This is a genomic window from Gemmatimonadota bacterium, from assembly GCA_026705765.1.
In the GTDB taxonomy this organism is placed as follows: domain Bacteria; phylum Latescibacterota; class UBA2968; order UBA2968; family UBA2968; genus VXRD01.
Genome location: JAPPAB010000086.1, coordinates 57,672 through 115,342, shown reverse-complemented (window position 1 = coordinate 115,342; position 57,671 = coordinate 57,672). Strand labels below are relative to the sequence as shown.

The 57,671-nt window shown below is 50.5% G+C and carries 48 protein-coding genes (2 of these 48 cut by a window edge); 29 read left to right on the top strand and 19 right to left on the bottom strand.

Features of this window, described 5'->3' with window-relative positions:
* Window positions 1-36: the 5' portion of a PmoA family protein gene (locus tag OXH16_11415; protein MCY3681998.1), read on the bottom strand. Its footprint begins 1,131 nt before the window's first position; 36 of the gene's 1,167 nt are visible here — the first part of the coding sequence; its start codon is at window positions 34-36; the stop codon falls past the left edge of the window.
* Window positions 37-196: 160 nt separating this feature from the next.
* Between OXH16_11415 and OXH16_11410 the strand changes: the two genes are divergently transcribed.
* The 3 genes from OXH16_11410 to OXH16_11400 are packed head-to-tail and all read left to right on the top strand — an operon-like array spanning window position 197 to window position 3,723.
* The gene (locus OXH16_11410; protein MCY3681997.1) at window positions 197-1,123 is read left to right on the top strand and encodes an NAD(P)-dependent oxidoreductase; all 927 of its coding nucleotides are present in this window, start codon (window positions 197-199) and stop codon (window positions 1,121-1,123) included.
* A 16-nt stretch (window positions 1,124-1,139) separates the two neighbouring features.
* Window positions 1,140-2,078: a zinc-binding dehydrogenase gene (locus OXH16_11405; protein ID MCY3681996.1), complete on the top strand. Its 939-nt coding sequence runs from the start codon at window positions 1,140-1,142 to the stop codon at window positions 2,076-2,078.
* 16 nt (window positions 2,079-2,094) lie between these two features.
* Window positions 2,095-3,723 carry a glycosyl hydrolase family 32 gene (locus OXH16_11400; protein MCY3681995.1) on the top strand — a complete coding sequence of 543 codons (1,629 nt, stop codon included), beginning with the start codon at window positions 2,095-2,097 and terminating at the stop codon, window positions 3,721-3,723.
* Here the strand turns inward: OXH16_11400 and OXH16_11395 are convergent, their stop codons facing one another.
* The 4 genes from OXH16_11395 to OXH16_11380 are packed head-to-tail and all read right to left on the bottom strand — an operon-like array spanning window position 3,724 to window position 7,667.
* Entirely contained in the window at window positions 3,724-4,449 is a 726-nt protein-coding gene (locus tag OXH16_11395) for an NAD(P)-dependent oxidoreductase (GenBank protein ID MCY3681994.1), read from the bottom strand.
* A gap of 4 nt (window positions 4,450-4,453) precedes the next feature.
* Window positions 4,454-5,260, bottom strand: a complete 807-nt coding sequence (locus OXH16_11390; GenBank protein ID MCY3681993.1) for a phytanoyl-CoA dioxygenase family protein — start codon at window positions 5,258-5,260, stop codon at window positions 4,454-4,456.
* Between the two features lie 36 nt (window positions 5,261-5,296).
* On the bottom strand, window positions 5,297-5,497 hold the full coding sequence (locus tag OXH16_11385; protein MCY3681992.1) for a hypothetical protein: 201 nt from the start codon (window positions 5,495-5,497) through the stop codon (window positions 5,297-5,299).
* Window positions 5,490-7,667: a transglycosylase SLT domain-containing protein gene (locus tag OXH16_11380; GenBank protein ID MCY3681991.1), complete on the bottom strand. Its 2,178-nt coding sequence runs from the start codon at window positions 7,665-7,667 to the stop codon at window positions 5,490-5,492. Before OXH16_11380 ends, OXH16_11385 begins: the two co-directional genes overlap by 8 nt.
* Window positions 7,668-7,762: 95 nt before the next feature.
* Here OXH16_11380 and OXH16_11375 point away from each other — a divergent pair, with 95 nt between their 5' ends.
* From OXH16_11375 to glpK, 4 genes are read left to right on the top strand one after another with little or no spacing between them, the layout of a single operon-like run.
* A complete protein-coding gene (locus OXH16_11375) occupies window positions 7,763-9,136 on the top strand; it encodes a sugar phosphate nucleotidyltransferase (GenBank protein MCY3681990.1) in 1,374 nt (457 codons plus the stop codon).
* Between the two features lie 10 nt (window positions 9,137-9,146).
* Complete coding sequence (locus tag OXH16_11370) at window positions 9,147-12,146, top strand: UvrD-helicase domain-containing protein (GenBank protein ID MCY3681989.1); 3,000 nt, start codon at window positions 9,147-9,149, stop codon at window positions 12,144-12,146.
* Window positions 12,143-12,934 carry a UDP-2,3-diacylglucosamine diphosphatase gene (locus tag OXH16_11365; protein MCY3681988.1) on the top strand — a complete coding sequence of 264 codons (792 nt, stop codon included), beginning with the start codon at window positions 12,143-12,145 and terminating at the stop codon, window positions 12,932-12,934. Before OXH16_11370 ends, OXH16_11365 begins: the two co-directional genes overlap by 4 nt.
* Window positions 12,931-14,409: a glycerol kinase GlpK gene (glpK, locus tag OXH16_11360; protein ID MCY3681987.1), complete on the top strand. Its 1,479-nt coding sequence runs from the start codon at window positions 12,931-12,933 to the stop codon at window positions 14,407-14,409. The genes OXH16_11365 and glpK overlap by 4 nt, the downstream gene beginning before the upstream one ends.
* A 7-nt stretch (window positions 14,410-14,416) precedes the next feature.
* Here the strand turns inward: glpK and OXH16_11355 are convergent, their stop codons facing one another.
* The 11 genes from OXH16_11355 to OXH16_11305 form a co-directional block, all read right to left on the bottom strand.
* The gene (locus tag OXH16_11355) at window positions 14,417-15,577 is read right to left on the bottom strand and encodes a hypothetical protein (protein ID MCY3681986.1); all 1,161 of its coding nucleotides are present in this window, start codon (window positions 15,575-15,577) and stop codon (window positions 14,417-14,419) included.
* 10 nt (window positions 15,578-15,587) lie between these two features.
* The gene (locus OXH16_11350) at window positions 15,588-15,806 is read right to left on the bottom strand and encodes a hypothetical protein (GenBank protein MCY3681985.1); all 219 of its coding nucleotides are present in this window, start codon (window positions 15,804-15,806) and stop codon (window positions 15,588-15,590) included.
* A gap of 14 nt (window positions 15,807-15,820) precedes the next feature.
* Window positions 15,821-16,786: a phosphoribosylaminoimidazolesuccinocarboxamide synthase gene (locus OXH16_11345; GenBank protein MCY3681984.1), complete on the bottom strand. Its 966-nt coding sequence runs from the start codon at window positions 16,784-16,786 to the stop codon at window positions 15,821-15,823.
* 166 nt (window positions 16,787-16,952) lie between these two features.
* Complete coding sequence (locus tag OXH16_11340; GenBank protein ID MCY3681983.1) at window positions 16,953-17,333, bottom strand: DUF4145 domain-containing protein; 381 nt, start codon at window positions 17,331-17,333, stop codon at window positions 16,953-16,955.
* Between the two features lie 62 nt (window positions 17,334-17,395).
* Window positions 17,396-17,533 (bottom strand): hypothetical protein, encoded by a 138-nt coding sequence (locus OXH16_11335; GenBank protein ID MCY3681982.1) that lies wholly within the window; start codon window positions 17,531-17,533, stop codon window positions 17,396-17,398.
* A 39-nt stretch (window positions 17,534-17,572) separates the two neighbouring features.
* Window positions 17,573-18,106 carry a hypothetical protein gene (locus OXH16_11330; protein MCY3681981.1) on the bottom strand — a complete coding sequence of 178 codons (534 nt, stop codon included), beginning with the start codon at window positions 18,104-18,106 and terminating at the stop codon, window positions 17,573-17,575.
* Window positions 18,099-18,815, bottom strand: coding sequence for a hypothetical protein (locus tag OXH16_11325; protein ID MCY3681980.1), 717 nt, complete (start codon window positions 18,813-18,815; stop codon window positions 18,099-18,101). Before OXH16_11325 ends, OXH16_11330 begins: the two co-directional genes overlap by 8 nt.
* A gap of 209 nt (window positions 18,816-19,024) precedes the next feature.
* Window positions 19,025-19,378 carry a type II toxin-antitoxin system PemK/MazF family toxin gene (locus tag OXH16_11320; GenBank protein ID MCY3681979.1) on the bottom strand — a complete coding sequence of 118 codons (354 nt, stop codon included), beginning with the start codon at window positions 19,376-19,378 and terminating at the stop codon, window positions 19,025-19,027.
* Window positions 19,375-19,698: a hypothetical protein gene (locus OXH16_11315; GenBank protein ID MCY3681978.1), complete on the bottom strand. Its 324-nt coding sequence runs from the start codon at window positions 19,696-19,698 to the stop codon at window positions 19,375-19,377. The genes OXH16_11320 and OXH16_11315 overlap by 4 nt, the downstream gene beginning before the upstream one ends.
* Before the next feature lie 33 nt (window positions 19,699-19,731).
* Window positions 19,732-21,720, bottom strand: coding sequence for a hypothetical protein (locus tag OXH16_11310; GenBank protein MCY3681977.1), 1,989 nt, complete (start codon window positions 21,718-21,720; stop codon window positions 19,732-19,734).
* 27 nt (window positions 21,721-21,747) lie between these two features.
* Window positions 21,748-22,482 carry a phytanoyl-CoA dioxygenase family protein gene (locus tag OXH16_11305; protein MCY3681976.1) on the bottom strand — a complete coding sequence of 245 codons (735 nt, stop codon included), beginning with the start codon at window positions 22,480-22,482 and terminating at the stop codon, window positions 21,748-21,750.
* Between the two features lie 207 nt (window positions 22,483-22,689).
* On the opposite strand from OXH16_11305, the gene OXH16_11300 reads away from it, so the two are divergent.
* The 19 genes from OXH16_11300 (at window position 22,690) to OXH16_11210 (ending at window position 49,150) form a co-directional block, all read left to right on the top strand.
* Window positions 22,690-24,846 carry a PQQ-binding-like beta-propeller repeat protein gene (locus OXH16_11300; GenBank protein MCY3681975.1) on the top strand — a complete coding sequence of 719 codons (2,157 nt, stop codon included), beginning with the start codon at window positions 22,690-22,692 and terminating at the stop codon, window positions 24,844-24,846.
* A gap of 32 nt (window positions 24,847-24,878) precedes the next feature.
* Window positions 24,879-26,306 (top strand): PQQ-binding-like beta-propeller repeat protein, encoded by a 1,428-nt coding sequence (locus OXH16_11295; protein ID MCY3681974.1) that lies wholly within the window; start codon window positions 24,879-24,881, stop codon window positions 26,304-26,306.
* A gap of 13 nt (window positions 26,307-26,319) precedes the next feature.
* Window positions 26,320-27,408, top strand: a complete 1,089-nt coding sequence (locus tag OXH16_11290) for a hypothetical protein (protein MCY3681973.1) — start codon at window positions 26,320-26,322, stop codon at window positions 27,406-27,408.
* A gap of 99 nt (window positions 27,409-27,507) precedes the next feature.
* Window positions 27,508-29,445 (top strand): DUF3857 and transglutaminase domain-containing protein, encoded by a 1,938-nt coding sequence (locus tag OXH16_11285; protein MCY3681972.1) that lies wholly within the window; start codon window positions 27,508-27,510, stop codon window positions 29,443-29,445.
* 23 nt (window positions 29,446-29,468) lie between these two features.
* Window positions 29,469-31,349, top strand: a complete 1,881-nt coding sequence (locus tag OXH16_11280) for a DUF3857 domain-containing protein (protein MCY3681971.1) — start codon at window positions 29,469-29,471, stop codon at window positions 31,347-31,349.
* A gap of 215 nt (window positions 31,350-31,564) precedes the next feature.
* Window positions 31,565-32,989 (top strand): aldehyde dehydrogenase family protein, encoded by a 1,425-nt coding sequence (locus OXH16_11275; GenBank protein ID MCY3681970.1) that lies wholly within the window; start codon window positions 31,565-31,567, stop codon window positions 32,987-32,989.
* A 3-nt stretch (window positions 32,990-32,992) separates the two neighbouring features.
* Window positions 32,993-34,108 (top strand): iron-containing alcohol dehydrogenase, encoded by a 1,116-nt coding sequence (locus tag OXH16_11270; protein MCY3681969.1) that lies wholly within the window; start codon window positions 32,993-32,995, stop codon window positions 34,106-34,108.
* A 17-nt stretch (window positions 34,109-34,125) separates the two neighbouring features.
* Window positions 34,126-35,295 (top strand): PQQ-binding-like beta-propeller repeat protein, encoded by a 1,170-nt coding sequence (locus tag OXH16_11265; GenBank protein ID MCY3681968.1) that lies wholly within the window; start codon window positions 34,126-34,128, stop codon window positions 35,293-35,295.
* Window positions 35,292-36,638 carry a coproporphyrinogen-III oxidase family protein gene (locus OXH16_11260; protein ID MCY3681967.1) on the top strand — a complete coding sequence of 449 codons (1,347 nt, stop codon included), beginning with the start codon at window positions 35,292-35,294 and terminating at the stop codon, window positions 36,636-36,638. Before OXH16_11265 ends, OXH16_11260 begins: the two co-directional genes overlap by 4 nt.
* Before the next feature lie 30 nt (window positions 36,639-36,668).
* Window positions 36,669-37,910: a PQQ-binding-like beta-propeller repeat protein gene (locus tag OXH16_11255; GenBank protein ID MCY3681966.1), complete on the top strand. Its 1,242-nt coding sequence runs from the start codon at window positions 36,669-36,671 to the stop codon at window positions 37,908-37,910.
* A gap of 49 nt (window positions 37,911-37,959) precedes the next feature.
* Window positions 37,960-40,086 (top strand): TonB-dependent siderophore receptor, encoded by a 2,127-nt coding sequence (locus tag OXH16_11250; GenBank protein ID MCY3681965.1) that lies wholly within the window; start codon window positions 37,960-37,962, stop codon window positions 40,084-40,086.
* A gap of 3 nt (window positions 40,087-40,089) precedes the next feature.
* Entirely contained in the window at window positions 40,090-41,358 is a 1,269-nt protein-coding gene (locus OXH16_11245) for a phenylacetate--CoA ligase family protein (GenBank protein ID MCY3681964.1), read from the top strand.
* Window positions 41,359-41,379: 21 nt separating this feature from the next.
* The gene (locus OXH16_11240; protein ID MCY3681963.1) at window positions 41,380-41,679 is read left to right on the top strand and encodes a hypothetical protein; all 300 of its coding nucleotides are present in this window, start codon (window positions 41,380-41,382) and stop codon (window positions 41,677-41,679) included.
* 10 nt (window positions 41,680-41,689) lie between these two features.
* Window positions 41,690-42,946, top strand: a complete 1,257-nt coding sequence (locus OXH16_11235) for an NAD(P)/FAD-dependent oxidoreductase (GenBank protein MCY3681962.1) — start codon at window positions 41,690-41,692, stop codon at window positions 42,944-42,946.
* Between the two features lie 15 nt (window positions 42,947-42,961).
* Window positions 42,962-44,254: a glycosyltransferase family 4 protein gene (locus OXH16_11230; GenBank protein MCY3681961.1), complete on the top strand. Its 1,293-nt coding sequence runs from the start codon at window positions 42,962-42,964 to the stop codon at window positions 44,252-44,254.
* 21 nt (window positions 44,255-44,275) lie between these two features.
* The gene (locus OXH16_11225; GenBank protein ID MCY3681960.1) at window positions 44,276-44,767 is read left to right on the top strand and encodes a hypothetical protein; all 492 of its coding nucleotides are present in this window, start codon (window positions 44,276-44,278) and stop codon (window positions 44,765-44,767) included.
* A gap of 9 nt (window positions 44,768-44,776) precedes the next feature.
* Window positions 44,777-45,193 carry a thioesterase family protein gene (locus OXH16_11220; GenBank protein ID MCY3681959.1) on the top strand — a complete coding sequence of 139 codons (417 nt, stop codon included), beginning with the start codon at window positions 44,777-44,779 and terminating at the stop codon, window positions 45,191-45,193.
* Window positions 45,194-45,212: 19 nt separating this feature from the next.
* Entirely contained in the window at window positions 45,213-45,866 is a 654-nt protein-coding gene (locus tag OXH16_11215) for an ABC transporter ATP-binding protein (GenBank protein ID MCY3681958.1), read from the top strand.
* A complete protein-coding gene (locus tag OXH16_11210; GenBank protein ID MCY3681957.1) occupies window positions 45,851-49,150 on the top strand; it encodes an ABC transporter permease in 3,300 nt (1,099 codons plus the stop codon). Before OXH16_11215 ends, OXH16_11210 begins: the two co-directional genes overlap by 16 nt.
* 69 nt (window positions 49,151-49,219) lie before the next feature.
* Here OXH16_11210 and OXH16_11205 read toward each other — a convergent pair whose 3' ends face one another.
* Window positions 49,220-50,764, bottom strand: a complete 1,545-nt coding sequence (locus tag OXH16_11205) for a PQQ-like beta-propeller repeat protein (GenBank protein MCY3681956.1) — start codon at window positions 50,762-50,764, stop codon at window positions 49,220-49,222.
* A gap of 147 nt (window positions 50,765-50,911) precedes the next feature.
* Here OXH16_11205 and OXH16_11200 point away from each other — a divergent pair, with 147 nt between their 5' ends.
* The 3 genes from OXH16_11200 to OXH16_11190 are packed head-to-tail and all read left to right on the top strand — an operon-like array spanning window position 50,912 to window position 55,076.
* Window positions 50,912-52,222: a PQQ-binding-like beta-propeller repeat protein gene (locus OXH16_11200; GenBank protein ID MCY3681955.1), complete on the top strand. Its 1,311-nt coding sequence runs from the start codon at window positions 50,912-50,914 to the stop codon at window positions 52,220-52,222.
* A 12-nt stretch (window positions 52,223-52,234) separates the two neighbouring features.
* A complete protein-coding gene (locus OXH16_11195; protein ID MCY3681954.1) occupies window positions 52,235-53,185 on the top strand; it encodes a TAXI family TRAP transporter solute-binding subunit in 951 nt (316 codons plus the stop codon).
* Window positions 53,186-53,189: 4 nt separating this feature from the next.
* Window positions 53,190-55,076, top strand: coding sequence for a TRAP transporter fused permease subunit (locus tag OXH16_11190; GenBank protein ID MCY3681953.1), 1,887 nt, complete (start codon window positions 53,190-53,192; stop codon window positions 55,074-55,076).
* Here the strand turns inward: OXH16_11190 and OXH16_11185 are convergent.
* Entirely contained in the window at window positions 55,067-57,334 is a 2,268-nt protein-coding gene (locus OXH16_11185; GenBank protein ID MCY3681952.1) for a DUF4962 domain-containing protein, read from the bottom strand. The genes OXH16_11190 and OXH16_11185 overlap by 10 nt on opposite strands.
* A gap of 19 nt (window positions 57,335-57,353) precedes the next feature.
* On the bottom strand, window positions 57,354-57,671 hold the 3' portion of the coding sequence (locus OXH16_11180) for a mandelate racemase/muconate lactonizing enzyme family protein (GenBank protein ID MCY3681951.1). It continues 843 nt past the right edge of the window; 318 of the gene's 1,161 nt are visible here — the last part of the coding sequence; its start codon lies off the right edge, out of view; the stop codon is at window positions 57,354-57,356.

Genomic DNA, 57,671 nt, shown 5'->3' with positions numbered 1-57,671 from the left:
AGGGCCTGCGTGAACGGTTAGTTTTACTGTTGCCATTGTTGTCCTCCGTAATAGTGATATAAGAATATATGTCGTGTATGAGGTTACGAAATCCATTGCCAAAGTCAAGCCTTTCGCACAAAGCCGTTGACATACCCCATGGGGGCAATTATCATAGGGCCGAAAAACTGTCAATTTTATTTTTGGGGAGATTAATATGTCCATTCTCGTTACTGGTGGCTCTGGCTTTGTCGGCTCATGGGTTGCCAAACTCCTCGCCGAAGAGGGCGAAGATGTCATTGCTTTTGATATGTTTGAGCGGCGCGACGATTTTTTGTCCCATGTGTCTGATCGCATCACCTTTGTTGAAGGCAATATCCTGGGCTTCGCTCATATCAATGAAATTGTGCGCAATAATCCGGATCTCATGGGTATTGTTCACTCTGCCGCGCTTTTGGGGGGCGATGTGCGCGACAATCCCCATTTTGCGACACAGGTCAATGTGGGGGGGACGCACAATATCCTCGAAGTCGCGCGACAGGTTGGCGGGCTGAAGGTCGTCTATGTATCCAGCGGCGCGGTTTATGGCAAGCAAGACGGACCGCTGACGGAAGATACGCCTATGATTCCCAGCGATCCCTATGGCGCGACCAAGGCGATGTCGGAACATCTTTGCCACCAGTATTATGCGACTTATGACGTCGATGTTCTGTGTGCCCGTCTCTTTTTTTTATATGGTCCTCCCAATGCCCCTGGCCCGGACGCGGGCTTTAATACGCGCATTTTTGCCGGTCTGAGTGGGCAGGATGTAAGTCTGCCTCGAGGCCGAGAGCAAAAGGCCGATTGGACTTATATTGAAGACGCAGCACGGGGTGTTTTGCTCATGCTCAGGGCGACAGATGTCGCCAGCCGATCTTTTAATATTGCGACGGGCACGTACAATCCCATTGACGAAATTATCGAAGTCGTGCGGCGGCATTCACCGGGCAATCCCCGGTATGAAGTTGGCCCGGGCGTCAATCTCGAGCGCGGCGCGCCACTCGATATTACCCTTGCCAGAGATCAACTCGGTTACGAACCCAAATACGATCTCGAATCCGGCGTGCGAACTTATCGCGCCTGGTTTGATCAACGACGTGTGTAAAAAATAGGAGAAGACAATGTCAAATAAAACACTGCGCTACTTAGACGATGGCAGTATTGAGCTGTTTGAAAGGGAAGTGTCCGATCCCGGAGAGAACGAAGTTCAAATTGAAGGCGGCGCATGTGGGATATGTTCGTGGGATGTGGTTACGGCTAAGCTCGGCAATCAGATGCATCCCATGGCACCGCCGGGACACGAAGGCGTTGGTTATGTCGCCAAAATCGGTGCTGGTGTCACGGGTTTCAAAGAGGGTGACCGGGTCGCTGGGGGTGGCTTTGCCAATGTCCGCAACTTATCTGCACAGCGCGTTTTCAAAATCCCGGAATCCGATTTGCCGGATGAATACTGGATTGTCGAACCCGTGTCCTGCGCCGTCACGGGCATTGACCATTGCCAGATTCAGCCCGGGAATCGCATTGTGGTCGTCGGCTGTGGATTTATGGGCTTGTTGATTCTGCAAGGGCTTCTGCGCTATCCCCTCGACGAGTTGATCGTTCTGGATATTGTGCAAAGCCGTCTGGATTTGGCGCAACACCTCGGCGTTGGGGAGGTGTATAACACGGCTGGGGCTGATCTTGCTGATCTGTCGTGGGAACTCAAGAGCAGAGAGATTGATGTGGTTGTCGATACTTCTGGCAGCCAGGCCGGTCTGGATCTATCTACTGATATTGTGAAGCGCGGCGGACGCATCAATCTTTTTGGCTGGCTCAAAGGTCAGACCGCCTCTTTTGATCCCACAAAGTGGCATTTGGGGGGATTTACCGTTGTCAATTCTGCGCCGGCTTCAAAAGTGCGGGACACTTTTGAACCTGCGATTCGCCTCATTCACAAAGGTATTATTGATCTCAAACCGCTGGTGACACATACGTCCGCGCTCGAAGATTATCCGTCTTTGATGGCGCAAATTTTGGCGGGTGATGAGAGTTATATTAAAGGGGTTGTGACGCTGAAATAGAATGTGGGATGAGATTATGAATACATCAGGTGAAACGCTGTACAATGGGATTGTGTTGCCAGAGGTCTGGCCTCCTCGCAATGTGGATGAAGGCGGCACGGCACCTGTTCCCGTTCCTTATTTGGACGATCCGCTAGAGGTGATTTGCATCGATTTGGGCAGGCAGTTGTTTGTGGATGATTTTTTGATTGCCTCTACTTCTCTGACAAGGGTTTTTGGTGAGGCAAAAATCCATGAGGCGAGTCCTGTTCTGAGTCCCGAGACGGATGAAGAGATGGACAATGGCTATTGTCCGATGGCTGCGCCGTTTAATGACGGCGCGTGGTACGATCCCGAAGATGGGTTGTTTAAGCTGTGGTACATGCCGGGCTGGTTTCACAGTACGGCACTGGCAATAAGCCGAGATGGTATCCACTGGGAGCGTCCAGATTTCGGTGTTGTGCGCGGTACAAATCTCGTATGGCCCAATCGGGATGGATACGATAGAGATGGATGTCTGGTGTGGCTGGATCACGATGCGGAAAGATCTGAAGAACGTTTTAAGATGTTTCAATATTATCGGTATGACACAGGGGGAAGCGCGACTGTATCAGAAGGCTGGTTGCACACTTCGCCCGATGGGATTCACTGGTCTGACCCCGTTGTGACAACACCCGTGGGCGATAATACGTCATTTTTTTACAATCCATTTCGCAAAAAGTGGTGTATGAGCATTCGGCGGCAGAGTGCCAATTTGCGCGCGCGATTTTATCGGGAGTGCGATGATTTTTTGCCTGCGTGGGATCAGGAGCGAGATGAGGTTCTCTGGCAGCGCATTGACAGTCTCGCACTGCCCGATCCCGCACTGCCCGATCACCGGGTCGCGCTTTACGATGTGAATGTAACGCCTTATGAGAGTTTGATGCTGGGGCTTTTCGCAATTTTTCGCGGACCTGAAAATGATATTTGTGCGGAGAGAGGCGTGCCCAAAACAATGGATTTGGAACTGGGGTATAGCCGCGATGGGTTTCACTTTAGCCGCCCCAATCGGACGCCTTTTCTCGCGTCGTCGCGCCGTATTGGCGATTGGAATCGGGCGTATTTGCACGCTGTGGGTGGTGTTTGTCTGGTGGTGGGGGATGAAGTGTGGATTTATTTTACGGGTTTTTCCGGTCAGTCACCAAAGCTCGGCGAGACAGATGTGGGGGCGATCGGGCGAAGTCGTCGCGTGATGTATGCGGGTGCGAGTACGGGATTGGCAACGATTCGGAGAGATGGTTTTGTATCTATGGATGCAGGTGCCAGTGGCGGTGTGCTGACCACGCGTCCTGTGGTTTTTAAGGGGCAGCGGTTATTTGTGAATGTGGAGGCGCCGAGGGGTGAATTGCGAGTGGAAGTCTTAGAAGAAAATGGGCGACCGGTCGAAGGTTTAAGTGCGGATCAATGTGTACCGCTTTGTGTGGATCGCACCTGTTGCGAGGTTTTGTGGACTTCTGGCAAAAATTTATCTTCGATTGCTGGGCGTCCCGTGGTGTTCAGGTTTTATTTGCGGTCGGGGCGATTATTTTCGTTTTGGGTTACAGATGATCCCAATGGGGCGAGTTCTGGATATCTGGCGGCTGGTGGACCCGGTTGTACAAAGGGGCGGGATTTGCCCGGAGGATGATCAGGTGGGCTTTGTCCAGTAGGCTTCGAGTTTGTCCTGGGGCTCAAAACCGAGTATTGTGCGTGCGCGTGTGTTTGGGAAGCGATTGTGCGGCAGGTCTGTGGTGATGAAAAAGACTTCAAAGCGCGATGGGAGCGTTTGAAGATCGACTTCTATGGCGCGCTTAACGGCTTGTGCGGCATCTCTGGCCGATATGCTGAGGGTGCTGTCATCGGTGTTGTGTGGGTCTGCGGTGGGTTCTCGAAAGCGCGAGAAGATGAGCGAGAGGACGTGTAGCGGATGGTGTTCGCTGAAGATCCGGCAGATTTCGAGGCCGAGGCCTTTGCTCATCGCATAGAGTTCCGTGCCGGGTTGTGGGGGGATTTTTTCAGAGATGGTATGGTCGTAATCGAGATAGGAAGGCCCGACGAGCGAGAAGCGCGGTCCCGTGTTGATAAAGCGTTTCATGCCATACGCAACTGCAGCGCGGAGCGCGTTGTGCGTTCCCATTGTGTTCACGCCAAAAGCAATTTTGCGATGGGTGCGCTGAACAGAGCAGTTGATGATGACATCCATGCCTTTGGCAGCGGACATGATCTGGGCGAAATCGGATACATCCACCTGTCGCGTGTCGTGCGGTGTATCTATGGGCATGAGGTCGGTGACGCGAAGGTGGTGGTGGTCTTCGAGGGCTTTGACGACGTAAGGACCGAGAAAACCATTGCCACCGAGGATGAGGACGTTCATGGGATTATTGGGTGACGCGCGGGCGATTTGTGCGGTAGGGCGGTTCGAGCAGGGCGCGTTGTGTGGGTGTAAATTCGTCGAGTGCGTTTTCCACATCTGGCGGCAAATACCGCGCTGAATAGGTCAGCGTGCCGGGCGAGTATTTGTAGAGAATGGATCTGCGTTGATGGTCGGCTGTCCAGGGGAGCGTGCCATGTGCCAGTGCTTCTGTGAAGATGACGGCCGATCCCGCTTTTGCCGAGACCTGTTGTACAACACCCATATCCCGATCTAAAAGTGCGATATCGCGGGGTGTTTTGTAATTGGATTTGTGGCTGCCGGGTATGCAGGCAAATCCACCCTCGCCGGGGTTGCAATCGGTGAGTACCCACGAGACGACGGTGAGGCCACAGCGCATGCGCCCGTTGTGAAATTGATAGAAATGCGTCAGGTCGTCGGCCGTGCCCCCGCCGTGCATGACATGGCCTTCGGCACCTTTTTCCATGACGATGCCGTAGAGGTGGTCGAGGCGACAGTCTTCGCGCAGCAATTCTGCGAGATAGGGCACGATGTTTGGATGGGCGAGTAAATCGCGGAAGGGTTGGCACCAGGGTTTGGGCCAGGTGAGCATGCCGCCCAAGTCGGTGCGCCCGTGTTTGCCCCTGAGTGTTTTGGATTCGCCGGAGAGGGATTGCTCTGGCGGGCGAATGCGCATCCTGTCGGGGTTGTTGTCAATGGCTTTGTTGCACGCGGCTATTTCTTCGGGTGTTAAAGCGTTTTCGACGACGAGGTAGCCGTTGAGGTCAAAGAAGAATTTTTCGTGTTCGTCCATGTTCGGGATTCCTGTTTGGTTTGGTGAGAAGGTCCTTTAATCGTCGTCGCCCTCATCGCGTCTCATCCGATAGCGACCAATTCGCCGTATCAAGATCCACACCAGTCCAATGAGTGCGATATATTGCACCATATCCCAGATCCAGCCCTGCCAGCCCAGGATGCCTGGCCAGAGTGCTCCGATGCACAGGATGATAAATGCGTCTTCCAGAATTCGCCACAGCGGTCGCTCATTCATTTCCATATCCCAATGATATTTCTACCTCTGACTGTGTATCGTTGAGGTAAGAATAAACGCGATAATTGCGATATACGAGTTTCACATAATTGCGGGTTTCTTTATAGGGAATGCGCTCTATAAATTCATCGACGTCGCGCTTTGTCAAGGCTTTTGCCCACCGTTTTGCAGCATCCAGACCCGCGTTATAAGCCGATAGTGCCAGACTCAGTTGTCTCTGCTTATCTTTTTGGAATACCTTCATGTGGTCGGAGAGATGTTTTCCGCCCAATAAGATTGACGTTTGGGGATCGTGCAGGTCTTCGGTTGAAAAATTTTTGAGCTTGACAAGTCGGGCCATGTCCCGTCCCGTTTGCGGCATCACCTGCATCAACCCGCGTGCGCCGGCGCGAGATATAGCGGTGGTATTAAATGCGCTTTCCTGCCGCATGATGGCGATCATGAGGTTGGGATCAAGATTCATTTTTCGCGCTATCTGGTTGATCTCGCCCCAATAATACGTTGGATACAATCGACGGAATGAGGCCCGCGTCATGGATATCCCCTGTGCGCGTTCCAACATTACGATCTGTGCGGAAATTTGAAGTGCCTTGTGCATGGCGCGAACGCGCTCATAACGCAGTTTCAAATCATCCAGGGCAAATAAATTGCGCCCGAGAATTTGCCGAGCGCGGTCGTATTCTCGCTCGGCATCTCGATATAACCCGATAGACGCCAATATATCTCCTTTGGGGATATGCGTCGAAGGCGTATAGGATTGACCAACCGATAGGTGCTCGCCCGGTTGAGGTACCTCGACATGAACATTTTCTGTCTTGCCCAGGACCGCACGCGCGCGTGCCGAGTAATAAGAGGTGGGGAAACCTTCAGAGGCGCGTGCAATCCAGAATCGCGCTTCTGCTTTTTGTCCCAATTTTTGGTAACTCTTGCCCGCCCAGTAATACCCCTGATCGCGCAGATGGCTCGCAGTGGTCTGGCGCGCCAGGCGCAAAAAGGCTTTGGAGGCAGCCGTGTATTGCCGCGTTTGATAAAGCGCGAACCCCGCACGCCACGCAGCCTGGTCGGCATAAGTGCTTTTGGGGTAGGTTTTTGCCAGTGCTATAAATAGTTTGCGCGCATCGCTGTGACGCCCCCGCCGCTCGTAGGCCATGGCGGCCTGCCAGAGTGCTTCGGGCGCGGTCTTTGCATTGGGATAGCGACGCACAAATTCTCGAAAACGCGTTGTTCCCGTTAAATCTTGCCCGCGCTTGATGGCACATCGGCCCAGATAAAAAAGTGCTTCGGGGGTGTGATGCACTTTGAAGGCGCGGTCAAATGCGTTTTCTGCTTTGAGATATTTTCGACTGCGATAATACACATGGCCCAGTTCGTATTGCGCTTTTCCGCGCCATGTGGCATCTTGAGATTTATCGATCACGCGGCGCAGTAGAACGATAGCCTGTTGATATTTTTCGGCATGCATACAGGCCACACCCGCGTAAAACAGTTCTTCAGCATCGCGCTTATCACTGAGCGCGGGGAGCATTTCGTAAGCGGATGGATGTTTGGGATAATTTTTGATCAATTTCAAACGCGTCTCGCGCGCAGCAATAGAATCGCCCAGAGCCGTCCAGGCCGCGACCAGCCCGGCCAGTGCATCGCCTTCGTGCGGGCGCTTGTCGATGAGTGTTTGATAATATGCGCTTGCGCCTTCAGCATTGCCCTGTGCAAGTGCAGCCCGCGCGGCATTGAGTGTCGCCTGGTCGCCGAGCAAACTCGCGGGTTTCATGTGCAGGATTTTCGCATAGTGATTTTCAGCGTCTTTGGCTTGTCCCAGAGATTCGGCGCATTGTCCCACCCAAAAAGCCACGTAATCGGCAATTTCTGGGTGCGTGGTGCCTGAAGACTGAAAAATTGTCAGTGCGTCTGAGTATTTGCCCAGGTGCATCAGACAAATCGCGCGTTGTAACGCGGCGGTGTGCGTATTCCAGGCATCGCGCTGGGTAGTATCCATATTGTCGAGTGCAGATAATGCTTCGGTAAATTTTTGTCGTGCAATTAGTTCTGCAACCCGAAAAATGGGATCGCGTTGTTCTCCTATCCCCAAATAGCCCACGATTACAAATACGGCGATAATGGGGAAGGCGAATAGCGCGATACGGCTCACTAATCCGTTTTTGAGAAATGACATTGTGAAAGCCTTTGGATGAGGTCCTGAAAAAATTGTAGTCTATAATGCACGCAATGTCAAGATACAAACACTTCACACTTTATCCCGGAGTTTTTATGAAAGCACTGATTCTCGCGGCTGGGAAAGGCGAACGTTTTTTTCCTTTTAATGTCTTTCGTCCCAAGCCGATGTTTCCAATATGCAATCGCCCGCTTTTGGAGTGGACGGTTTCGCGTCTGGTCGATGCGGGTATTACGGATATTGGCATTGTGGTGGGGCATCGAGGGGGACGAGCACGCAATTATTTTGGCGGTGGTCAGCGATTTGGCTGTCGCATTACTTATATCGAGCAACCGCAGCCAAAAGGCACGGCGCATGCGGTGGGGCTGGCGTCTGATTTTATTGGTACTGATGATGTTCTGGTTATTTTCGGGGATGTTTTCTTTGGTGCGGATGCAGTTCCGCACTTGTTAGATGTGTTTAGAGATGGAAACTGCTCTGGTGTCGCTGGTATTGTCCAGGTTGACGATCTCACATCTCATATACGCGCACACGTCGAAAAGGATCAGAGCCTATCTTCTTACACCTATAAACCTCGCGGTGGATCGGGACAGGCACTGTCTGGTCTCTATATTTTTAAAAATGAAATTTTGTCCGATCTGGATAATACTTCCGATTTTGTGCCGCGAACCCAATATGGTATCTTTCCGCCCGAGGGTCAGGAAATTTGCGATGTTATCCCACTGCTCTACGGCGAGGGACGCGCGCTTGTTGCGGCCGATTTGCCCGGGCCGTGGTTCGATATGGACATGCCCTGGCATCCGAAAAATGTCGCGCTTATGGCACTTGCTGAAATGGCTGATGGATTTACAGAATCGGTTGTTGCGCCAACGGCTACGGTCGATCCCGATGCCCGCATTCGCGGTCCCATCTTTGTGGGTGAAAATGCCACGATTGCCCGAGATGCTTATATTGAAGGACCGGTCTGGATCGGAAAAAATACGGAGATATTAGAAGGCTCTCACATCGCATCCCGTACTGTGATCGGCGACCGCTGCAAAATTGGTCCTTTTGCCAAAGTATCGGGTACTGTAGATACCAACTGCCACATTACCTATTTGGGCGAGTTTAGCGGCATTATGCTGGAAGAGGGTCGCGTGACCCATCAGATTCAACTTTCGGGCGTTTTCGGCGAGCGCGCGGAAATAGGTGCGGGTACACAGGTGGGCACGCTGCGCTTTGACGATGCGGAGATTGAGGTCGAGGTTCAGGGTATTCGTCGAAAAGCACCCGGTTTTACCGGTGTGTTATTTGGAGATTACTCGCGTACGGGTATCGGTGCGATGATTATGCCCGGTCGCATTGTGGGGCCATGTGCGATGGTGGGTGCGGGCGTGGTGCTGATGAAAAATGTGCCGCCGTACAAGGCCGTGCTCGTCAAGCAGGAACTCAATGTCGTTGACTGGTCTCCCAATATCTACGACAAATAAGATTTTATCTATGCCAGAACTCGATCCCATCACATTAAACGCACGCCAGCGCGAAGCCGTTACTGCGCCAATAGGTCCTGTTCTCGTGCTGGCGGGGCCAGGCACGGGGAAGACGCGGGTGCTGACCGAACGCATTGCGTATCTGGTATCGCGGCGCGGTGTTCTTCCGGAAAATATCCTGGCGCTTACATTTACAAATAAGGCTGCGGCAGAACTGCAAATCCGCTTGTCACGCACGTTGAGCAAAGAAGCGGCAGAGGCTGTTACCGCAGGTACATTTCACAGGTTTTGTATCTCAATTCTGCGCGAGCATCGAGAAACGGTTGGGTTGCCGCCGCATTTTGGCATTGCCGATGAAGATCTTCAGCGCACGCTGATTTATCGCGCTTTTCCTCGCCTGAATCCCAATGAAAGCAATTTGAATAATGTGATGCAAAATGTGAATCGCCTGAAGTGGCAGCGGCGATACAAGGCGCATGTTCCGATGAAAAAAGGGGATGCGGCATTGCTCGATCAGTACGAAGCCGAACTGAAGAAAAACCGATTGATCGATTTTGACGATCTCATATTTCTCGCACATGACTTGCTGCATTCGCATCGCCAGATTCTGGCGGATTATCGCGCGCAATTTCAACATATTCTCGTCGATGAGTTTCAAGATACCGATCCGGTTCAATACGCCCTCGTTTATTTGTTGGGCGCGGCTCACCGCAGTGTTTTTGTGGTTGCAGATGACGAGCAATCCATTTATGGGTGGCGCTATGCCAGGCCAGAACATATCGAACAATTTCGAGATGATTTTCTCAAAGGTCGTTCGCCCATTTTTTTGGAGGAAAATTATCGATCATCCGCAGAAATTTTGCGGCTGGCGCGCGTGTTTATCGCCAATAATGACGTATTATTTGAACGCAGCATCCACACTCAAAGATCGGGACGCCGCGTGCGGGGGATGGCTTTTGATACGTTTGAGGAAGAAGGCCAGTTTATTGCGGGGGATATCTGGGATCGCATCCGGGAAACGCCCGATCTGATTCACCGGGATATCGCGGTGCTTTATCCGCAACACGCAATCGGTAGCGAACTCGAGCGCATTTTTATGCGCGCCAATGTGCCCTGTCTGATGGCTCATCGCAGGGGCTTGTTCGACCAGCCCGTGATTCGTCGTGCCCTGTCCGTGTTGCGCTATGCACTCGATGGCGCAAATGACGCAAGCCTGGAGTTGTTTTTGCGGCGCGAACTCGAAGCGGTAGATCCCAAATTATATCCGGCGGTGCGAGGATTTCAGAAACAAAAAAATATTGGGAGTTTCAAACAGGCTGCTTTTCTGTATCCGCGAACGGTTTCGGAAGCAGAGGGCGTTGATGTGGAACGCGCACTGGGTCTGGCAGGTGTGGTACACAATGCCGTGCAAAGAGGCGCGGTCGCATCTTTGCCCCATCTGGTGGATGATATTCTGGATCAATTGAATACGTCGGAGTTACCGTCCTTGAAAAATCATCTCGATGACATTGTAGATCCGCTCGAACTTTCAGATCTCAATATTGCTCTGAATCGCGTGTTGCCGCTCTGGCGCAGGGGCGGCACCTTGTATGTGGCATGTCGAGACGAGGTGCTGCGGCATATGCTCACAACGCTGATCCGGGATGCGCTGGCACGGCCGGGTCTCATCATACGAGAGGCTGTGCCCGGCAGCCGATTGGATGTTTTATCCGATACTCTGATTTTGTCATTTGACGAAGATCCGCCGAAAACCCCCGAACACTTTTTACATTTGGGAAGCATGGCGTGTGGTGTGATGCTCGCTGCGCTCAAATTGTGTCAGGCGATCCGCTGTGCGGATTTGCCGGCGTATATGCCGGAATACACTGCATTTGCGCTGGAAACAGCGGGTGACGATCCCGAGCGGGCACAGATCACAGCTCTGGGTGCTGTGCGCGTGCGAGATGGGCGCGCTGTCGATACATTTTATTCGCCCGTACGCCTGCGCGAGGGCAAAGGCACGGATCCTACATTTCAGGAAATTTATCTCGCGTTTCAGGCATTTGTCGGTATTGACATTCTGGTCGCCCACAATGGCTATGCGTTCGATTTTCAGGTTTTGCACCGCGAAGCCCGTCGCAATGGCAGGTCTCGTATGCCCAATCCGACGGTTGATATATTGCCTATGGCGCGAAGCTATGGCGCGACTGCTACACGCGATCTGCGCCCTCTTTGCGAGCGGTATGATATTGCGTCAGATCCAAACGATCCGCCAGCACGCACGCGTGCGTTGGCTTTGTATCGCGTGTTTGAAGCTATGAAGAAAGAGCGCGCCTCTCGCTATCGGCGCATGACACATGAACGCCTTTTGGATCACGTTGCTCTGGGCTTGCTTTTTCGCGCGCGCAATGGCGTAAGAGATACGAAATTTTCCCGCGAAGAACACGTGCATTTCAACCTGGGAGCACAGCGTCTTTTGGGACCGGCCAATTTGTGTATTCGCAATCTCGTGCAGCACTACCCCCGGTTGGATGCCGACCGGCTGCGGGGACAGACGCGGATGTTGCTCGGCGAAGATCCTCGCCCGGAGGTGCTCGCGTTGCACGCTCCCGATCAGATTCAACGCTTTCGAGACCTTTGCGAACGCCATGGTGCTGCTGCGCCATCTCTTCAGGAAGGCATTCGCAATTTGCTCGATTTTGCAGATCTCTACAAAGTCGAATTGGATACCCAGGACCGCGATGCCGTGCATTTGCTGACACTGCACGCGGCAAAGGGGCTTGAGTTTCGAGAGGTCTATATTTGCGGTCTCGAAGATCGCATTTTGCCCAATGCACGCGCCCTGAACAGCGCGGATTTAGCCGAACAGCGCAGGTTGTTGTACGTGGGGATCACCCGAGCAATGGATCGCCTCACGCTTTCCTGCGTGCGGCATCGTCCGGGCAGAAATATGGCGCCTTCTCGATTCTGGGATGAACTCGGATTAGAACGCGAAGGGGCGGATAGACGAATTCCCGACTCTGAATCATGAAAAAAGACAAAGTTTATTTTATTTCTGACGCGCATATAGGTGGGGGCAAATATATTCGTCCACCGCGCGTGCGGGAAGATGCGCTGATCGATTTTCTACGCGCCATTCGCAAAGATGCCGACTGTCTGTACATTGTGGGCGATTTGTTCGATTTTTGGTTTGAATATCGATCTGTCGTTCCCGCACATGGCGCGCGTGTGATCTTTGAACTCTACCATCTCGTTCAGGGTGGAACGCGCGTCATTTATCTACCGGGCAATCACGATAGCTGGCTGGGGGAGTATTTATCAGAGCAGGTGGGGGTGGAGCTTCCCGGCCCTTTTTGCGATGTCGTACACCAGGATTGCCGCATGTATGTGACACACGGCGATATTTTTCAGCAAAATTGGAAATTTGATTTGCGACGGCGTATTTTGAAGCATCCACTGTGTATCGTCTTGTTTCGGTGGTTACATCCAGATATCGGCGCTTACCTGGCGCGTATTGTGTCGCGGTCTTCAGATGCTGGCATCAAAAAAGGGACGCGAAAGACAAAGAGAACATATTTGCCTTTGTATTTTATTAAAAGTGCGGCAGAGAAATTTGCTGAGGGATTTGATTTTGTGATTTGTGGACATTATCACGCGCTGAGTGTTGAGCCGATGGGCGGCGGCACACTTGTTGTCCTGGGCGATTGGATGAGATACGACGCTTATGCTGTGCTCGAAAATGGCGAGATTGCATTAAAGCACTGGCATACAGCACCGGAAAAGCCGCTGCTGACTACTGATACAGGAGATCGCAAATGATTTTGAGTATTGATCAGGGCACTACGGGTACAACTGCGTTGGTGTTGGATTCTCAGGGGGAAATTTTGGGACGGGGATATTCGGAGTTTCGACAAATTTTTCCGCGTCCCGGGTGGGTATCGCACGATGCAACGGAGATATGGGATACGACACTGAAAGTTATTGGCCTCGCAATCGCAGAGGCGGGGATAGATGCTTCAGACGTAAAAGGCATTGGTATTGCCAATCAGCGCGAGACGACTGTCTTATGGGATCGGAGAACGGGTGAACCCGTTCACGAGGCGATTGTCTGGCAGTGCCGGCGCACGGCGGATTTGTGTGCCCTATATCGCGCAGATGGTCTCGAAGACATGGTGCGTAAAAAGACGGGGTTGGTCATTGACGCTTATTTTTCGGCGAGTAAGATAGCGTGGTTGCTCGATCGCGTCTATGGCCTGCGCGAGGGAGCAGAGCAGGGTGAGGTGTGTTTTGGCACTGTGGATAGTTTTTTGTTGTACAAACTCACGGGGGGGGCTGTTCACGCGACTGATTATACCAATGCATCGCGCACGATGATTTACAATATCCACAAGAGGAAGTGGGATGGCGAGTTGTTGGAGATTTTTGACATTCCCGAAGGCATACTCCCCGGCGTGCGATCATCGGCTGGCGACTTTGGGACTACTGTGGATTTGGGGATTTTGCCTGCGGGGATTCCCATAGGGGGGATTGCGGGCGATCAGCAAGCCGCGCTTTTTGGGCAACGCGGCGTTTTCAAAGGTGATATTAAAAATACGTATGGCACGGGGTGTTTTACACTTTTTCAAACGGGAAATCGGGCTGTACAATCCGCGCATGGTCTGTTGACGACGCTTGCGTGTGGGCCTTCTGGGCGCGTATCTCACGCGCTTGAAGGTTCGGTGTTCAGCGCGGGCGCAACGGTTCAATGGTTGCGCGATGGTCTGGGGATTATTGATACCGCCGCTGAGACCGAGGCCTGGTCCCAGGCGATTGACGATACGGGAGGGGTGTATTTTGTCCCCGCATTTACTGGTCTGGGCGCACCGCACTGGGACGCGGATGCGCGGGGGACGATTGTGGGGCTTACGCGCGGCACAGGGCGCGCACAGATCATTCGTGCGGCACTGGAGTCCATTGCCTATCAGTCCGCCGATCTCGTCCACGCTATGGTCGCTGATGCAGGACAGTCTGTGGCGAGTTTGCACGTGGATGGGGGGGCTGTGGTGAATGATTTTTTGATGCAGTTTCAGGCGGATATTCTGGATGTGCCGGTGATACGTCCAAAGCATGTGGAGACGACTGCATTGGGGGCGGGGATGCTGGCGGGATTGGCGACGGGCGTGTGGGATGATGTTGCCGCGCTTGCCGATATTAATCCACCGCAACGCACCTTTGAGCCTGCGATGTCGCAGGATCGCCGCGAGGCCTTGCTGGCGGGCTGGCACAAAGCAGTGGAGCGAACGCTGTTGGCGTAGCCTATACTTACTGTATTTTTTCCAAATAGGCGAGATGGGTTTGGGCGGCTTTGTTTTGAGGATCAATGGCGAGCATATCGCGGTAGTGCTGACAGGCTACCGCGATATCGTTTTTTTGTTCGGCAATGATGGCCAATCCGTGTAGAATGCGGGTATTTTCCGGGCGCTGTTCTCGGATGTGTAACAGCAGTATTTCAATATCATCAATATAGTCGGGATAATGTAGCTGTTCATTATTTTCACGAGACAATGCCACGAGACTTAGCAACGGATTCACACTGCCAGCAACGCCACTGCCTCGACGCGGTTTGAGATCAATTTTATCCCCAATTTCGGGTAGGCCGAGAACAATGGCTTCAATCAGGGATTCAACCGCTTCATCTAACCGATCCAGTTCTATTAAAATATTGCCTCGATTATAATGCACGGCGAGATTATCGGGTACCAGTTCAGCCAAGATGTCGTAAATCCTCAGTTCCTGTTCAGAATTTTCTGTCTCGGCCAAATGCTCAGCCCGATCGTAGAGTTGCTCAATTTTAGTGCGATTTGTAGCAACGATCTCTTGTGCTTGCTTCTCACATTCTGGATGTACCAGCAAGACGAGTTGTCCCTTTTGGTCTTGTGAAAACAGGGGCGTTTTGACTGTGTGCAAAATGTCGCCCAATTCCGAAATAATTTTGTTCAAGAACGCCGGAGATCGCGATTGAAAAATGGGTTTCCAGGTATTGAGATCATGCGATACATCAACTGTCCACAATTCGAGAGATAAAAAACGCCTGAGCTTTGATTTTAGCTGTTCTGTGGTATCAAAAAAGAACGACGTCGCGTAACCTTCTTCTACATAGTGGTGAACGAGCCATTGACGAAATTCGCGCTGAATAACCCAGGCGTCCTCCAGGCAATTGGTGAGCGTGAGAATCGACCAGAGCGGAATATCCGAATCTACTTTTGCAAGCGCCTGATCAATGGTACACGACGCACCTTCTTCATCATTCTGAGCCAGATGGACATCGTCGATAAAGTTTTCTATGGACAATGCGCGTTTTTCTCGTTCGCTTTCTGCGATAACGAGAAAATTCCCCTGGAAATTTTTTCGGTCAATCGTCAGTGTGCGCACGAGTTCCCGATCGGTCATTACAGCACACTGTTGTATAACCCGGTCACTCATGTTCATAATCTCAACGGTGATATTCGCGCAAAGACAAACGCTTTCGCGGTCGTTGGAAGCCTGTGGGATTTTCAGACACACTAACGTCATTGCGCATCTTGCGACCCAGCTTGCGAATCAGGTGAACAGCCCACCAGATTATCGCCCCGATCACAGCCAGAACCATCCCAATGCTGCGACCACTGGCACTTTCAAGACTCTTGAGCAAACTGTTAATCAGATCTTCCACTGTTGATCGCTTCTTTAAAAATACGGCTCGATATTTTTTTCGATGCGCTCGAGTATGGGCGTATCATCTACTTCAGTTTCAAATGGTTCGCCGGTTACGCGCTCGAACAGGTCGATGTATCGCGCGGAGACCTGTGTGCGAATTTCGTCATCTAATTCGGGAATATTGTCGTCGGAAATTCCCTTATCCACGAGCCAGAGGCGCAGGAATTCTTTGTCCAGGCTTTCGGGTTCTTCGCCGCGCGCGTGGAGGTCTTCATAAGAGTCCAGGATCCAGTAGCGCGAAGAGTCGGGCGTGTGGATCTCATCGGCAACGGTCAGATTGCCTTCTGGGTCCAGTCCCATCTCGTATTTTGTATCTACGAGAATCAAACCGCGCTGGGCAGCGAGTTCTGTTCCGCGGGCGAATAATTCCAGAGCCACTTTCTCGACTTCTGCCCATCTTTCTGCATCGACGAGGCCGCGCTCGACAATTTCCTCTGGCGAGATCGATTCGTCGTGATCTTCTGCTTTTGTGGTCGGCGTAATAATCGGTTCGTCAAATTTCTGATTTTTTATCATGCCATCGGGCAGATCAACGCCGCAAAATTTCCGTACACCGTTATTGTAATTCGTCCATACCGAGGTGTCTGTGCTGCCGGTCAGGTACCGCCGCACAACGATTTCGACGAGTAACATATCGAGTTCGCGCGCAACCGTCACATTGGGGTCGGGTACGTCAAGCACCTGATTGGGCACGATATCGGCGGTCTGATCAAACCAGTATTTTGCGGTTTTGTTCAATACCTGTCCCTTCAAGGGAATTGCGCCGAGTACATGGTCAAATGCGCTTTGACGGTCTGTGGTAATCAAGATGCGCTTGTCTTCGAGCAGATAGATGTCCCGCACTTTCCCTTTCTGGTATTGATTCGCCCAGCGACCAAATTTGGCTTCTAATAAACAGTTATTCAACTGTGAACGGATTTGTTCTTGAGAGATCATAGATATACACTCCTTTAAAAAATAAATGCAACCACCGATTAACACAGATGGACACGGATAATACGAATGAATGAGTACAGCGAAGGGGGAGGGGAGATAATTTCAACTTTTAGCTCAGCAATTACGGCATCCTTACTCCTTCAATTGCAGAGACAACATTTTCTCGCTATTTCGTTTTTTTGTCTCTTTTTTCTATTGCTTTTCGGTCGTTTTCAGGAAGGCGATTGAACATCGCATCAATTCGCTTAGGTCGTGTAATCAGGGTATCGGCAATTACATTGATTAATTCAAAAAGTGTCTGAACATCGGTAGTGTCGTTAAAATCAATCTCGCCAGGATGAACCGCATGATTGCCCGTTACCCTCACAATGTCCAATGCTTGCTGTATTTGGGGATCAAGCCTTTTTGTCACCAGATTTTTTATATCTTCATTAATATTATCTCCCTTTTCTCCAAGTTGTTTGAGAAGCATTTGTATAGCTAATCGCAACAAAGCGCAGGCGGCGCGGGGAGATAGATTAGCGATGTCGGCGGCCTCATTGTAAATTTTTTTTATGTTGTCATCTAAATTTATATTTTTATCTGCCAGTTTAATACTAATTGAGTCACCTAGACGCCTACTACCTGATTTATTATCAACAGGAATAATATACCACCAAATTTGTCTGGCATAGGCACCGCAATAGGGACAGTTAAATCCATCACTTCTATATTTAGGGGAGAATATTCAGACGTGATTTTAGGCATGATTGTCTCCAAAATCTCAAAGTCGAATGGGGACAGTTTTTAGGGAGAAATATATTCGATTGTTTGCCTTAACAATTCATCGACATATCCTATAGCACTATTTAGAGAAGGTCGATAAAGTGTAGCATGAGCACATTGGTTTCGAGTGGATAATTGGCCTTGGAGCACTCTCAATTGTGCATTATTGATGAACTTAACATCCTTTCCAACCTCAAGAATTTGGATCTCAACAACTTTTTCTTTTAACTCTGTCAAATCCTTAAAATTCCATTTTTGTCGAATCTGACGAATATCTGCCTCGTGCTTTTGATACAACTTTTCAGAATACACATGAAAGTGCCCTGCCCATGCCATAACGATTGCAGCGCGAAGGAAGTTCATCTCAAGACATGACGCGGCTTCCTGAAAGTAGTCTTGGATATCGACCGGTAATCCAGAAAGTCGGCTTAAGAGTTTCTCAAGAATAATTACCCTTGAAGGAGCTTGTTCATGTAGGGCCAATATTTGATGTGCTTCTCTCTTGGCGGCAGCCGCTCTTTTTGCCCATATTTGAATATCTGGAAACTCACTCATCGGGATTCAGTAAATGCTTGCGTAGAGCCTTGAATAAATTCTCATATACATCCGCATTCTCGGTCTCTGGAATCTGGAGTTGTATATTGATTGCAATCGTAGGAATATTTAACTGGGCAGTTGTTTGTTCTTCATCAAGAGGTTCCTCTTTATCATCTGTCTCATCTGTGACAGCCTCGGAAGAATTATCAGGAGGCTCTGGAGCCTCATTTTCTTTGTCGATAGGTTCAGCAACTTTCAACTGACCATCTTGGTCTTCCAACAGACCTGAAAACACAAGAATATCGGAGATTGTTCGTGCTCCTGCTCGAGTACTCTTACTGTTTCTTTGGCCTGAGACATAAAGAATGTGCGATATCAAATTCTCAGTAGGCATACCGCGCTGTATACTGATGGTTGTTATTAGTTTCGACATCTCTACATTACCTTGTATCGTCTTCTGCCAAAATGAACGAGTATCATCTTCCTGATTGTGCTCAAGAGCACGACCGAGATTTTTTCCGAGGGGTGTTGCTGATTTTTTTTGACCTCCTGCAATTAACCCGATTTCTGCCAAGAACTTATGATTGCCACTGATGCGAGATTTGCCCATGCCAACTAAATTAGCCAAATCATCAAGTGACATATTTTCACTGCCGTGACTATAGCCCACGATAAGTTTAGTAAGTTGACTATATGAAGATACTGGCAAACTGAGTTTATCTGACATTAAAACACTCCTTGTCTAAATAATGTAACAGTAACGATAAGTAGTTGTCTATAGGAAATCCATATCTGATAATGAAGTTTTATGTTTTGAGTCTTTTTTATGCTGTGCGGAAATGCACAGCGTGCCCCTTTTTGGAGAACCAGATCATATCCGGCATCATCGACAGAGCTGAGCTCAGGATATGGCCGTTTTCATCTTTCAGCCATTCATTAGAGTGCCAGCACTGCACGAAGTAGTCTATCCACTTCAGCTTGTAATTGCGGACCAAGACTTCCGAGACGACGGATGATGACTGACCGTTCTACTGTAGCTAATTTGTGCATCCGGATGACGGACGTAACGCGCAAGCCTGTCAAGGTAAACTCCGGGTGATTAGACTCAACGGTGTAGTCGGTGGGAGCAAGCGTCCCGCGCACAACGCTGGAAATTGCCACGAGCACTATGTCATCTCCGAGTTGCCCTTGGGACACGATCACTGCGGGGCGAAGGGTAGTACCGGTCAAATCGGTAAATGGAAACCGCGCCAGGACCACATTGCCACGAGAGAGCGTTGGGTGCGTCACACTGGTTCCCCATCCTTAGAGGAGTAAATGTCTTCTCCTTCTTCATTCCAGAAGTCAAATGCGCCACTTTCTTCTGTGAGGCGCATAATATCCTCTGTTGTCAAATCATCTTCCTGCCTTTGCACAGTAATCTCTTCATAGCGCTGTGCCAGTTTTACCAGCAGTTCGAGTTCGCTTTGCGGAACCAGCACTTTCTCACCGATACATTGTATGTGAATCGTTGCCATTTTGGCTCCTGTTCTGTGTTCGTACTCGCTGCACCCCGTTGTGTGCTCGTGTTGCGGTTGCTGCCCATCTACAGATGATTTTGAATTTTCCATCTGTGTCCATCTGTGTCCATCTGCGGATGCTCTTTAAGCCGCGCGGAAATGTACGGCGTGTCCCCTTTCTGGGAACCAGATTACGTCCAGCATCATCGACAGGGCAACGCCCAGGACATAGCCGACGAGTAAGCCGATGAAAAAGGGACGCGATTTGTGATAGACAGAGGGACCGCCCACTTTGAGCATGACCAGCTTGATCAGCCAGGCGATGAATAATGTGAAACTGCTGGCGCGAATCAATGGCGTTCCGGAAAGCGCGAGACCCACCGGATGCAGGGGCCACCACACAAACCGATGGCGCATAAAAATGAGGCCAACCATCGCCAGACCGCCTATGCCGAAAAAGGCCAGATTTTCGGGGTTATCCACGTAAAAGGGCGGATTATCGGCATTCTTGACCGCGTTGGCGGAATTCCTGAAATAATTGCGCGCGCTTCTGGGGATCTCGGCGACATTAAAATTAAACGCGCCCTCGTTATAGCCCAGGTTCAAAGTGAGAAAAATGCTCGTTACAAAACTTACCGCAAAAGCCATGTAAAGCGCGGCTATCAACTTGCGGCGGTTGTCGGTTATGCCCTCGGACAACTTGCCGACCTGTGCGGTCGCTGGCAAAAACAAGCCTTTGGCATTTCCCGTAATCAAATTGGCGAACCGAAATGCCACATGCGTGGTGGGTGGAATCCCGACATTGCCGAAAAAGGGCGCCACATAATTCCACGCAATTCCCGGTATCTGCGTGTAGGGCATGCCGGTGTCTGACAGAATTTTCGCCATTCCAATATATCCACACACACAGGCCATCAGCAGCAGGGCACTGATGATGGGGTCCATGTTCATCTGCATCATCCAGATAAACAAAAACGCGAGGCCCGCCACCACGCCGACCACAGCGGCGCGATAGGACAATAGCTCATCGCGGTCATCTATGCTGTCGTCTTTGCCAAGAGCTTTCATTATTACATCCCGCAAATGCAGCCGCGCCACCCAGAACATCGAAATCACCAGCACGACGAACGCGCCGCGCGTCTGCCATTGGTACACGCCGCGATAGGCAGCGGGGACCATGGATTTATATCCCAATTTATTGAGCCAGCCGCCTTCGACAATGAAGAGGAGATCGAATACCCATAAACTGAGCAATACATCGAGGCTGGCAAAATAGGAAAAGAAGATGGAAAACAAGCCCACCGATGCCCGAATGCGCGGAAACTGTGGATCAATCATATGCCATCTGCCGCCGTGAATGGGAAAGCGCGGGAAATTTGGCAAAAAGTAATTGATACAATTCCAAGCGATCATGCCAAATGCCAGGGCGAATCCAACCCAGAAGAGGCGATTGTACATAAAGCCCGGCAATGCGCGTTTGTCGCCTCCCGGTTCGGACATCATGTTGATCAGGGGGGCCATGGCTGGATATGCCAGGCGTTCGTTTTGTACCCACTGTTTTCTAAAAATGACGCCTATACAGACCAGTACTACAAATGCAGCCGTAAAAGCCAGGAACCACCAGAACAGCGGTAGCACCCATATATCCCAGGGGATGGCTGCTCCTTCGGGGCGGCCTTCAAAAAACCACGCGATCCCATTGCCATCATTGGTGGGGATTAAAAATTCAGGCAGATGTGGATGCAGCAATTCGGCCCAGTTGTTGTCTTCGTTCGCATAGAAATACGGTGCGGAAATATACCCGATCAAAAAGCCCGTACTGCCCCAGATCGGCATGGTTGCACCCACGAGGCCCATTGACAAAATGGTGTGCCATTCTCCGGATTGAAGTGAGAATCGCGCAAGCCTGCCCATCACTGCTATTGCGATGAGCATGGTGATAAATACGATGAGCATGGCCATTGGAATGTGCGAGAGCACCATGCGCGAGCCGTGATAATAAAACCGCACATAGACCGCTATCACATCCAGCAGGACCACCAGGAGCAACCCCAAACCGATGGCCCGCGGCGTAATACCCCCGCGAGGGGATTGTTCGGCTTCGCGCCTAATATTTGGTACTTGTGTTGCCATCCTCAGAGTTCCTGAAAAAGTGTGCGCCTACAGTGTGCGTCCGCGCAAAACCTCGCGGCACTGTCCTTCGCTATTGCCTGTCACATTATAGGCAAAGGTATTCATGCGGCGATCTCGATGCGATGTGTTTGGTCCCGATCCATGGATAGTCAGGGCACTGAAAAATACGCCATCGCCCGGTTCCATTGCCACGGGCACCGCGTCTTTTCGCTGGCGATAGTGCCCCGGCAAAAATACGCCAAAACTCGTTTGTGCGCGTTCGTGTTCTTGCAGGCCCCATTTGTGGCTGCCGGGGATGAATTGAATACATCCGTTTTCATCATCTGCGCCGTCAATGGCGAGTTGGCAATTTACCATCAGAGGCCGATTGTCTTCGCGTTTCCAATACGCGTAATCCTGATGCCAGGGTATTGCCGTGCCATCGCAGGCGGCTTTCATCAATAGCTTGCTGTGATACAGTGAGATATTCGGCCCAATCAGTGCTTCAATAATATCCAACATATCATCGCAGCGCAATGCGCGATTTAACCCCCCGCTGATCACTTCGCTGTGCATCAACTGTCGGATGCGCCTGGGCAGGTGTTCATCCTCAAATTCTTCCCACGAGATCCCGACTCCGTCGGGGGCGTTTTTTGCCATTCGCTCGTGCAAGCCCGCAATTTCGCGTTCGATATGGGAAATTTCACAGGATGAAATCAATCCCTTTTTCAACACATATCCATTTATGTCGTAAAATGCTTGTTCTGTATCCGTTAGCGCCATTGGACACTCCTTTGTATTTGGAACCAGCATCTAATTTACAAATTCTGACGCGCTCTTGCAAAATCATTTATATTCTATAGTGTGCAAATTAGAAATAGGGAACAGAAAGAAAGTGATTAACGTCTTAAATTGATGCGTTATAATTATTTTACAGAAAAACCCGACCCTTTTTCACCGCCCAATTGGGCACTAAAATAAGGAAAGCCGATGAAGATACGTATTCTTTTTTCTTTGTTATTCTGTATCTCTCTTTTGGGAAGTATTTCCGAGGCGTCTGATTGGACGCATTGGCGTGGTCCTATGCAAACTGGCGCTTCGCCGGAGACAGGACTTATTTCTACATGGTCCCCTGATGGAGAAAATCTGATCTGGCGCCGCGAGTTTATCGGTAGATCTACACCGATTATTGTGAATGGTCGGGTCTATGTTATCGGGCGAACCGGCAAAGACATAACCGAGCAGGAGCACATCGCGTGTTTTAATGCGGAAACGGGTGATCTTGTGTGGGAAAAAAAGTTCAATGTCTGGCACTCAACCATAACCTTCAATCGTCTGGGATGGGCAAGTCTGGGTGCCGATGGCGAGACCGGTAATATTTACGCCCATCTCGTCAGTGGGTTATTGATCTGTTTTGATACCGATGGCTATGTCCAATGGCAGCGGTCTCTAACCGAAGAATTTAACCGATTCTCCGGTTATGGCGGGCGATTGCACACGCCCGTTGTCGATGGCGATCTGGTCATCATCAGCATGGGCAATCGCGGGTGGGCTGGCGCACCGCCATCTCATCGGTATGTTGCTTTTAATAAGCATACGGGTGAAACTGCGTGGATGGCTCGTCCAGGCGGCGGTGGGCAGGTTGATTTAACCGTTTACTCGACGCCTGTTGTCACGACAATTGACGGGAAGCGCGTGCTGGTTGCCGGCAATGGCAATGGCGGTATTTTTGCCTTCAAAGTCGCAACGGGTGAAAAAGTATGGGGTTTTCCATTCAGTAAGCGAGGCATCAATACCTCGCCTGTCGTGGCTGACAATCGCGTTTATATCGCACATAGCGAAGAAAATGTCGATAATACCGCCCTGGGGCGCGTTGCATGTCTGGATGCGCGCACGGGCAAAGAAATCTGGCGACAAGACGGTATGACCGCGGGCTATGCTTCGCCAGCGGTTCACGCGGGGCGCGTCTATGTGATCGACAATTCGGCCAATGTGCATTGTTTAGACGCCAAAACGGGAAAGCAATATTGGGAGCAGAATATCGGCACTGTGGGCAAGGGGTCGCCGACCTGGGCCGATGGAAAACTCTATGTTACTGAGGTCAATGGCGGCTTCCAGATTCTCAAAACGAATAATATGGGTGCGGAAGTACTCGACAAAAAGAAGATCGCGATGCCCGAGGGTGGGCATGCCGAGATCTACGGGTCAGTCGCTGTTGCGTATCGCCGCATCTATTTTGCGACCGAAGCCGGTTTGTTTTGTCTGGGCGATAAAAACGCGCGGTTTGAAGTCACGCCTTCTCCTCATGCAAAGCGCGAAAGCGCGCCTTCGGGTGCCGAACCCGCATCTATTCTTTCGATTCCGGCTGAGGTGACCATACAACAGGGCGAAGTATTGCCCTTGCGGGCAGAGGCTTATGACGAAAAGGGGCGCTTGATCGGCAATGCCGACGCCGAGTGGTCGTTGAATGGCCTGGATGGAGAAATAAAGAATAATCAGTTTATACCATCCAGAGCGGGACAGGGCGGATGGATCACGGCTAAGCTGGGAGAATTAACCCGACAAACCTGGGTGCGCGTGGTGCCCGATGTGCCCTGGACAGAGGATTTTGAGAATGTTGAAGTCGGTACAAATCCATTGCACTGGGTGTGGGGGGGCAGGGGTTTTGTGGTGGAGGAAAAAGATGGCAACAAGGTGCTGGCAAAACCGCCAGCTGCACGCGGCTTAGATCGCTCAAATCTCTATGTGGCGCCGTACAAACTCAGTGGTTATACTATTCAGGCCGATCTGATGGGTACGCAAAACAAGCGCCGGCGTCCCGATATGGGGCTTGTCGCGCATCGCTATATTCTCGACCTTCAGGGCATTCACCAGCGCCTTGAAGTGCGGTCGTGGTCGTCGGATTTGCGCATGGCGAAACGCATTGATTTCCATTGGGATATGGGGGTATGGTACACCATGAAAATGAGAGTTGATATTGAAGGGGGTAAAGCTATTGTTCGGGGCAAAGTTTGGAAAAAAGGCGATCCCGAACCCGATGCGTGGAGCATTGAAGTAGAGGATCCCCTGCCGATAGAAGAGGGCAGCCCCGCGCTTTACGGCTATTCACCTGCCACGATTTACTACGATAATGTGAAAGTTTGGTAATCTTCATAAACCCTTATAGATAAAGGAACAAAATGAAATTGAAACGACTTTTGAGCGGATGTGTCATCGCTGGTTTGATCGTATCGACTGGTATTGCCGAAGAGGTTATGTGGGGATTTACTCCAGATCGCAACCTCGTGTCAGACGCAAAAAATTTGCCGATGAACTGGAATGTAGAAACGGGTGAAAACATCGCCTGGAAAGCAGATCTCGGTTCGCAGTCCTACGCCGGTCCCATCAGGATCGGTGGGAAAATATTTATGGGCACAAATAACCAGATCGAGCGCAATCCCAAAATTACGGGTGACAAGGGCGTGATCATGGCTTTTCGGGAATCCGATGGAAAATTTCTCTGGCAATCAGCGCATCCCAAGCTGCCTGCGGGGCGCGTCAATGACTGGCCGCAGCAGGGCATTTGCTCCACGCCTTATATTCGCGGAGATCGGATGTATTATATCTCGAATCAATGTCGCGTAGTGTGTGCGGATACAGAGGGTTTTTTGGATGGGGAAAATGACGGTCCATACACCGGGGAAGAGGATACGAGCGACATCGGTGTGGATATTATCTGGGAATACGACATGATGGAAGAACTGGATGTATTCCCTCACAATCTGGCGACCTGTTCGCCCGTGGGGACGGGCAATCTTTTGTTTGTCATCACCGCCAATGGTGTTGACGAGGGCCACATTGCCATCCCTTCGCCTCTGTCTCCCAGCTTTATTGCGGTCGATCTCAATACGGGAGAACTGGTATGGGAAAAAGCCTATCCGGGTGAAAGTATTTTGCACGGACAGTGGTCCAATCCCGCTTATGGCGTTATCAATGGCAAGCCGCAGGTGATCTGCCCTGGGGGCGATGGCTGGGTTTATTCAGTGGAACCCGAGACCGGCGACCTGATCTGGAAATTTGACTGCAATCCAAAAGACGCTGTGTGGGAGTTGGGCGGGCGCGGTACGCGCAATGCGATTATTTCTACTCCTGTTATTTACGATAACAAGGTGTTTATCGGCGTTGGGCAAGACCCGGAACACGGCGAGGGCATTGGTCATTTGTGGGCTATTGATGCGACGGGTACAGGGGATGTGACGGGAAGCCATGCGGTGTGGCATTTTGGCAATGAAAATTACAACCGGACTATTTCAACGGTGGGCATTAGCGATGGCCTGCTCTATGCGGCAGACCTGAGCGGGTTTGTCTATTGTCTCGACGTAAAAACCGGTAAACAGCACTGGAAATACGATACATTTGCCGCGATATGGGGATCGCCTTTTGTGGCTGATGGGAAGGTGTATATTGGGGATGAAGATGGCGATGTGGCGATTTTGAAAGCCGGAACCCAATTTGAATTGATCAACGAAATCAATATGGGCAGTGCCGTATATACCACGCCTATTGCAAAAGATGGCATGCTCTATATTGGCACGCGCAATACGCTGTATGCGATTAAGGGCGAGTAGGAGGAGTCACAGTATGGAAGTTCTGGCAACACCTATTGCCGATAAGGTCAAAGAAGCGCGCGATACCCTTGATGGCCATGTGCGAGATATGGTCGCGTGGCATTTTAATCCCACTACGGGATGTCCGTTCTGGCTGGAATTTGCAGGAGAACTGGATTTTGATCCGCGACGGGAGATCGGCGGGTACAGCGATTTGAAATATCTCGGGCATTTCCAGGACGAATGGTTGCGCGGCGGTCCCGTGCGGCGATGGATCCCGAGGGGTAGTGAGGGACAGCGGACTTATGTATTTGAAACGGGTGGCTCAACTGGGGTTCCCAAATATCGGATCAGCCAAAACGATTTTCAAATTGACTACGAAATGTTTAGCGAGCACCTATCAGAAGAAACATTTCCGAAGGGGGCGGACTGGTTGATGCTGGGACCAACAGGTCCCCGGCGATTGCGCCTGGCTGTCGAATATCTCTGTCAGATTCGCGGTGGAATTTGCTTTCTCGTAGATCTCGATCCGCGATGGGTCAACAAGCTGATCAAGCGCGGTGCACTCCAGGAATTGGAACTCTACAAAGCCCATGTCATCGATCAGGCACTCACGATTCTGCGCGCCAATGACAATGTGAGATGCATGTTTACGACTCCCAAGCTTCTCGAAGAGTTGTGCGAAAAAATTTCTCTGCAAAAAGCCGGGATCAGCGGTATTTTCTGCGGCGGAACTGAGATGAACGCACAATTCAATCGCTTTGCGAGAGAAGAGCTTATCCCGGGCGTTGATTTTGTTCCTACCTACGGCAATACCCTGATGGGGCTGGCTTATTCCAAGCCGCTGGAACCCGAAGATAATTACGCGATTACGTATTACCCGCCCGTGCCCCGTGCGTTTATCGAACTGGTGCATCCAGATAATCCCGATGAAGAGGTCGGTTACGACGAAGTCGGGCGCGTGATGCTGACGACACTTACAAAAGAATTTTTTATGCCCCGATTTCTCGAACGCGATGAGGCCGAACGCGCCAAACCGATTGAAGCCTATCCCTGGGACGGTGTGAGGAATCTGGGTTTGTTTTCTGAGTTGCAGGAATCCGTCGTGGTTGGGGTGTATTAAGTAGTGTCCTGACGAGAAAGATGATGGACAACGAGCTTGACATAGAGAGAGATTGTTATAGTATAATTGCACACGTGTGTATTGATAGGAGATACCGATATGCGATCTACAACCGCACAAATTCTGATTCTGGGGCTGCTATTTTGCGCAGGACCTCTCCTGGCGCAGGAGTGGGGTGAGGTGTCTGAAGAAACTCTGGGCATGACCGGCATTCCCGAAGACTCTGAGGCCGATGCCGTTATTTTGTTCGATAAAGGCACTATCGCTATTACATTGCGATTCGAGCTTGTGATTCAGCGACACACTCGAATTAAAATTCTCACCGAACGCGGTCTAAAATACGGCGATGTGTCCATCTATCTCGGCTCTGATGACAAGATAGATGAATTGCGGGCGCAGACTATTTTGCCAAATGGCAAAAAGGTCACACTTTCAAAAAAAGACATTTTTACAAAAAAGCGCAGAAGTGGGTCTGAAAAGGTATTCGCCATACCCGGTGTGGAGGTGGGAGCTGTTATTGAATACGCCTATGAAATTACCAGCAGACGACTGACATTTCTCGCCCCCTGGCAGTTCCAGCATGGCGTATTTACCAGGCTGAGTGAGTTGATCTTGATTATTCCAGAGGGTTTCGATTATCGAGCCTTTGCCAGCAATGCCTACGTTCCCGACCCACATAGAGAGTCCTTCCAAATTGCCGATCCCCAAATGGGTACCTCTTTTGTCGGCAGATTTGTATGGCGCGCTGAAAATTTGCCAGCTCTTAAACGGGAACCTTACATTACGACGCTCAAAGATTATTGGGCCACGTTATTTTTTCAGATTGTCTCTTATCGAAATCCCAAAGATACAATGGCCGATCCTGTCATATTCATTAAAACATGGGACGACCTCGCGGAAATTTTGCACAAGAGTTATAACCCTTCTATCAAAAAAACCAGGACCCTGGAAAGACGAACACTTGCTCTGGTATCCGAGATACAGGATGACCGCACCCGGGCTGAGGCTATTTACGGCTATGTGAGAGACTCGATTGAAACATCTGCGCCAAGTGGAAGTCGCAAAAGACCCAACGATTTGCTCAAAAGAAAAAAGGGCAGTTCGTTGGAAAAAAACCTGTTGTTAATCGCGATGCTGAAAGTAGCTGGTCTCGAAGCCAGTCCGTTGCGTATCTCCACCCGCATCAATGGGCGTTTGCAAGAGAACTGGCCTCAATTGCAGCAACTCAACTACACGATTGCACACCTGTCCATAGATGATGACGTTTATTTTTTGGATACAAATGACAGTCAGTGTCCGTTTGTACTGCTACCACCCAGGTTATTGTCTGGAAAAGGGTTTTTGATTGGGGAGGAAGAAGGCAAAATTGTCGAAATTCCCATACCGAAAGATGCGGGTACAAGTAGAGCAAATACTCAGGCAAAGCTGACCGAAAGCGGCGATCTCCTGTGCCAAACAACACTGCAATTTGAAGGGTATCGCGGGATTTCAGAACGAAAGGATCTGGACGAAGAGAAACCGGGGAAATACGTCAAAGATATTCTGGAAAACCGTTTTGGAGATGTGGTGATCGATACATTTCAGATCGCCCAGGACAAAGATGTCGATATGCCTTTGGAAGTTAAGATCGACTATCGGGTTCAAAATTACGCTCAGGTGGCTGGCGATATGGTTTATTGTCCATCGAGTTTGATCCATCAGCGTCAGTCCAATCCCTTTAAGAACGAAAAAAGGCTTTTTCCCGTCGAGTTCAACTACGGCTTTGCATCTGAAGAAATAGTAGATCTGACTCTGCCGGATGGGTTCGAGGTTGTCGAAATACCCGAAGTACAAAAAGTTACATCCCTCGGGATCAGGTTTCAGTCTGATTGTCAGGCAGATAGCAATCGCGTGCATCTCCAGCGGACGTTTTCTGTGAACCGCGTTTATTACACACCGGCGCAATATTCCCGGCTGCGGAACGCATATGCAAAGATTGTAAGTGCCGATCAAGGACAGATTGTCTTGCGCCGAAGGCCACTGGAAGCTGAAGAATAAGACAAGGGGGAGAAATGAGAACCATGTCTTTCATAAGGTCGGCACTTGTGGTCTTGCTGATTGTTGCCCATGTGCCAGCAGATGCGGACTGCGTTGGGGAGGATGTTGATGCGGTTATCGTGTTGGATGAAAACGAATTTGTCGTAAGAGGAAAAAATAAGGCGACATATCGCAAACATCGGATTATTAAAATCAACACTGAAGCGGGCAGGAAGTACGGACAGGTAGTAGTTCGCGAAAATAGATACGTCAAATGCACCCATGTCTCGGGAAAAATTTTGGATGCAGAGGGCAAGTTGATTCGCAAATTGGGCAAAGGAGACATTCAGAAAAATCCGTACTTTCCCGAGTACATCCTGTATCAGGATACCAAATATCAGGCATTTGAACTGAAGGCCAACACGTTTCCATATACAGTGGAATATACCTATGAACAGGAATACGAAAGCCTGTTCTTCTGGCCTTCGTGGTTTCCACAGGCAGATATTCCCGTTCTGCAGTCAACCTATACTGTTGTGGGGCATGACAAAATTGATTATCGAACCCATGCCGTTGGGTTGATAGAACCACCTGTAATGGTGAAGGCGTCTGAACGCAAGTGGCAGTTGACGCATATTAAACCCAGAGCCAGAGAACAGTCTATGCCTCCTGAAGACAGAATCCAGATGAGGCTCTTTTTTGCGCCTGTTGCCTTCAAAATTGGGAAGTCTCCAGGATCGTTCGCCTCATGGGATGCTGTGGCAAAATGGTACGGGGTGCTGGCAGATGGCCGATATGACCTGCCGCCAGTTGCAGTGCAGAAAGTACGAGAACTGGTATCTGAAGCCAGCAGTGACCGGCAGAAAGTGGAGATTCTCTATCGCTATCTCCAGGATCACACGCGGTATGTGGCTATTGAACTGGGCATTGGGGCGTGGCAACCGTATTCGGCAGAATGGGTTTTTAAGAATAAGTATGGCGACTGCAAGGATCTATCTACATTCATGGTTGCGATGCTCAAAGCTTGTGGTATCTCGGCGTATCCAACTCTGATTGGCACGCGCAACCGCGGCGTGTTGATTCGGGAATTTCCTTCCAATCAGTTCAATCACTGTATCACATTTGTTCCCTTGCAACGCGATACGCTCTGGTTGGAATGCACGGCCGACCTCATAGCTGCGGGGGAGTTGCCATCCGCAGATGAGGGATGCGATGTGCTCGTGGTTAAGGAGAACGCCGGAGAAATCGTCCGCACGCCGGAAAGTACAAGTGCCGATAACCGTCAGATTAGCACCATAAAAGGCCATCTCACAGCATCGGGTAAACTTACTTTTTCCGGGCAGCTATCGGGCACAGGTAATATCGCAACGCGATTGAGACACAGTCTGCGGGATAACAAGGGCGAAGACCGCAAGCGCTATTTGGGCAGAAAATTGGGCAGGTATTTACCCGTGTTGGATCTGGCAACTTATGAGATTGATCATCTGCTCCAGGACTTCGATCAACCGCTTGAGGTGCGAGTTAGCGGTACGTCCGAAAAATTTGGTGCTCGAAGCGCGAAGAGACTATTTGTGAATCCCAATATCTTGAATCGCGTCAGGCCCGCGAGTGTGCCCAGAGCGAAAAAACGACAATTCTCTATGTACTATTCCTATCCATATACGTACATTGATACTCTATCTATTGATATACCAGAAGGTTATGTTCTGGAAACTGCGCCCGATCCGGTGGAAATTACAACGCCATTCGGCCTTTTCAAAACCACCAGTCATTTTTCAGATGGTGCATTGCATTATACCCGAACATTTAGATTAGATAAAAAACAAATACCGCGTTCAGATTACGAGGCCTATGTGTCTTTTATGAAGGATATTGTGAAAAACGATCAAGCTCCTTATGTTTTTGTGGCTGGGACAAATAGATGAATGTCGTGAGTATTTTAGAGTCAATGTGAAAATACTCGCGTTAAATGGACTGGCGGTTTCTGTCGTGTCATTGCGCTTGCTTTTACCGGGACAAAAAGCTATTTTTTTATGCTATCCGCGAGTTAAAGTCCACTTGGGGATGATTTAGTGGTTATAAATTTCTTCTCTGAATGTTGCAGGGAGGCGATCATTAGTCTTTTAAAGAGGCGAAATACATGATTCACTTACCCATTTTACGCGCGGGGGAACCGTACACGAGTTTGAGCGTTCAGGAGGTGTCGCATATTCAAACTGGCGAGCCGCTCGTTCAGGTCAGTCAGGCAAACCGGGGGCTGGTCGCAAAAGACTTAAATGGGGCGGCGGCGAACAAACGGGTGCTCGACAGGCTGAGTGTATCCGAACTCGTGGGTATAACCCGCAAAGCCGCACGCTTGTTTGCAGAAGCCGATTTGCCCATTGGCGACCATATCCAGACGCCCGATGACTATGTCAAACAGGTGTCTGGCACGACGGGGATGCCCGAAGCTCTTTGCCGCGCGAATATGGAAAAAATTCAACTCGTGTGTACGGAGATCGAAGCTATTTTAGGTGGTCTCACGCGCGGGTTAGACCTCGCTGTGTTCGATGAGGGCTGGCACAATCAGGATGGTCGCTCTCTCAGCTATATTTGCCAGGCCGATGCCCTTGGGGCCATATTGCCGAGTAATTCACCGGGGGTACACGCGCTGTGGGTTCCCTCTATACCGCTCAAAGTGCCCCTTGTTCTCAAACCCGGACGGGAAGAGCCATGGACGCCTTTCCGGATTGCGCAGGCGTTTATCGAAGCGGGGTGTCCGCCAGAAGCGTTTGGGTTTTATCCGACTGATCACGGCGGTGCCACTGAAATTTTGATTCGCTGCGGTCGTTCCATGCTCTTTGGGGGCGGGGCGACGGTCGCGCCCTGGTTGAGCGATCCCCGCGTGGAAATCCACGGGCCTGGACAGAGTAAGGTCATTATTGGCGAAGATGTGATAGACCGCTGGGAAGACTATCTCGACATCTCGGTTGCTTCGATTGCTGCAAATGGCGGTCGCTCCTGTATCAATGCATCGGGTGTGTGGGTTCCCGCGCATGGTCGAGAAATTGCCGAAGCACTCGCAGAGCGATTGGCAAAAATTGTCGGGAGACCTCTGGATGATCCAGATGCGCAGATCGCGGCATTTACCAATCCCACATTCGCCGATCAAATTTCGACGACTATAGACATCCATCTGAAAACTCCGGGGGCTGAAGATCTGACTGAAAAATTGCGCGGTGATCGGCTGGTCGAGATCGATGGCTTGAAGTTCTTAAATCCCACAGTTGTCTGGTGTGATGATTTTGAACATCCTCTCGCAAATACCGAATATTTGTTCCCATACGCGAGCGTGGTCGAAGTTCCACAGTCGGAAATTCTGGACAAGATTGGACCGAGTCTCGTGGTGACAGCAATAACAGAGGACAGTGCATTTATCGACAATTTGCTCAATTCGTCCCATGTAGAAAGATTGAATGTGGGTGCGATTCCCACGCCTCAGATTTCATGGGATCAACCACACGAGGGCAATTTGTTCGAACACCTGTACCGTCAGCGCGCGCTGCAATGGGCGAAACAGGCTTAGGAGATGAAAGCATTTGATTTTTATCCCACTACGCGCGTGGTGTTTGGGGAGGGCACACTTGCGCAATTGGGGAAATTATCAGAAAAATTGGGCGGTAGCCGTATTCTTTTTGTGACCGATCCAGGGATTGTAAGTGCCGGGCTTGCAGACCGTGCGATTGCGGTGCTTCAACGCGCTTCCCTGGATTTTTTTGTGTTTGATGGTGTGGGCGAAAATCCTACGAACGCGCATATAGATGCCGGTGTCGCGTTTGCAAAAACACATGGAGATATTGATCTGATCGTCGGGATGGGCGGGGGCAGTGCGATGGATTGCGCCAAGGGGATCAATTTTATCCTGACAAACGGCGGAGAGATAAAAGATTATCAGGGGATGGGACATGCGACAGAGCCTCTGTTGCCTTCTATTGGGATTCCAACGACTGCGGGTACGGGAAGCGAGGCGCAGTCCTACGCGCTTATTTCCGATGCGAAAACGCATGTCAAGATGGCCTGTGGCGATCTGAAGGCGCGGTTTCAGAGTGTTATTCTCGATCCGTCACTGGTTGAAAGTGTGCCGAGAGATGTCGCAGCAGCAGCGGGTATAGACGCCATCGCACACGCTATTGAGAGTTACGTTTGTACCCGCCGCAATGCTATTTCTATGATGTTCGCACAAAAGGCCTGGCAATTGCTTTCGTCGAGTTTTGAACGCATGCTGAAGGATGCTTCCGATAGCGAGGCGAGAGGTAAAATGCTTTTAGGCGCGCATTTTGCCGGTGCGGCTATTGAGAATGCCATGTTGGGGGCAGCCCATGCGTGTGCCAATCCATTGACCGCGTATTTTGGCATTGTACATGGTGTCGCTGTGGCACTTATGCTGCCCGCTGTCGTCCAATTTAATAGAGAAACCGCAGGCGTGCGCTATCGCGGACTTGGAGATGATGTTGATGAACTCGTCGAGAAGGTCGTTTTTTTGAAAGAATGTGCGAATCTGCCTTCTCGATTGCGCGACCTGGGTGTAGCCCGTGACAGCCTTCCAATGCTGGCAAGAGATGCGACCGAACAATGGACGGGCACTTTTAATCCGAGACCCGTGGATGAAGATGATTTTCTCGCCCTTTACGAATCGGTTTATTGATCCGCAGATGGGCGCAGATGAGCGCAGATGAAAAGGCTTTTATGTACACACATGATGAAATAGGTGACAACGTAACCCTCTGTGTTCATCTGTGTTTATCAGTGATTGCTTTTTTGAGTTTATTTTTAATTCCCGTCCAGGCAGAAGAATGGAGTCGATTTCGCGGGGATGCACAATCTACGGGTGTTGCAAATAGTAGTCTGCCCGCTGAACTGGATGTGTTGTGGACTGCACAGATCGAAATAGGGATTGAATCCACCGCCGCAATTTGGCAAGACGCGGTATATGTGGGCGGGGTGGATGAAAAGCTATACGCTTTTGATTTTGATAGCGGTGTGCTGAAGTGGACGTATTTGGCTACGGGTGAGATCAAATCGTCGCCATTGGTTTTTGAAAAAACCGTGTTTTTCGGCGATGGCAATGGCGTTTTTCACGCTGTTGATGCACAAACCGGTAAGGCATTGTGGACGTTTCAAACGGATGGGGAGATTATCTCGTCGGCAAATGCAACCGGGGGCTGCATTCTGTTTGGGTCCTATGATCAGTTTTTATACTGCCTTGCGCCAGACGATGGGTCTTTGTTGTGGAAGATAGAAACGGATGGTTATGTTCACGGTATGCCGGCTATCACACAAGCGCATACACTGATCGCAGGATGTGATGGTCTTTTGCGCGTTATCGATATTGCCAGTGGAAAAGAACAATCGCAAATTGAACTCGGTGCTTATGTGGGGGCCAGTGCAGCCGTTCATCAGGCGCGTGTTTATGTGGGGACTTATGAGAGCCAGGTTTTGTGCATTGATTTAAATGCAAAAGAGATTGTCTGGAGATACGAACATCCACAACGGCAATTTCCCTATGTTGCATCGCCATCCGTGACCCGCGAGCGGGTTATTGTTGCAGGGCGTGACAAGATGATTCACGCGCTTGATCCCAATACGGGCGATGTTTTGTGGACCTACACATCCCGATCTCGATTTGAAGCGTCTCCCGTTGTGGTGGGGGAGCGCGTTTTTGCCGGGACAATGGATGGGAAAATCGTGGCATTAAATCTCGAGACTGGCGAATCCGATTGGGAGTTTGTAACCGGATCGGGATTTATTGCTTCTCCGAGTGTTGCGCGCGAGCGGCTGATTATTGGCACAACAGATGGTGCGTTATATTGTTTTGGAAAGGCGAAAGAATGAGCGAGCAAATCCAGATTCCAGAGCCAGCGACAACCCGCAAAGTGTGGAAGGATACAGATGTTGGAAGCGTGTTTGTTTCCAATTATCCGCCTTACTCTTTCTGGCGCGATGAAAATACAGCGCGAATTGAAGAGATGTTACACTCATCCGATTCGGGGGATAGAAAAATACCTCTGGGCCTTTACTTGCATATTCCATTTTGCCGAAAACGGTGCAAGTTCTGTTATTTTCGGGTTTATACGGATCGCAATAGCGCGGAAATTCAGACGTATTTGGATGCCCTGGCAAAAGAAGTGGAAACTTATAGTAAGTTGCCGCGTATTGCAGGTCGAAAATTGCACTTTGTTTATTTTGGCGGAGGTACACCGTCTTATATTAGCGTCAAACACTTGAAGGTATTGGTTGACCGGGTCAAGGCTGTGATGCCGTGGGATGATGCGGAAGAGGTGGCATTTGAGTGCGAGCCGGGTACGCTGTCAAAATCCAAAGTCGAGGCTATTCGAGAGATTGGTGTCACGCGTTTGAGCCTGGGATTGGAGAACTTAAACGACGATATTTTGCGGGAGAATGGCCGCGCACACGTCAGCAAAGAAATTTACAGGGTTATGCCCTGGGTCAAAGCCCAGGAATTTGCACAGGTCAATGTAGATTTAATCGCCGGTATGGTCGGGGAGACGTGGGAGACATGGCGAGATACAGTGCAGGGCACCATTGATCTCGACGCGGATAGCGTCACTATTTATCAGATGGAATTGCCGTTTAATACGACGTATTCAAAATCGATACGCGATGGAGGAGGTTTGCAGGTCGCAGATTGGCCTACCAAGCGCGCCTGGCACAATTACGCGATTGAAGAGTTTGCCAGAGCGGGCTATGAAACATCGAGTGCTTATACGCTGGTGAAAAAAGGTCGTCTGAACAAATTCATCTACCGAGATGCCCTGTGGCGCAGTGCAGATCTCATCGGTACAGGGGTGGCTTCTTTTTCACATGTGGGAGGTATGCATTTTCAAAACCAGACGCACTGGGATCCCTATATCGAAACCATTGACAAAGGACAACTTCCGATCAATCGATCTTTTGTGCCGACAAAAGACGAGCGGCTGATCAGAGAGATGATTTTGCAACTCAAGCTCGGGCGGATTGAAACAGCGTATTTTCAGGATAAATTTGGTGTCAATATTTTGCAGCAATTTGGTGATGCCTATCAGAAGCTCAGGGAATACGAGATGCTGGATTTCGATTCGCAGAGTATCACTCTGAGCCGGGAGGGACTTTTGCGCGTCGATCAGTTGCTTCCCGAATTTTATCACGAAAAATATCGCAATTCGCGCTATACATAAGCGATCACTACCACTAACTACGGAGGATTTATGACATACAGGTATTATTTGTTAATCGCTGTTGTGCTTTGCTTTGCTCCCGCACAGGCGGATTGGCCCCAATGGTTGGGACCCAACCGAACGGGTATTTCTTCTGAAACGGGGTTGTTGACGACCTGGGCAAAAGATGGACCAGCAGTTGTGTGGGAAAAAGAACTCGGTGAGGGTTTTTCCGGTATCTCTGTCGCGGATGGGCGGGTTTATACGATGTTCTCTGCTGGTGAAGATGAATTTGCCGTTTGCCTGAATGAAAAAACGGGTGAGGAAATATGGCGTTTCAGGACCGGTGCCAAATACTATGAGCGGCAAGGTGGAAATGGTCCCCGTTCTCAGCCCACTGTGGATGGCGATCGGGTTTTTGTGCTCAGTGCCGAAGGCTGGTTGTACGCGCTCAATGCAAAAGATGGGAAAAAACTTTGGCTGGTTGATCTCTACGATGGATTGGGCAGTCGCGTGCCAAAATTTGGTTTTTCGACGTCGCCGTTGGTGGAAGGCGATTTGTTGCTTTTAGAGGTGGGTACGCGGCACGGGACGTTTATCGCTTTGGATAAGACCAATGGCGCTGTCAAGTGGGCGTCTCAACGAGATATCGTGTCTTATTCATCGCCCATTGCCGTAGATATTGCGGGTATCCGTCAGGTGGTTTTTGTTTCGGGCGAAGCTGCGGTTGGGCTTTCTCCCACGGATGGCTCAATCTTCTGGCGATTTCCCTGGTACACATCTTATGATTTGAATGTTGCCACGCCAATTTTAGTGCCTCCAGATCGCATATTTATTTCTTCGGGGTATGACCACGGGGCAGCTCTGTTGCAAATATCCCAGGAGGGAGATGGTCTGAGCGTTAAAAAGGTGTGGGAAAGCCGCGGTATGAAAAACCATTTTGGAACATCGCTCCTGATTGGCGACTATATCTACGGTTTTGACAATGCAATTTTGAAATGTATTGAAGCAGAGACTGGCAAAGAACAGTGGAAACGCCGTGGGTATGGCAAAGGGACGCTTATTTATGCCGATGGACAGTTGATTATTTTGAGCGATAAAGGCAAACTCGCTTTGGCAGATGCGTCGCCCACAGCGTTTCGGGAAAAGGTCAGCGCGCAAGTGCTGTCGGGCAAATGCTGGACGCCACCAACACTCGCTAATGGGAAAATTTTTGTGCGCGATATGCACAGGATTGTATGCATGGATGTATCAAGCACGCAGGCGAAACCTGCGGGCACGGAGAGCGAATAATAGTCGGAAGAGGCCGGGGGACTGATATCTGACAATTGGAGAAGTCGCTATGCGTTATTTTCGACAGTTTTTGATTTTTGTCTGTGTTTTAAGCATGATTGGCAGTCCCATTTTTGCTGAGAATGCAGAGGAGGAGGAGAAGAAGGAGGAGGAAGAACTGCCCGTTTATGCGGGGGAAGAGATCGTGGTGACGGAGAGCAAGGAAAAAGTGCCTACCGTGAGTACGATCGCGACGAAGGTTCCCATTCCAATCCGCTTGACACCGGCGAGTATCGGTGTCGTTAATCACGGGTTATTTCAACATCAAAGCGGTGTGGTTTTGGGAGATGCACTTCGGAATGTGAGCGGGGTCAATATTCAGACCGTATTTGGCGTTACGGATTTCTTCGTCATTCGCGGGTTTGATTCGCTTTCCAGCGGGCTGGTGCTCACCGATGGCGCATCGGAGCCGGAAGCCACGTTTTACAATCTTTACAATCTGGAGCGCGTGGAGGTACTCAAGGGTCCGGGGGCATTTTTATACGGGGGCAATCCGCTTTCTGGATCGGTGAATCTGAATCGCAAACAACCGATTTTTACAAATGCATTCCAGGTCGGGGGTTCTTACGGTCCGTACAGGACGGGGCGCGGAACCGTGGATGCAAATTGGGCGGATGTCGATCAGGGTATTGCCTTGCGCATCAATGCCCTGCGACAGGTGTCTGATAGCTATCGAGACGATAAAGACAGCGGTTTGTGGGCCGTGAATCCCGCAGTGACATGGAGACCCAGCGACAAAACCACAGTGACCGCCAATTTTGAATATGTGACAAGCAGGTACAAATCGGATTCGGGCCTGCCCATTATTAATGGGGCGGTCGCAGATGTGCCGCGCACACAATCGTATCAATCGCCTTTTGATGCGTCAGATCAAGATATTTATCGGGCGCGCGTCGATCTGCAGTCTCGCTTATCGCGACAGGTCACGCTTCGCAATAAGTTCTATTATACCGATTTTTCATGGGTGTCTCAGGGCTCATTATTCAGCGGCATTTTTCCCAATGCCCAGGGGAGTCTGGACATCCTGCGCTCGCTTGTTCTTCTGGATGATCGCCAGAAAGTGTTGGGCAATCAGTTTGAACTGCTTTCTACATTCCGCACGGGCCACGTAGAACATACCCTGCTTACTGGACTGGAATTGATGGAGTGGAGAGATAAGTTTACTTTAGATGTGGCTGCTTTGCCCAATATCGATGTGTTCAACCCCGTGGAAACCGCGAGCACGAGCCAACCTCATTTTATTATTCCGGGACAATCGCAGGGGGCGGATTCAAAAAGCCGCGTTGTCGCGCCTTATGTCGTGAATCGCATTGTTTTTTGTCCATGCTATCAGGCATTTGTAGGTGTGCGATACGACCGCATTGATTACGATGATCCCCTGACTTCCACGTCTCGCAATTACAATAAACTGAGTCCTATGGCTGGCATGGTGGTTTCATTTACAAAGGAACTCTCGTTATACGCCAATGTCGGCAGAGCCTTTGCGCCACCCTCCAGTCAGGTAGCAGGTCCGCGAGAAACTGAAGAGAGTTTTCAGATGGAAGTGGGCGCAAAAAAATACCTGTTGGACGACCGCCTGCACGCGAGCCTCGCTGTTTATCATTTGACAAAAAACAATATTGGCATTCCCGATGCGACGGGTGTTACAAAACAAGATGGGGACCAGAGGTCTCGCGGTGTTGAGCTGGAGGTGATGATGCGCCCCGTGAGAAATTGGCACACATTTTTGTCCTACTCATTTTCCAATGCCACACTCACGCGCTTTGCCGAGTTTGTCCCCGTGTTTACGCAAACGGGTATTACATACCAGCTTATGGATCGTTCGGGAAATAGGGCAGCTTTTTCGCCGCGCCATATTTTTAATGTGTGGACGGCGAGGGGATTTGACAACGGATTGGAATTTGGGATTGGCGCGCGCTATGTTGCCAGCCAGTTTATTGCCGAAGATAATCAATTTCAAATCAGGGATGTGCTGACGCTGGATGCCTCGGTATCTTATGCTTACAGACTGATAAAATTTCGCATCAACGCCAAAAATTTGACCAATCGGGAATACGAAACGCGCGGCTTTGGCTCCGCTTCAATTATTCCGGCTAATCCATTTGGTATGTATTGCGCTTTTGAAGTCAATATTTGAACTATGCCCGACTTGACCACAGATCGAAATGCGCTCTGGCAGCGGCAGTTGAAGCGGTTGCGAGGTATGCTGTCTTCAGTGCTGAATGGCAATGCTTTTTATCGCAATAAGTTGAATCGAGCGGGTATTTATCGACCCGAGGATATTCAGACGCGCGATGATTACAGGCTGTTGCCCTTCACGACTAAAGAGGAATTATCGGCTGATCAGATGGCGTATCCTCCTTATGGCAGCAATCTGACGTTTCCGTCAGATCACTATATCCGCGTCCATCAAACATCGGGGACCACGGGAGAGCCTTTGAACTGGTTGGATACGGGAGAGAGTTGGGATTGGTTTGCGCGCTGCTGGACTTATGTGTATCGCGGGGCGGGCGTGACGGCAAATGACAGATTGTTTTTTGCCTTTTCCTTTGGCCCTTTTATCGGATTCTGGACCGGGCATGAGAGCGCGCGTTTAATGGGTGCGATGTCCATCTCTGGGGGATCCATGTCGTCGATTCAGCGTTTGCAGGCGATTCAGGATCATCGGATTACTGTTCTGATCTGTACGCCGACATATGCCCTGCATCTGGCAGAGGTGGCAGAGGCCGAAGGTATAGATATTGCAAGTGGTAGTGTTCAGACCACGATTCACGCGGGCGAACCCGGTGCGGGATTGCCTGCGACCAGACGACGCATTGAACAGGCATGGGGCGCGCGTTGTTATGACCACGCCGGGGCGACTGAGGTGGGGGCGTGGGGATTTGAATGTGCGTTTCGAGATGGCATGCATATAAACGAATCTGAATTTATTTGCGAAGTGATCGATCCCGATACGGGCGAACAAGCGAGAGAGGGGGAGTTGGTGCTCACCAATTTGGGACGTGCTGGCATGCCCGTTATTCGCTATCGCACGGGAGATCGCGTAAAGCTGCATGCGGGAATATGTGATTGCGGTTCGAGTTTCTCGCGTCTTGAAGGGGGCGTGATTGGACGTATCGACGATGCGTTGATTATCCGCGGCGTCAATTTTTATCCCAGCGCGATTGAAAATATCGTGCGGGGATTTCCCGAAGTGACCGAGTTTGCAGTGGATATTTATCGACAACGCGAAATGGATGATATGAAAATTCGCATCGAATTAAATGGTGGAGAACCAGGGACAATTTCTGATGCGATTGGTAGAGAGGTGCGACATATTCTGGGCATACGCGCCAGCGTTCAAACCGTGCCGCATAATACTCTGCCGAGATTTGAACTGAAAGCGAGACGGTTTACGGATCATCGTTAAAAAGCAACCATAATGAGAAAAATGAGAAATTATCGCGATTATCTGATCGAAAAACTTGCCGACCACGAGGAGGCGATTGCTTATCTCCAAACATCCTTGGAAGAATACGAGAAGGACGGTAATACTCCAGCCCTTCTGTTAGCCCTTCAAAGCATTGCCAAAGCGCAGGGGGGACGAGTTGAGCAGTTGCTGAAAGATATTGAGGCGGAGATCCAGTGGGATGAAACGCTGGTAAAATCTCCCGATGTGCTGGCTGCACTCGCAGAGAAGGCCAGAGAAGAATATAGAGCAGGGCGTACAAAAGAACTAAAAAATTTTTAGGACCTATTTCATGATCAATCACTACGATGTCATTGTCATTGGTGGGGGACCTGCGGGGAGTACGACAGCTGCGCTGGTCGCTGAATATGGGCACCGTGTTTTGCTGCTGGAGCGGGAGGAATTTCCCAGATTTCAGATTGGCGAGTCCCTGATGCCGGGGACGTACTGGTCGTTTAAACGACTTGGGTTGCTGGATAAGCTAAAAAAAAGTGAGTTTGTAAAAAAATATAGCGTTCAATTTTTTAGCGGATCGGGAAAAGGCTCTGCGCCATTTTATTTTCACTTACACGATCCCCACGAAAGTTCGATTACGTATCAGGTGTTGCGCAGCGAATTTGATCTTATGATGATGGATAATGCCCGCGAGAAAGGCGCCGAGGTCAAACAAGGGGCGAGTGTGCATCAGGTGCATTTTTCCGGGGATAGGGCAACGGGTGTTCAGGTGAGATATCGCGATGGACAGATCAGTGATGTGTCTGCCAGTGTTATCGTAGATGCGACGGGACGAAGCGCGCTTATTTCACGAAGGCTAAAGACCAAGACGATTGAGCCAGAACTCAAAAAGGCATCTATTTTCACGCACTACAAAGGCGCGTTCCGCGATGAGGGTATTGACGAAGGTGCAACGCTGATTTTACATACGCGTGACAAGGATTCATGGTTCTGGTACATCCCGCTGGCAGATGATGTGGTCAGCGTGGGTGTTGTTGGGGGATTGGATTATTTGTTGCAAAACCGCAAGAGAACCCCTCAGGAAATTTTCGAAGAAGAGCTGGATAAGTGCATCCGCATGCAAGAACGGCTCGCAGGGGCGGAGCAGTTATTTCCGATGAAAGTCACGCAGGATTTTTCATACCGATCCAATACTGTCGCGGGTGAGGGATGGGTGCTGGTAGGCGATGCGTTTGGTTTTATCGATCCCGTGTATTCTTCGGGTGTGTTCCTCGCGCTCAAATCGGGCGAGATGGCTGCCGATGCGATCCACGAAGCCATTGAAAAGCGCGATTTCTCTGCCGGGCAACTCGGCAAATGGGGACCAGAATTTCTTCCGGGCATGGAGGCGATTCGCAAATTGGTCTATGCTTTTTATACCAAAGATTTCAGTTTTGCCAGATTTTTGAAATCGCACCCGGAATGTATAGATGGCATTATCAATATCTTAAAAGGCAATGTCTATCGCGAGGATGTCACCCCTATTTTTGAACCTATGGGGCACATGTGTGATCTGCCCGAGACTGTAGATCACTACGCTGAGGTATCTGCTTAAACGGGATTGCTGTATATGCGAATTGCTTATATTGCCGCGGGTGCGGCGGGCATGTATTGTGGCAGTTGTATTCACGACAATGCGCTGGCCTCTGCGCTTCAGCGCAAGGGAATAGATTTCGCGCTTATTCCGACGTACACGCCCCTGCGGACCGATGAACAGGGCGCGAGTATTGATCGGGTATTTTACGGCGGCATAAATGTTTATCTCCAGCAGAAAATGGGGATTTTTCGGCACACGCCCTCTTTTGTCGATAGATTGTTGAATAGCCGAACACTGCTCAATGGTCTCGCCCGTTTTAGTGGATCAACTCGCGCGGAAGATCTCGGCGCGCTCACTGTATCGGTTTTAGAAGGGGAAGATGGTGCGCAAAAAAAAGAACTCGCAAAGCTGGTGCGCTGGTTGAAAGAGGATTTTCAGCCAGACCTCGTGCAGTTGACCAATTCGATGTTTTTGGGTATGGCGAGAGAAATGAAACGGGAACTCGGTATTCCCGTTTTGTGTTCTCTGCAAGGTGAGGATATCTTTCTCGAAGGGTTGATAGAACCGTACAAATCGGAGGCGCGGCAGTGCTTACGAGATCGGGCAAGGGATGTCGATGGATTTGTAGCGACTTGTGACTATTACGCCGATTTTATGGCTGGTTATCTCGATGTGCCGCGCAATCGCATTCACGTTGTGCCGTTGGGTATCAAATTAGACGGACATGGAGAAAGCGATATAAAGCCAGATCCGTTGCCTTTTACTATTGGTTATCTCGCTCGCATATGTCCCGAGAAGGGATTGCATGTGCTGGTAGATGCGTTTCATCAACTGGCAGAGCAAGTCGGTGTGGAAAATGTAAAACTCAGCGTTGCCGGTTATCTGGGGCAAAGAGACGAGTCGTATTTTCAGCACGTATGCGAACAAATCGCATCCCGGGGACTTTCCGGTGTTTTTGATTATCGCGGGGAAGTCAATCGAGAAGAAAAAATTGCATTCCTGAATAGCATTCATATCTTATCCGTGCCTACGCCTTATAAAGAACCCAAGGGGCTATCGCTGCTCGAAGCTATGGCCAATGGCGTCCCCGTTGTTCAACCCCGGCACGGTATTTTCCCAGAATGGATTGAAAAAACGGGTGGGGGAATTCTGGTAGAGCCAGATTCTTCAGAGGCACTGGCGGCAGGGTTCCTGCGGATGATGAATGACGCAGAAGGGCGGGAGGCGATGGGGCAGGAAGGCAAAGAAGCAGTACATCAAAATTTTAGTGACGGCGATATGGCGGAGGCCACACTGGCGGTATATCGACGGTATGTGACGGATTAAAAACTTAACACAGGAGGGCAAATGCCGACTTCATCTTCTGGACTTACGTGGTTGATTTTTGCGTTGATGACCGTGGGCGCGTGGGGTTTGTACGGGATTTTTCTGCATACTGGACAGATCGCTATGGGCGATCCCGAAAATGGACGCTATAAGGCGTTTCTCTTTGTGGGCATTGCCTATCTTTTGACGGCTGTTATTGGATCCCTCATCGTGCTGGCGATTAACGGGTCGGACTGGACATTTCCGACAAAGGGCCTGACATGGTCGCTGTTGGCTGGTATTGTGGGAGCCATCGGGGCATTTGGCGTACTTCTCGCCTTTGGGGCGAAGGGGACACCGCCCGTGGTTATGTCTATTGTTTTTGCCGGCGCACCTATTGTCAATGCCGTCGTATCCCTCATCTTGCATCCGCCAGCAGGTGGATGGGGTGGTTTGAACTGGCAATTTGTGCTGGGTATTATACTGGCTGCGATGGGAGGTTGTCTGGTGACATTATTTAAACCTTCGTCTTGATTGAGCACTATGCACAGCGAATTTCACACCACACACAGAGTGGCGTTTTCCGATACGGACATGGCCGGGATTGTACACTTTTCCCGGTTTTTTGTGTTTATGGAAGCTGCCGAGCATGCTTTTTTGCGCGCGTTGGGTACGAGTGTTTCAACGGAATGGGATGGGAATAAAATTGGATGGCCGCGATTGGAAGCGACGTGTACATATCTCAGTCCAGCCGTATTTGAAGATGTGCTGGATATTCATCTGAGGGTGATACGCAAAGGCACAAAATCGCTGACCTATCGGTTTGATTTTTTTCGCGGGGAGACGGCTGTTGCTCGCGGAGAATTAAGTACGGTATGTTGTATATGTAACCCCGGCGAAAAAATCAGATCCATACCGATTCCAGATTTTATCGCGGATCAAATACAGGTCTCGGAATAGTATATCTAAGGGGTCCGGAATGGCACTAAAAGTTGAAAATCTTTCCAAACACTTCGGCGATGTAAATGTACTGCAGGATGTGTCTTTTGAAATGACGGCGGGACAATCGCTGAGTGTTATGGGGCCTTCGGGGTCGGGGAAGAGTACCTTGTTGCATGTGCTGGGTACGCTGGACCGGCCATCTGAGGGGAGTCTCGAAATTGAAGGCCAGGATCCCTTCACATTGTCGGAAATCGAACTCGCGCGGTTTAGAAATCAGGGGATTGGATTTGTGTTTCAAGAGCACCATCTTTTGCCTCAATACTCGGTTTTGGAAAATGTTTTGATTCCGACGCTGGTATTTCGAAATGGCGATGCGCGAGACCGCGCCCGAGAAATTATCGATCGCGTGGGCTTATCGCATCGCATTGATCACCGGCCCGCTGAATTATCCGGCGGCGAGCGACAGCGCACAGCGGTTGCGCGTGCGCTCATCAATTCTCCGGCATTGCTCTTGTGTGACGAACCAACGGGTAGTCTGGATGGGGCGCGGGCAGAAGAGATAGCCGATCTGTTATTTGAATTGCACGAGCGGGAAAATAATATCCTGATCTGCGCGACGCACAGCTCGGCACTGGCCCATCGCTTTGAGCGGCGGTTTGATCTACAGGAGGGGATGTGCGTCGAAGTCTGATCTTTTTCTGGCGAATTAATCTGGCTGTTGTGCTCGGCGTGGCAGTGGCGACGGCTGTTCTGACGGGTGCTTTGATTGTGGGCGATTCCGTGCGCGGTAGCTTGAGAGATTTGTCGCTGAGTCGCCTGGGCAAAATTGACCACGCTCTGGTCTCCGAGCGATTTCTTCGCGCAAGTCTGGCGCGCGATCTCGAGCGTGAACTCAATACTCAAGATGTTGTATCGGCTATTAGTCTGAGTGGAACGGCTGTTCACGCGAGATCGAATACGTTGGCTTCTCGCGTTCAAATTCAGGGTATTGACAATCGCTTTGCAAATCTGTTTGATCAGATATTGCCCGAGTTGACGGTCGAAGGCATATTTCCATCCGTTGTTGTCAACGAATCCCTCCGAAAAGAACTCAATGCACAGATTGGCGATGCCATTCTGCTGTCTTTTGAACAATCAGATGATATTCACCGCGAATCGCTATTTGGACATGCTGATGATGCGGTTCAAACAATTCGACTGACGCTCGCAGGCGTGCTTCCCGATAGGGGACTGGGGCGCTTTGGCCTTTTCGCCCGCCAGACTGTTCCGCTCAATGCGTACCTGTCATTGCCGGTTTTACAAAAAGCATTGGGTCAAAGAGGCCGCGTGAATACATTGCTGGTGTCGGGTGACCCAGATGCAGACGTTCAGGAAGCATTTTCCCGCGTTGTAACATCCGATGATCTCGGCATTGTCATCCGCCGAGAGGCCGATTATTTCGCTATTGAGAGCACGCAGTTTATTCTCAAATCCCATATTGCGGAGACTATTCAACAAGTATCTGCCGAATTAAACGCGCCCCATATGTCCATTCTCACCTATCTGGCGAATACCACACAGGTGGGGGAGAGAGAACTGCCCTATTCCACAATTTCTGCGTTAGATGTCGGGAATCTGGGATCTTTTCAGCTTGTAGATGGATCACTACACCTCGGGGAAGGTGATATTTTGCTGAATACCTGGGCGGCTGAGGATTTGAACGCACGGGTTGGGGATGAAGTCAAAGTTGCCTATTACGAAGTTGCGCCAGGAGAAGAACTCCTGAACCGTTGGGCAATATTCCAACTCAAGGGTATTGTTGCAATGGCGGGATTGGGGGCGGATGAAAAGTTGTCTCCCGATTATCCGGGCCTGGGCGATGCAAATAATATGGCCGATTGGGAAGCGCCTTTTCCCATAGACCTGAGTCGTGTTCGTCCAAAAGATGAAGATTATTGGGATACCTATCGCGACGCACCCAAAGCCTTTGTGTCCGCCGCGACTGGGCAGCGGTTGTGGAAAAGTCGATTTGGCGTATTAACCGCCATACGCATTGGGGCTGTTGCGGGAGAAGATATCGAAACAACAGCGAAGCGATTTGAGGATCGCTTGCTGAAAAAAATCGCGCCCGAATCGGCTGGCCTGACATTTCAGCCCGTCAAACAGCAGGGCCTGGCTGCTTCTGCGGGAGCAACGGACTTTAGCGGGCTGTTTATTGCATTCAGCCAATTTCTGATTATCTCCGCAGCTCTTCTGGTCGGTTTGCTATTTCGCCTGAGTGTGGAGCAACGGGGCAGAGAAGTCGGGATGCGGATGGTGGCGGGATATACGGCAAAAAAAATCCGCCGACTCTTTAGCTCCGAGGGCCTTGTACTGGCCTGTGTGGGCGGTATTTTGGGGCTGATAGGCGGTGTTTTCTACGCCTATCTGATTATGGCGGGATTGCGTACTTATTGGGTGGGCGCAGTTGGCACATCTGATCTCGCACTTCATATCCATGCATCGAGTCTGTTGTTGGGCTATGCTATTTCACTAATTGTGATCCTGTTGGCCATATGGCTCACGCTCCGCCGTTTGGGCAATATTTCTGTTCGCGCATTATTATCGGGGATCACGGAAGTGGCGCGAGCAAAGCCGCGTACAAAATGGTATGCTCTGAACAGTCTCATCCTCGCAGCGCTCAGTTTGGGAGGCGCTATGGCGATGGATCCATCTGCGGGTACGGGTTTGTTTTTTGTCAGTGGCGCGCTGTGGATGGTTTCGGGATTGTGCTTTTTTTCGCTCTGGTTCAGGCGTGGGCATCGCACCATAAGAGAGGGTATTATTGGGATGGGGGTGCAAAATAGCAAGCGACAGCCCACGCGAAGTTTGTTGTGTGCCTCACTCATCGGTTGTGCGTGTTTTGTCATTGTTGCAGTAGGCGCGAACAGGCGGACTGATTTGACTCAAAATATTGCTCAGGACAAAGGTTCTGGCACAGGGGGCTTTGCCCTTATCGCCGAAGTTGATGTGCCGATTTATTGGGATTTCAATTCAAAAGAAGGACAATTTGAACTCGGATTCTCGCAAGCAGATGGAGACCTGCTGAATAAGGCGCGGTTTATTCCGATGCGCGTTTTACCCGGTGAAGATGCGAGTTGTCTCAATCTTTACAAGCCCGAAAGTCCGCGCGTTTTGGGCGTTCCCGAATCTCTGCGTCAGCGAGGTGGCTTTGCGTTTCAGCAAACGAGTGTCGAGGTGGAAAATCCCTGGGATCTATTATCCGAGGATCTGGGTGCAGATGTGATTCCTGCAATTGGAGATTACAATTCGGCTATGTGGATCTTGCACAAGCAATTGGGCGATGATATTGTGTTGCGAAATGAGATGGGGGGGACCGTCAAGCTGAGACTGGTGGGCTTGCTAAAGACGAGTATTTTTCAAAGTGAATTGCTGATTTCAGAAGACAATTTTTTGCAACACTTTCCCGGCCAGAGTGGATATGGTGCTTTTCTCGTTGAAACGCAACAGCCCGTTCAGCTTACTGCGCTTTTGGAAAGTCGATTAAAAGACATCGGGTTAGACGCCGTATCCACAGCGCAAAAACTCGCTCATTTTCAGGAGGTCGAAAATACCTATCTCTCCACCTTTCAAACACTGGGGGGATTGGGTCTGCTGTTGGGGACGCTTGGATTGGGAATTGTTCTATTGAGAAATGTGATTGAAAGACGCGGTGAATTAGCCGTTCTTCGAGCCTTTGGCTTTCGACGCGCTGTGCTGTCGCGGATGTTGCTCGCGGAGAATGGGTTTTTAATGCTCGTGGGTCTGGCTATTGGTAGCGTCTCTGCGCTTATTGCAGTAGCGCCCCATGTTATGAGCTATGGTGCGTTAATTCCCTGGAGATCGCTGGCTCTCACGCTTGTCATCATATACGGCACGGGCCTCATCGCAAGCGCGATAGCTGTTTTCTTTGCCCTGCGAGCACCCCTATTGCCCGCGTTGAAACAGGAGATGTGAGCGAATCAACGAATCAACGAATTAACGAATGGAGTTCGCACTGACTTTGGGTGGTAGGGTGGGGTTCGTCTATTCGTCTATTCGTCTATTCGCCAGTGAAAGTTCATAACACGCGGCTTCTCGATCATTTCGCACGAGGAGATAGGGCGCGGCAAGTGTGGGGGCATTCCAGGTATGGCTGCCCAGGGCGGGGAAGCGCGCGCGTTCGTTGTGTTCAATCGGCGAGGCATCGACGAGGACGACATCGCCCGATTCGGTCTGGATGAGCAAGAGGTCATCTACGAGAATAAGTTGTCCGTGCCCATAGCGACCTCGCTTCCATTTGCGCTGCCCATCCGCCAGATCCAAACACACGAGGATGCCGTCGTCCAGTCCGTAAATATATCCGTCTTTATAGACCATATTGGCAAATTTGGCTTTGAGACGAGGGCTTTTCCATATCCGTTCGGCAGTAAATTTATCCCGACTGTTTTTCGCAATTTGAATCAATTCACTGCCAATGCCATAACCTGTTGATACAAAGATGCTGTCTCCGGGCAGTAGAATGGGTTGGGCAACGTGTTGCGTCATCCCACCAGTCCAGGGATATTCCCACAGCAACTTGCCGGAAGTTGGATCGTGACCCGCAACTTGCCCTCTGTTAAAAATGAGTATTTGATCCATTCCCGCTATAGAGGCCAAACTGGGTGAGCTATGACCTGCTCTTACGCGGCCACTTCCCCAGATAATAGCACCGGTTTCTTTGTCATAAGCCATCAGCGATTGCTCGTTTGGCCCGCCCGGGCTCACGATTACCTTGTCGTCTAAAACGAGAGGCGAACCGCTCATGCCCCATTCTTTAACGCGCGCATTGGTTTCTTTTACAGTATCGCGCGACCAGATTTCTCGACCGGTTTCTAAATCGAGACAGGTCAGGATGCCTGTTGCACCAAAAGAATAAACGCGGTTGCCCGATATGGTTGGCGTGGCTCGCGGACCAATTCCGGCAATCGCGGTTTCATATCGCGCAGGTGCGCTGTGACGCCATTTCTCTTTTCCGGTCAAGAGGTCGTAACAGGCCACGGTTTCGTTTTCGCCTTTTTGCTCTTGAGTCACGGCAGAGCGTCCAACAACGGCAAAGGCGGAATAGGCTTCACCAACGGGTACGCGCCAGAGTAATTTGGGGGGATTTTGATCCCAATCGGATTCCAGTTTTATTTCATTGAGGATGGCGTTGCGATGTGGTCCCAAAAATTGAGGATAGTCTGTATCGGGACCGTCTGAAGATTGCCTCGCCACGGATATCGCTGTAACAGAAGACCAGCGCCACTCTATCTTGGGAGCCAAATCGCCCGTGAAACCGCGAATTTGAAATAATGAAACTGTCAGAATGATCAGGAGTATAAGAATACTTAGACCCCGCAGGCGAATTTTTCGACTCGTTCGAGAAAAAGCAAAGAACCAGAGACAGAGCAAAATAGATCCGACTGAGCAGACGAGTATGGTCGGCATAACCTGCATCTGACGGCTTGGCCTTTCGGGAATCCATATTACCGATAATACAATGAGCATCAATGCGGCGATAGCAATAGCGGGCCACCAGCGAATGGATTTGGGATAAAGAGGAGCAGGCATAAAATTCCTTTTTTTAGTTGTTAGATGTTAGTTCGCCGAATCTCTATCTCCAACGTAAAAAAAAAAGAAGGGTTTGACAACCATTCATTAAATAGATATTTTGGACCTCTGAATTGCAAAATATCACATCACAGAAAGGAGTTTGCGATGAAGAAATGGCTTTTGATTTTGATGGGGTTCTGTCTGATTCCGATTCTGGTTCAGGCAAAACACCATGCGGCGAAGGAAACGCAAAATTGGCCCCATCTGCGGGGACCGAATGTAAATGGACTCGTGGATACGGGCAATCCCCCTGTGGAATGGAGCGAAGATACCAATATCCGCTGGAAAGTAAAAATTCCGGGTACGGGGCACGCCACGCCTATTATATGGGGCGATAAAATTTTTGTTCAGACTGCGGTTAAGACCGACAAAACCGTAGATGTTGCCCAGACAGCCAGAAAGCCGTTACCCACTCATATCTATCAGTTTAAGCTGCTTGCACTGGATCGCAAAAGCGGCGATGTGGTGTGGGAAAAGACCGTGAATGAGGCACTGCCCCACGAAGGCACTCATAAAACGGCTAATTATGCTGCTACATCGGGTGTTACGGACGGCGAACATCTGTACGCATTTTTTGGCTCCTGGGGGCTTTATTGTTTTGACTTCGACGGCAATTTGAAATGGGATAAGGACCTGGGCGATATGAGAGTTGCGGGTTCTTTTGGAGAAGGTTCATCGCCGACGATTCACGGCAATACGCTGATTATCAACTGGGATCACCAAGGCAATTCGTTTATTGTCGCGCTGGATAAGCGCACGGGTGAGGAAATCTGGCGCACGGCGCGACGAGAACGAACGACGTGGACCACACCGATCGTTGTCGAACACAAGGGCACGCAACAGATTATTGTGGGCGCGAGCGGAAAGACCCGAAGTTACGATCTAAAAACTGGCGATGTCTTGTGGGAGTGCGCGGGACTGGGGTCAAATGTCATTCCCACCGCTGTCTATGCCGATGGCATCGTCTATGTTACAAGTGGTCATAGAGACCCGGCCATGCAGGCGATTTCACTCGACAAAGCCAAGGGCGATATTACGGGTACAGATGCCGTTCTGTGGACTGTTACCGATAATACCCCTTATGTTTCCTCGCCTCTTCTTTCTGGAAACAATATCTACAGCATAAAAAGCACCAGGAGTGTTTTAGCCTGTTACAATGCCAAAACAGGTGAAACAGTTTTCGGTCCCGCGCGGCTCCAGGGTATCAATCGCATATACGCCCCACTCGTTGGCACAAGTGACCGCGTGTATATCGCCGGGCTGGCTGGCACGACTTATGTGATCAAGAATGGCAGCGAATTTGAAGTGCTCGCAACAAATAAACTCGACGAAGGCACAGGTGCATCCCCCATTATCGCGGGCGACGAGTTGTATTTGCGCGGCACTGAACATCTCTATTGTATTGCGGCAAATTAAAAGAGGATAGCTATGCGGTACAAAGCATTACTCATCTTCGCGGTAGCCTTGTTCATCGGGTGTGGCGCGCCTCAGGATCAAGGGGATAAATTTCTCAGCGTGGGCACGGCGCCGCCCGGCGGTGCGTTTTTTGTGGTGGGTGGCGCGATTGCCCAGGTTGTCAACGATCACATGCCCTGGGAGGTTTCTGCCGAGGCGACCAAAGGCACGCAGGAGAATATTCGCCGCCTTTCGAGCGGGGAACTGGATTTCGCGCTGGCCAATGCTGCGATCTCCTATTTTGCCGTGCGCGGAGAAGGCGCGTGGGGAGAAAAACAGAATATCAATGCGGTTATGACATTGGCGCCGAATGTCGCGCTTTTTATTGCGCCACAAAGCGCGGGTGTCAATGGTTTGGGCGATCTCAAGGGCAAGCGCGTTGTGGTTGGACCAGCGGGTGCGGGTTTTGAGTATTTCTTAGGACCCATCCTGAACGCGCACGGGGTCACTTATGACGATTTTACACCGCTTCACAATACACAGGCGGGAACGGTTGACATGCTCGCCGACGGTTCGGCTGCTGCGGCTTTTTTAGGGGGCGCAGTGCCCACGGCTTCGATTACCCAGGCCAGTGCGTCTCAAGATATTTATTTTATTCCCTATGATGAATCGGCCAAACAAAGCCTTTTTGAGACCTATCCTTTCTTTTTTGCCGCGACGATTCCCGCCAATACGTACCGGGGGCAAGCAGAGGATTTCGCCGGGATGAACGTCGGTTCTATGCATCTCATTACGCGGGCGAGTTTGAGCGAGGATACGGTTTACAATTTTACCAAAACGCTCTATGAACGCCGTGCGGAAGTTGTAAAAAAACACCCGGCGGGCAGGGCGATAAATCCCAAAAATATCGTTCGAGATACGGGTACGCCTTTTCATCCGGGTGCGATAAAATATTTCAAAGAAATTGGTATCTGGAGCGAATAGACGCATGACGCGCCTCTATTCCCACCTGTTTCGCATTATCTCCGCACTACTCGGTCTTTTTATTCTGGTCGAGGTCAATTATCCGCAACTCGCACCACAAGCCCAGCTATCGGTTTTTGCCTTGCTGGGCTTGTGTCTTGTGTTTCTCAAATATCCGATTCACCCCAATAAATCTCTTCAGATCCTCGATCTCTTTTTTGTACTGGCAGTTATCTTCTGTTTTGGTTATGTCCTGACCCAAACCGAATCCCTCTTTCAATTTTCCTGGATCAATGGGCAATCTCTGGGCAATCGCGCGGGACTCGAACACGCGCTCGATCACGTTGTCGGTCTCATCGGGCTTATCCTGGTCCTCGAAGCAACCCGTCGCGCCATTGGTCTCACTCTGCCCTTGCTCGCACTCGTCTTTCTGATTTATGCCGCTTATGGATATATTCTGCCCGATTGGCTTTTTCCCCACCGCGGATATAACTGGGAGCGCATTGTCTCTCAGACCTATCTCCACTCTCAAGGCGTTTTTGGGATCGCGTTGAAAGTGATGTTCACCTATGTTTTTCTTTTTGTACTTTTTGGCACTGTGCTCGAAGAGACAGGTGCTACGGGATATATTCTGAATACGGCTCGCCGCATTTTTCGCAACAGCACCGGGGGACCAGCCAAAGTGGCTGTTATTTCGTCGGGTATGATGGGATCTCTTTCGGGCAGTGCTGTGGCCAATACGGCGACTACTGGCACGTTTACCATTCCGCTGATGCGCTCAACGGGTTTTCGTCCAACTGTGGCTGGCGGCATTGAAGCCGCAGCGAGTTCGGGCGGTGCGCTCGTTCCGCCCATTATGGGGGCGGGTGCCTATATGATGCTCGAAATCGTCGAGCCGGCTGTTACTTATTTGGAGATCATCAAAGCGGCTCTGGTTCCGGCGATTCTCTATTACGCGGCTCTTTTGCTGATTGTCCATTTTCACGCCAAACGCATTGGGGCGTCTGCAAGTGATGGAGAGGCTCCTGAGCGTCCTCCTAGATTCCGGGGGCTGGTTTTTCTCGTCGCTTTCATCACGCTTATTGTATTTCTCATTCTGGGTTACACGCCTTTTCGCGCCGTGAGTATCGCCCTGCTCTTTGTTCTTATTGTAAGTGCGTTTAGCCCCACAACACGCGTTGGGCCTCGCGCTATGATCCGCGCATTGGAAAAGGCCGCGCACGGCGGTGTTTCGCTTATTGCAGCGGCTTCATGCGTGGGTATTATTATCGGTGTTGTGACGCTTACGGGTATTGGCACAAAACTTCCGAGTACTTTGTTGCCACTGGCGCAAAATAATATCATTCTGGCTTTGATTCTGCTGATGATCTCCACCATCATCCTGGGCATGGGCTTGCCTTCGGCCGTGTGTTATCTGCTTATGGCGACTCTGGTGGGACCTGTTTTGAGCGACCTCGGCATTGTGGCACTGGGCGCGCATCTGTTTATTTTTTATTTTGGCATGATGTCTATGGTTACGCCCCCGGTCGCGCTGGCTGCTTACACGGCTGCTGCTATTGCAAAGGCGAGTATTATGCAAACTGGCGTCACTGCTTTCCGTTTTGCCCTTGTAGGCTTTGCTTTGCCCTATGCCTTTGTTCTGCATCCAGAGCTTTTGCTCTTGTCTTCTGATATTTCCGCTATAATCGCCAATATTCTCGTCGTCCTGCTCGGTATTTTACCCCTATCAGCCGCCGCGGCTGGGCATGCTTTTGCCCCTTTGCCCACGTATCAACGCGTCCTTTTACTCGCCGCAGCCCTTCTCTTATTCCTTACCCCATCAGGGGATGCCCGCCTCTATTTGCAGGGTATCGCGCTGCTTATCGCTGGCGTCATCGCGATCTCAAACTATCGGTCTGCTAATCAGGCCTGAATGGTCAAATCTTCTGATCCAGATGATAGAGAAAGAACGGTGCTTTCATCGGGGGACAAGTTGATTTGCGCTGTTGTATTTCCGGCAGAAAGCGCGATTTGATTTTCCGATGCAGTTATTGAGAAGTCGAGATCGCTCTCGTCGGGTCCGCGGACAGAAAAAATTGCGGCAATCCGACAGCGTTTTACGCGCTCTGTCTCGGCGGTAAAATGCCATCGCTTTTCGGGCAGTTCTTTATCGAGGGTTGGATAGCCTTTATCTGGCGGTACGGCCCATTCGTTTGTCTGACTGAGACGAAGATCTGTTGATCCAAAAAGCTGACCCTTTAATGATGCGCCCTTGCGGTTGGAGGTGACAGTCGTCGCATCGAGATCAAACTTTTCGAATGCGTGTAGCAACCACTGGAATGTCGATGCTTCGGGGGTTTCCAATTCATCGATGAGAATTGTGATCGACGGGCGGATCATCACGAGATGTCGCCTGTATCGATTCAACCGGTCTCCGTAAGCGTTTTCCGCTTCGCCGCAGATATAGCCAAACGGATGTGTGGTCTTAAAATCGATAATCTCACCGCCGCGGTTGCCATCCCGGTTGATCGCGCCTTCGCCATTGACGAGAACGCAGTTGTGTGAAATCGAGTGTTGGGCGTATTCGTTGTGAAATGGCGTGCCGTGATGCGGATACCGAAGGCCGCCAGCGCATATTAAAGCGCGTCCGCCTTTCATCACAGCAAAATCATTCTGGCTCGCATGACCGTGGCTTACGCCGCCAAAGGGCGATGAACGGAAGAGGACCATAAAATCACTGTCCGGATGTTCGATATCGCTGTGCAATGCGCCCCAGCCAACGCCTCGAAAGACGCGGTCTTGTGATACTGTATCTTTATTGGATGGGAGCGGGGTATCTTCAAGTAAGATGCCCAGAAAGGGATCGATCTCTGCGGGATGCCCATCGGAGTCGCGCACCTGATCCGCCCAGGCACGCAGTTGATGATTTTGCAATCTGAGACCGTGAAATTGAAGAAAGGTTCTGGCCTGTGAGGCGCGAATGGGTTGGTCTTCTGTATCGCCAAATGGCATGAGTTCGCCGACTGGAGAAACGACGTAATAAAAAAACCACGGCATGTTCTGGTAATAGGGTTTTAGCCATATATCGTGTCCAGTTGCCAGTTTCCAGGCGTGAAAAGGTATTGCGTCCCGCGAGTTGTAAGACAGGCCATAGGGTACGCCCTGTGCCCAACCTCCTTCATACCCGGCCCAATGGGGAAAATTTGTCGCAATAAGTTTGAGTGCATATTCCGCCCATGAAGGCGCGCGTTCGTCTTCAGCACGGGCTATGGCGTGTTCGAGTAAAAAACCGGGTAGGCGACCGTTGTGACTCTCTTCGGGCGTGAATGTATAATCGTGTTTCTCCAGCCTGCGAATCATCTGATCTGCCCGCGCGCCGAGCATGCGCGCGACGAGTTCGCGTTCGTCTTCGGTGAAAATATCGTAGATCCAGTCATAGACTTCTGCGCCTGCTCTGAGCAATCCGAGGCCGACTTCGTCGCCATAAGGCGCGAGAATAGAGGATATGCCCTCCACATCCCACTGCGCGGCGTCAACAATAAAGCGCCGTGCGGCTTCGCCATATCGCTTTTCCCCAGTGAGTAAATAAAAGAGGGCGAGTGTTCGCATGCCTTCATCGTGATATTTTCGCATGGTGCCAAAACACGCGACATAAGCCAGCCTGCGTTCGGAGGGGTCTTCAATCTGGTCGTATGTCGGCTCTGATGGTAGTTCGAGTGTGAGCGCGTGGTCGGCGTCGTTTCTCAGTGCTTCGAATGCTTCGGATCGAGTCGATGTTAGCGAGCGTCGCACATCTTCCAGGTCAGATGCCAGAAAGAAGAGACGCGGGCGTTCTTTTGGGACGTTTGCCAGCAGTGTAGCGGCGTCTGGATGAGGTTGTTCGGCAGCGCAATCGGCAATTTCAAAAGATCGGCATTCCGAGCGCGCTCGAACCGCGCCATTTACAACGGCTTGCACATGCCATTCGTAAGTTCCGGGTGCAAAAACGCAATCTGAATGGTGTATGGGATCGGAGAGCAGGGGAGATTCGTAGTAGGGTTTTCCATCGCGTGCGACAATGACGCGATATTGACAGGCACCCCGATCAGCAGCTCGCCACCAGCTAAATCCGGGGGGTGAGAGTGTGAGCGTTTCACCATTAAGCGGACGGATATAATTGGCACGCGGCGGACGAATTGTTGGAAATTTCATATTTTGGCCCTTTCTGTTTTTAAGACCACAATTCCGTGCCTTCGGGCAGATGTTTTAATATTTCTACTTCGTCTAATTCAATGCCCAGGCCTGGACCCTCTGGCACGGTGATATATCCATTTTGAATTGGATTTTTGATATTCAACATCGTTGACCAGAGCGGGATATTGGCCGAGTGATATTCCAGAGCCAGGAAATTGGGTATGGTGGAACAGATGTGTACGGCGGCTATGCCAGCTACTGTGCTCGCCATATAATGCGGTGCGATTGACATATGATACATTTCTGCCAGTTCTGCGATGCGCCGCGTTTCTATGGCGCCACCACTGCGCGGTAT

Bases quoted from the DNA above. Each gene is read 5' to 3' on its own strand.
- OXH16_11300 (MCY3681975.1), top strand. From the start codon at position 22,690: ATGAAGATACGTATTCTTTTTTCTTTGTTATTCTGTATCTCTCTTTTG.
- OXH16_11405 (MCY3681996.1), top strand. From the start codon at position 1,140: ATGTCAAATAAAACACTGCGCTACTTAGACGATGGCAGTATTGAGCTG.
- OXH16_11270 (MCY3681969.1), top strand. From the start codon at position 32,993: ATGAAAGCATTTGATTTTTATCCCACTACGCGCGTGGTGTTTGGGGAG.
- OXH16_11195 (MCY3681954.1), top strand. From the start codon at position 52,235: ATGCGGTACAAAGCATTACTCATCTTCGCGGTAGCCTTGTTCATCGGG.
- OXH16_11370 (MCY3681989.1), top strand. From the start codon at position 9,147: ATGCCAGAACTCGATCCCATCACATTAAACGCACGCCAGCGCGAAGCC.
- OXH16_11290 (MCY3681973.1), top strand. From the start codon at position 26,320: ATGGAAGTTCTGGCAACACCTATTGCCGATAAGGTCAAAGAAGCGCGC.
- OXH16_11225 (MCY3681960.1), top strand. From the start codon at position 44,276: ATGCCGACTTCATCTTCTGGACTTACGTGGTTGATTTTTGCGTTGATG.
- OXH16_11355 (MCY3681986.1), bottom strand. From the start codon at position 15,577: ATGAGTGACCGGGTTATACAACAGTGTGCTGTAATGACCGATCGGGAA.
- OXH16_11380 (MCY3681991.1), bottom strand. From the start codon at position 7,667: ATGTCATTTCTCAAAAACGGATTAGTGAGCCGTATCGCGCTATTCGCC.
- OXH16_11240 (MCY3681963.1), top strand. From the start codon at position 41,380: ATGAGAAATTATCGCGATTATCTGATCGAAAAACTTGCCGACCACGAG.
- OXH16_11200 (MCY3681955.1), top strand. From the start codon at position 50,912: ATGAAGAAATGGCTTTTGATTTTGATGGGGTTCTGTCTGATTCCGATT.
- OXH16_11325 (MCY3681980.1), bottom strand. From the start codon at position 18,815: ATGTCAGATAAACTCAGTTTGCCAGTATCTTCATATAGTCAACTTACT.
- OXH16_11205 (MCY3681956.1), bottom strand. From the start codon at position 50,764: ATGCCTGCTCCTCTTTATCCCAAATCCATTCGCTGGTGGCCCGCTATT.
- OXH16_11365 (MCY3681988.1), top strand. From the start codon at position 12,143: ATGAAAAAAGACAAAGTTTATTTTATTTCTGACGCGCATATAGGTGGG.
- OXH16_11305 (MCY3681976.1), bottom strand. From the start codon at position 22,482: ATGGCGCTAACGGATACAGAACAAGCATTTTACGACATAAATGGATAT.
- OXH16_11375 (MCY3681990.1), top strand. From the start codon at position 7,763: ATGAAAGCACTGATTCTCGCGGCTGGGAAAGGCGAACGTTTTTTTCCT.
- OXH16_11260 (MCY3681967.1), top strand. From the start codon at position 35,292: ATGAGCGAGCAAATCCAGATTCCAGAGCCAGCGACAACCCGCAAAGTG.
- OXH16_11230 (MCY3681961.1), top strand. From the start codon at position 42,962: ATGCGAATTGCTTATATTGCCGCGGGTGCGGCGGGCATGTATTGTGGC.
- OXH16_11395 (MCY3681994.1), bottom strand. From the start codon at position 4,449: ATGAACGTCCTCATCCTCGGTGGCAATGGTTTTCTCGGTCCTTACGTC.
- OXH16_11285 (MCY3681972.1), top strand. From the start codon at position 27,508: ATGCGATCTACAACCGCACAAATTCTGATTCTGGGGCTGCTATTTTGC.
- OXH16_11185 (MCY3681952.1), bottom strand. From the start codon at position 57,334: ATGAAATTTCCAACAATTCGTCCGCCGCGTGCCAATTATATCCGTCCG.
- OXH16_11255 (MCY3681966.1), top strand. From the start codon at position 36,669: ATGACATACAGGTATTATTTGTTAATCGCTGTTGTGCTTTGCTTTGCT.
- OXH16_11220 (MCY3681959.1), top strand. From the start codon at position 44,777: ATGCACAGCGAATTTCACACCACACACAGAGTGGCGTTTTCCGATACG.
- OXH16_11275 (MCY3681970.1), top strand. From the start codon at position 31,565: ATGATTCACTTACCCATTTTACGCGCGGGGGAACCGTACACGAGTTTG.
- OXH16_11385 (MCY3681992.1), bottom strand. From the start codon at position 5,497: ATGAATGAGCGACCGCTGTGGCGAATTCTGGAAGACGCATTTATCATC.
- OXH16_11245 (MCY3681964.1), top strand. From the start codon at position 40,090: ATGCCCGACTTGACCACAGATCGAAATGCGCTCTGGCAGCGGCAGTTG.
- OXH16_11345 (MCY3681984.1), bottom strand. From the start codon at position 16,786: ATGATCTCTCAAGAACAAATCCGTTCACAGTTGAATAACTGTTTATTA.
- OXH16_11330 (MCY3681981.1), bottom strand. From the start codon at position 18,106: ATGAGTGAGTTTCCAGATATTCAAATATGGGCAAAAAGAGCGGCTGCC.
- OXH16_11390 (MCY3681993.1), bottom strand. From the start codon at position 5,260: ATGGACGAACACGAAAAATTCTTCTTTGACCTCAACGGCTACCTCGTC.
- OXH16_11190 (MCY3681953.1), top strand. From the start codon at position 53,190: ATGACGCGCCTCTATTCCCACCTGTTTCGCATTATCTCCGCACTACTC.
- OXH16_11335 (MCY3681982.1), bottom strand. From the start codon at position 17,533: ATGCCTAAAATCACGTCTGAATATTCTCCCCTAAATATAGAAGTGATG.
- OXH16_11250 (MCY3681965.1), top strand. From the start codon at position 37,960: ATGCGTTATTTTCGACAGTTTTTGATTTTTGTCTGTGTTTTAAGCATG.
- OXH16_11280 (MCY3681971.1), top strand. From the start codon at position 29,469: ATGTCTTTCATAAGGTCGGCACTTGTGGTCTTGCTGATTGTTGCCCAT.
- OXH16_11310 (MCY3681977.1), bottom strand. From the start codon at position 21,720: ATGGCAACACAAGTACCAAATATTAGGCGCGAAGCCGAACAATCCCCT.
- OXH16_11265 (MCY3681968.1), top strand. From the start codon at position 34,126: ATGAGCGCAGATGAAAAGGCTTTTATGTACACACATGATGAAATAGGT.
- glpK (MCY3681987.1), top strand. From the start codon at position 12,931: ATGATTTTGAGTATTGATCAGGGCACTACGGGTACAACTGCGTTGGTG.
- OXH16_11400 (MCY3681995.1), top strand. From the start codon at position 2,095: ATGAATACATCAGGTGAAACGCTGTACAATGGGATTGTGTTGCCAGAG.
- OXH16_11315 (MCY3681978.1), bottom strand. From the start codon at position 19,698: ATGGAAAATTCAAAATCATCTGTAGATGGGCAGCAACCGCAACACGAG.
- OXH16_11215 (MCY3681958.1), top strand. From the start codon at position 45,213: ATGGCACTAAAAGTTGAAAATCTTTCCAAACACTTCGGCGATGTAAAT.
- OXH16_11295 (MCY3681974.1), top strand. From the start codon at position 24,879: ATGAAATTGAAACGACTTTTGAGCGGATGTGTCATCGCTGGTTTGATC.
- OXH16_11235 (MCY3681962.1), top strand. From the start codon at position 41,690: ATGATCAATCACTACGATGTCATTGTCATTGGTGGGGGACCTGCGGGG.
- OXH16_11410 (MCY3681997.1), top strand. From the start codon at position 197: ATGTCCATTCTCGTTACTGGTGGCTCTGGCTTTGTCGGCTCATGGGTT.